This window comes from Desulforamulus putei DSM 12395, from assembly GCF_900129195.1.
Lineage (GTDB): Bacteria > Bacillota > Desulfotomaculia > Desulfotomaculales > Desulfotomaculaceae > Desulfotomaculum > Desulfotomaculum putei.
In genome coordinates this window covers 56218-113002 of record NZ_FQUY01000008.1, presented here as the reverse complement: position 1 = coordinate 113002, position 56785 = coordinate 56218, and the positions used below count along the sequence as shown (strand labels likewise).

65 protein-coding genes (2 of these 65 running past the window's edge) are annotated in these 56785 nt (G+C 47.9%); 45 read left to right on the top strand and 20 right to left on the bottom strand.

The features are described 5' to 3' along the window. The 3 genes in view from BUB67_RS07420 to BUB67_RS07410 are tightly spaced (at most 3 nt apart) and all read right to left on the bottom strand, a layout consistent with a single transcriptional unit that may run on beyond the window. Positions 1-294, bottom strand: the 5' end (the start) of a protein-coding gene (locus BUB67_RS07420; RefSeq protein WP_073238066.1) for an ABC transporter permease. 507 nt of this gene lie to the left of the window's left edge; the window shows 294 of its 801 coding nt (coding positions 1-294); its start codon is at positions 292-294; the stop codon falls past the left edge of the window. Position 295: 1 nt separating this feature from the next. After that, positions 296-949 carry an ABC transporter ATP-binding protein gene (locus tag BUB67_RS07415; protein WP_073238063.1) on the bottom strand — a complete coding sequence of 218 codons (654 nt, stop codon included), beginning with the start codon at positions 947-949 and terminating at the stop codon, positions 296-298. A 3-nt stretch (positions 950-952) separates the two neighbouring features. Further along, positions 953-1255, bottom strand: a complete 303-nt coding sequence (locus tag BUB67_RS07410; RefSeq protein WP_073238060.1) for a PadR family transcriptional regulator — start codon at positions 1253-1255, stop codon at positions 953-955. A gap of 303 nt (positions 1256-1558) precedes the next feature. Between BUB67_RS07410 and BUB67_RS07405 the strand changes: the two genes are divergently transcribed. After that, on the top strand, positions 1559-1792 hold the full coding sequence (locus tag BUB67_RS07405) for a YkuS family protein (RefSeq protein ID WP_073238057.1): 234 nt from the start codon (positions 1559-1561) through the stop codon (positions 1790-1792). Positions 1793-1864: 72 nt separating this feature from the next. Here BUB67_RS07405 and BUB67_RS07400 read toward each other — a convergent pair whose 3' ends face one another. Both BUB67_RS07400 and BUB67_RS07395 read right to left on the bottom strand, forming a co-directional pair. Continuing rightward, on the bottom strand, positions 1865-2275 hold the full coding sequence (locus BUB67_RS07400; RefSeq protein WP_073238054.1) for a putative ABC transporter permease: 411 nt from the start codon (positions 2273-2275) through the stop codon (positions 1865-1867). 169 nt (positions 2276-2444) lie between these two features. Then, entirely contained in the window at positions 2445-3032 is a 588-nt protein-coding gene (locus BUB67_RS07395; protein ID WP_238456983.1) for a TVP38/TMEM64 family protein, read from the bottom strand. A 331-nt stretch (positions 3033-3363) separates the two neighbouring features. Here BUB67_RS07395 and BUB67_RS07390 point away from each other — a divergent pair, with 331 nt between their 5' ends. The 3 genes from BUB67_RS07390 (at position 3364) to BUB67_RS07380 (ending at position 5598) form a co-directional block, all read left to right on the top strand. Further along, entirely contained in the window at positions 3364-4572 is a 1209-nt protein-coding gene (locus BUB67_RS07390) for an HD-GYP domain-containing protein (RefSeq protein WP_073238051.1), read from the top strand. A gap of 91 nt (positions 4573-4663) precedes the next feature. After that, positions 4664-5065, top strand: a complete 402-nt coding sequence (locus tag BUB67_RS07385) for a hypothetical protein (protein WP_073238049.1) — start codon at positions 4664-4666, stop codon at positions 5063-5065. A 149-nt stretch (positions 5066-5214) separates the two neighbouring features. Beyond that, the gene (locus tag BUB67_RS07380; protein ID WP_073238047.1) at positions 5215-5598 is read left to right on the top strand and encodes a DUF2325 domain-containing protein; all 384 of its coding nucleotides are present in this window, start codon (positions 5215-5217) and stop codon (positions 5596-5598) included. An 84-nt stretch (positions 5599-5682) separates the two neighbouring features. Here BUB67_RS07380 and BUB67_RS07375 read toward each other — a convergent pair whose 3' ends face one another. Continuing rightward, the gene (locus BUB67_RS07375; RefSeq protein WP_073238115.1) at positions 5683-6399 is read right to left on the bottom strand and encodes a heparan-alpha-glucosaminide N-acetyltransferase; all 717 of its coding nucleotides are present in this window, start codon (positions 6397-6399) and stop codon (positions 5683-5685) included. Positions 6400-6741: 342 nt separating this feature from the next. On the opposite strand from BUB67_RS07375, the gene BUB67_RS17185 reads away from it, so the two are divergent. The 3 genes from BUB67_RS17185 (at position 6742) to BUB67_RS07360 (ending at position 8707) form a co-directional block, all read left to right on the top strand. Next, positions 6742-7293: a histidine kinase dimerization/phospho-acceptor domain-containing protein gene (locus BUB67_RS17185; RefSeq protein ID WP_073238045.1), complete on the top strand. Its 552-nt coding sequence runs from the start codon at positions 6742-6744 to the stop codon at positions 7291-7293. Between the two features lie 90 nt (positions 7294-7383). Continuing rightward, a complete protein-coding gene (locus BUB67_RS15975; RefSeq protein WP_238456985.1) occupies positions 7384-7800 on the top strand; it encodes a prolyl oligopeptidase family serine peptidase in 417 nt (138 codons plus the stop codon). Positions 7801-7966: 166 nt separating this feature from the next. Continuing rightward, the gene (locus tag BUB67_RS07360) at positions 7967-8707 is read left to right on the top strand and encodes an AAA family ATPase (RefSeq protein WP_073238043.1); all 741 of its coding nucleotides are present in this window, start codon (positions 7967-7969) and stop codon (positions 8705-8707) included. 515 nt (positions 8708-9222) lie between these two features. Here BUB67_RS07360 and BUB67_RS07350 read toward each other — a convergent pair. Then, a complete protein-coding gene (locus BUB67_RS07350; RefSeq protein ID WP_073238039.1) occupies positions 9223-10206 on the bottom strand; it encodes a sigma-54 interaction domain-containing protein in 984 nt (327 codons plus the stop codon). A 277-nt stretch (positions 10207-10483) separates the two neighbouring features. On the opposite strand from BUB67_RS07350, the gene BUB67_RS07345 reads away from it, so the two are divergent. The 8 genes from BUB67_RS07345 to glgP all read left to right on the top strand — a co-directional run bounded on the left by BUB67_RS07345 (position 10484) and on the right by glgP (position 20703). Next, a complete protein-coding gene (locus tag BUB67_RS07345) occupies positions 10484-11824 on the top strand; it encodes a glutamine synthetase family protein (protein ID WP_073238037.1) in 1341 nt (446 codons plus the stop codon). A 102-nt stretch (positions 11825-11926) separates the two neighbouring features. Further along, positions 11927-12823: an acetamidase/formamidase family protein gene (locus BUB67_RS07340; RefSeq protein WP_073238035.1), complete on the top strand. Its 897-nt coding sequence runs from the start codon at positions 11927-11929 to the stop codon at positions 12821-12823. Positions 12824-12906: 83 nt separating this feature from the next. Then, entirely contained in the window at positions 12907-14289 is a 1383-nt protein-coding gene (locus tag BUB67_RS07335) for an APC family permease (protein WP_073238033.1), read from the top strand. Positions 14290-14432: 143 nt separating this feature from the next. Then, complete coding sequence (locus BUB67_RS07325) at positions 14433-15272, top strand: DUF1028 domain-containing protein (protein ID WP_073238030.1); 840 nt, start codon at positions 14433-14435, stop codon at positions 15270-15272. Positions 15273-15329: 57 nt separating this feature from the next. Further along, positions 15330-15482: a hypothetical protein gene (locus BUB67_RS16385; protein ID WP_159431817.1), complete on the top strand. Its 153-nt coding sequence runs from the start codon at positions 15330-15332 to the stop codon at positions 15480-15482. 221 nt (positions 15483-15703) lie between these two features. Further along, the gene (locus BUB67_RS07320; protein ID WP_073238027.1) at positions 15704-16726 is read left to right on the top strand and encodes a metallophosphoesterase; all 1023 of its coding nucleotides are present in this window, start codon (positions 15704-15706) and stop codon (positions 16724-16726) included. Positions 16727-17088: 362 nt separating this feature from the next. Continuing rightward, on the top strand, positions 17089-18003 hold the full coding sequence (locus tag BUB67_RS07315) for a DMT family transporter (RefSeq protein WP_073238025.1): 915 nt from the start codon (positions 17089-17091) through the stop codon (positions 18001-18003). A gap of 156 nt (positions 18004-18159) precedes the next feature. Next, positions 18160-20703, top strand: a complete 2544-nt coding sequence (glgP, locus tag BUB67_RS07310; RefSeq protein ID WP_073238023.1) for an alpha-glucan family phosphorylase — start codon at positions 18160-18162, stop codon at positions 20701-20703. 46 nt (positions 20704-20749) lie between these two features. Here the strand turns inward: glgP and BUB67_RS07305 are convergent, their stop codons facing one another. Further along, positions 20750-21031 carry a metal-sensitive transcriptional regulator gene (locus BUB67_RS07305; protein ID WP_073238021.1) on the bottom strand — a complete coding sequence of 94 codons (282 nt, stop codon included), beginning with the start codon at positions 21029-21031 and terminating at the stop codon, positions 20750-20752. Positions 21032-21408: 377 nt separating this feature from the next. On the opposite strand from BUB67_RS07305, the gene BUB67_RS07300 reads away from it, so the two are divergent. After that, entirely contained in the window at positions 21409-22821 is a 1413-nt protein-coding gene (locus BUB67_RS07300; RefSeq protein WP_073238019.1) for a branched-chain amino acid transporter BcaP, read from the top strand. A 180-nt stretch (positions 22822-23001) separates the two neighbouring features. Continuing rightward, a complete protein-coding gene (locus BUB67_RS07295) occupies positions 23002-23343 on the top strand; it encodes a hypothetical protein (RefSeq protein WP_073238017.1) in 342 nt (113 codons plus the stop codon). Between the two features lie 39 nt (positions 23344-23382). Here the strand turns inward: BUB67_RS07295 and asd are convergent, their stop codons facing one another. Next, positions 23383-24165, bottom strand: a complete 783-nt coding sequence (gene asd, locus BUB67_RS07290; protein WP_200798143.1) for an archaetidylserine decarboxylase — start codon at positions 24163-24165, stop codon at positions 23383-23385. Positions 24166-24327: 162 nt separating this feature from the next. Between asd and BUB67_RS07285 the strand changes: the two genes are divergently transcribed. Both BUB67_RS07285 and BUB67_RS07280 read left to right on the top strand, forming a co-directional pair. Then, a complete protein-coding gene (locus BUB67_RS07285; RefSeq protein WP_238456981.1) occupies positions 24328-24804 on the top strand; it encodes an MgtC/SapB family protein in 477 nt (158 codons plus the stop codon). A 172-nt stretch (positions 24805-24976) separates the two neighbouring features. Then, complete coding sequence (locus BUB67_RS07280) at positions 24977-25273, top strand: zinc-ribbon domain containing protein (protein WP_073238011.1); 297 nt, start codon at positions 24977-24979, stop codon at positions 25271-25273. Between the two features lie 59 nt (positions 25274-25332). On the opposite strand, the gene BUB67_RS07275 is transcribed toward BUB67_RS07280, so the two are convergent. Both BUB67_RS07275 and BUB67_RS07270 read right to left on the bottom strand, forming a co-directional pair. Next, the gene (locus BUB67_RS07275) at positions 25333-25767 is read right to left on the bottom strand and encodes a CBS domain-containing protein (protein WP_073238008.1); all 435 of its coding nucleotides are present in this window, start codon (positions 25765-25767) and stop codon (positions 25333-25335) included. 182 nt (positions 25768-25949) lie between these two features. Then, positions 25950-26510: a carbonic anhydrase gene (locus BUB67_RS07270; protein ID WP_073238005.1), complete on the bottom strand. Its 561-nt coding sequence runs from the start codon at positions 26508-26510 to the stop codon at positions 25950-25952. Positions 26511-26772: 262 nt separating this feature from the next. Here BUB67_RS07270 and BUB67_RS07265 point away from each other — a divergent pair, with 262 nt between their 5' ends. From BUB67_RS07265 to BUB67_RS07250, 4 genes are all read left to right on the top strand, one after another. Further along, positions 26773-27216 carry a YaaR family protein gene (locus BUB67_RS07265; protein ID WP_073238002.1) on the top strand — a complete coding sequence of 148 codons (444 nt, stop codon included), beginning with the start codon at positions 26773-26775 and terminating at the stop codon, positions 27214-27216. Positions 27217-27294: 78 nt separating this feature from the next. Continuing rightward, on the top strand, positions 27295-27879 hold the full coding sequence (locus BUB67_RS07260) for an anthranilate synthase component II (RefSeq protein WP_073237999.1): 585 nt from the start codon (positions 27295-27297) through the stop codon (positions 27877-27879). Continuing rightward, positions 27872-29311: an aminodeoxychorismate synthase component I gene (gene pabB / locus BUB67_RS07255; RefSeq protein WP_073237996.1), complete on the top strand. Its 1440-nt coding sequence runs from the start codon at positions 27872-27874 to the stop codon at positions 29309-29311. The genes BUB67_RS07260 and pabB overlap by 8 nt, the downstream gene beginning before the upstream one ends. Then, a complete protein-coding gene (locus BUB67_RS07250; protein ID WP_073237994.1) occupies positions 29292-30137 on the top strand; it encodes an aminotransferase class IV in 846 nt (281 codons plus the stop codon). Before pabB ends, BUB67_RS07250 begins: the two co-directional genes overlap by 20 nt. Positions 30138-30149: 12 nt before the next feature. Here BUB67_RS07250 and BUB67_RS07245 read toward each other — a convergent pair whose 3' ends face one another. After that, positions 30150-30605 (bottom strand): RDD family protein, encoded by a 456-nt coding sequence (locus tag BUB67_RS07245; protein ID WP_073238109.1) that lies wholly within the window; start codon positions 30603-30605, stop codon positions 30150-30152. Between the two features lie 347 nt (positions 30606-30952). On the opposite strand from BUB67_RS07245, the gene BUB67_RS07240 reads away from it, so the two are divergent. From BUB67_RS07240 to BUB67_RS07230, 3 genes are all read left to right on the top strand, one after another. Continuing rightward, entirely contained in the window at positions 30953-31801 is an 849-nt protein-coding gene (locus tag BUB67_RS07240; protein ID WP_073238089.1) for an efflux RND transporter periplasmic adaptor subunit, read from the top strand. 80 nt (positions 31802-31881) lie between these two features. Beyond that, positions 31882-32535: an HlyD family secretion protein gene (locus BUB67_RS07235; RefSeq protein WP_073237991.1), complete on the top strand. Its 654-nt coding sequence runs from the start codon at positions 31882-31884 to the stop codon at positions 32533-32535. Positions 32536-32634: 99 nt separating this feature from the next. Continuing rightward, positions 32635-34173, top strand: coding sequence for a DHA2 family efflux MFS transporter permease subunit (locus BUB67_RS07230; protein ID WP_238456984.1), 1539 nt, complete (start codon positions 32635-32637; stop codon positions 34171-34173). An 88-nt stretch (positions 34174-34261) separates the two neighbouring features. Here BUB67_RS07230 and BUB67_RS07225 read toward each other — a convergent pair whose 3' ends face one another. Then, positions 34262-34930 carry a phosphatase PAP2 family protein gene (locus tag BUB67_RS07225; RefSeq protein WP_073237985.1) on the bottom strand — a complete coding sequence of 223 codons (669 nt, stop codon included), beginning with the start codon at positions 34928-34930 and terminating at the stop codon, positions 34262-34264. A gap of 455 nt (positions 34931-35385) precedes the next feature. Here BUB67_RS07225 and nifH point away from each other — a divergent pair, with 455 nt between their 5' ends. From nifH to BUB67_RS07145, 17 genes are all read left to right on the top strand, one after another. Further along, positions 35386-36204 carry a nitrogenase iron protein gene (gene nifH, locus BUB67_RS07220; RefSeq protein ID WP_073237983.1) on the top strand — a complete coding sequence of 273 codons (819 nt, stop codon included), beginning with the start codon at positions 35386-35388 and terminating at the stop codon, positions 36202-36204. A gap of 55 nt (positions 36205-36259) precedes the next feature. After that, entirely contained in the window at positions 36260-36589 is a 330-nt protein-coding gene (locus tag BUB67_RS07215; protein WP_073237980.1) for a P-II family nitrogen regulator, read from the top strand. A 13-nt stretch (positions 36590-36602) separates the two neighbouring features. Then, entirely contained in the window at positions 36603-36983 is a 381-nt protein-coding gene (locus BUB67_RS07210; RefSeq protein ID WP_073237977.1) for a P-II family nitrogen regulator, read from the top strand. 25 nt (positions 36984-37008) lie between these two features. After that, entirely contained in the window at positions 37009-38628 is a 1620-nt protein-coding gene (gene nifD, locus BUB67_RS07205) for a nitrogenase molybdenum-iron protein alpha chain (protein WP_073237974.1), read from the top strand. After that, positions 38622-40013 carry a nitrogenase molybdenum-iron protein subunit beta gene (gene nifK / locus BUB67_RS07200; RefSeq protein ID WP_073237971.1) on the top strand — a complete coding sequence of 464 codons (1392 nt, stop codon included), beginning with the start codon at positions 38622-38624 and terminating at the stop codon, positions 40011-40013. The genes nifD and nifK overlap by 7 nt, the downstream gene beginning before the upstream one ends. Positions 40014-40069: 56 nt before the next feature. Continuing rightward, the gene (gene nifE, locus BUB67_RS07195; protein WP_073237968.1) at positions 40070-41422 is read left to right on the top strand and encodes a nitrogenase iron-molybdenum cofactor biosynthesis protein NifE; all 1353 of its coding nucleotides are present in this window, start codon (positions 40070-40072) and stop codon (positions 41420-41422) included. 66 nt (positions 41423-41488) lie between these two features. Beyond that, the gene (locus tag BUB67_RS07190; RefSeq protein WP_073238086.1) at positions 41489-42865 is read left to right on the top strand and encodes a nitrogenase component 1; all 1377 of its coding nucleotides are present in this window, start codon (positions 41489-41491) and stop codon (positions 42863-42865) included. Next, positions 42846-43793 carry a nitrogenase cofactor biosynthesis protein NifB gene (gene nifB, locus BUB67_RS07185; RefSeq protein WP_084127666.1) on the top strand — a complete coding sequence of 316 codons (948 nt, stop codon included), beginning with the start codon at positions 42846-42848 and terminating at the stop codon, positions 43791-43793. The genes BUB67_RS07190 and nifB overlap by 20 nt, the downstream gene beginning before the upstream one ends. 33 nt (positions 43794-43826) lie before the next feature. Further along, positions 43827-44453: a Fe-only nitrogenase accessory AnfO family protein gene (locus tag BUB67_RS07180; protein ID WP_073237965.1), complete on the top strand. Its 627-nt coding sequence runs from the start codon at positions 43827-43829 to the stop codon at positions 44451-44453. Between the two features lie 83 nt (positions 44454-44536). Continuing rightward, positions 44537-45406, top strand: coding sequence for a beta/alpha barrel domain-containing protein (locus tag BUB67_RS07175; RefSeq protein ID WP_073237962.1), 870 nt, complete (start codon positions 44537-44539; stop codon positions 45404-45406). Between the two features lie 281 nt (positions 45407-45687). Then, a complete protein-coding gene (locus tag BUB67_RS16380) occupies positions 45688-45858 on the top strand; it encodes a hypothetical protein (RefSeq protein ID WP_159431816.1) in 171 nt (56 codons plus the stop codon). Between the two features lie 6 nt (positions 45859-45864). After that, positions 45865-46128, top strand: a complete 264-nt coding sequence (locus tag BUB67_RS07170) for a hypothetical protein (protein WP_143157016.1) — start codon at positions 45865-45867, stop codon at positions 46126-46128. Positions 46129-46146: 18 nt separating this feature from the next. After that, entirely contained in the window at positions 46147-46506 is a 360-nt protein-coding gene (locus BUB67_RS07165) for a hypothetical protein (protein WP_073237956.1), read from the top strand. Positions 46507-46696: 190 nt separating this feature from the next. Continuing rightward, complete coding sequence (gene spoIIR / locus BUB67_RS07160; RefSeq protein WP_416358829.1) at positions 46697-47236, top strand: stage II sporulation protein R; 540 nt, start codon at positions 46697-46699, stop codon at positions 47234-47236. A gap of 202 nt (positions 47237-47438) precedes the next feature. Next, entirely contained in the window at positions 47439-47675 is a 237-nt protein-coding gene (locus BUB67_RS07155; RefSeq protein ID WP_238456980.1) for a hypothetical protein, read from the top strand. Between the two features lie 23 nt (positions 47676-47698). After that, positions 47699-47980, top strand: coding sequence for a hypothetical protein (locus BUB67_RS07150; RefSeq protein WP_073237950.1), 282 nt, complete (start codon positions 47699-47701; stop codon positions 47978-47980). A 177-nt stretch (positions 47981-48157) separates the two neighbouring features. Then, positions 48158-49273 carry a cache domain-containing protein gene (locus tag BUB67_RS07145; RefSeq protein WP_073237947.1) on the top strand — a complete coding sequence of 372 codons (1116 nt, stop codon included), beginning with the start codon at positions 48158-48160 and terminating at the stop codon, positions 49271-49273. Positions 49274-49926: 653 nt separating this feature from the next. Here the strand turns inward: BUB67_RS07145 and nrfD are convergent. Genes nrfD through BUB67_RS07125 form a run of 3 tightly spaced genes read right to left on the bottom strand, consistent with a single transcriptional unit; the run spans position 49927 to position 53480 of the window. Continuing rightward, positions 49927-51072, bottom strand: coding sequence for an NrfD/PsrC family molybdoenzyme membrane anchor subunit (nrfD, locus tag BUB67_RS07135; protein WP_073237941.1), 1146 nt, complete (start codon positions 51070-51072; stop codon positions 49927-49929). 36 nt (positions 51073-51108) lie between these two features. Continuing rightward, a complete protein-coding gene (locus tag BUB67_RS07130) occupies positions 51109-51894 on the bottom strand; it encodes a 4Fe-4S dicluster domain-containing protein (RefSeq protein ID WP_073237938.1) in 786 nt (261 codons plus the stop codon). A 29-nt stretch (positions 51895-51923) separates the two neighbouring features. After that, positions 51924-53480, bottom strand: a complete 1557-nt coding sequence (locus BUB67_RS07125; RefSeq protein ID WP_073237935.1) for a [FeFe] hydrogenase, group A — start codon at positions 53478-53480, stop codon at positions 51924-51926. A gap of 675 nt (positions 53481-54155) precedes the next feature. Between BUB67_RS07125 and BUB67_RS07120 the strand changes: the two genes are divergently transcribed. After that, positions 54156-54788 (top strand): hypothetical protein, encoded by a 633-nt coding sequence (locus BUB67_RS07120; protein ID WP_073237932.1) that lies wholly within the window; start codon positions 54156-54158, stop codon positions 54786-54788. A 59-nt stretch (positions 54789-54847) separates the two neighbouring features. After that, positions 54848-55069, top strand: a complete 222-nt coding sequence (locus tag BUB67_RS07115) for a hypothetical protein (protein ID WP_073237929.1) — start codon at positions 54848-54850, stop codon at positions 55067-55069. A gap of 40 nt (positions 55070-55109) precedes the next feature. On the opposite strand, the gene BUB67_RS07110 is transcribed toward BUB67_RS07115, so the two are convergent. From BUB67_RS07110 to BUB67_RS07095, 4 genes are all read right to left on the bottom strand, one after another. Further along, the gene (locus tag BUB67_RS07110; RefSeq protein WP_200798142.1) at positions 55110-55349 is read right to left on the bottom strand and encodes a YkvA family protein; all 240 of its coding nucleotides are present in this window, start codon (positions 55347-55349) and stop codon (positions 55110-55112) included. A gap of 185 nt (positions 55350-55534) precedes the next feature. Continuing rightward, positions 55535-55723: an indolepyruvate ferredoxin oxidoreductase subunit alpha gene (locus tag BUB67_RS07105; RefSeq protein ID WP_073237925.1), complete on the bottom strand. Its 189-nt coding sequence runs from the start codon at positions 55721-55723 to the stop codon at positions 55535-55537. A gap of 396 nt (positions 55724-56119) precedes the next feature. Then, positions 56120-56383, bottom strand: a complete 264-nt coding sequence (locus tag BUB67_RS07100) for an alpha/beta-type small acid-soluble spore protein (RefSeq protein ID WP_073237922.1) — start codon at positions 56381-56383, stop codon at positions 56120-56122. A gap of 197 nt (positions 56384-56580) precedes the next feature. Continuing rightward, positions 56581-56785, bottom strand: the 3' portion of a protein-coding gene (locus tag BUB67_RS07095; protein ID WP_073237919.1) for a phage holin family protein. The gene runs 137 nt beyond the window's last position; 205 of the gene's 342 nt are visible here — the last part of the coding sequence; the start codon falls outside the window, past its right edge; the stop codon is at positions 56581-56583.

The window sequence follows — 56785 nt, the reverse complement described above, 5'->3', positions numbered from 1 at the left end:
GGCCAAAAAAGACGGGTAATTGGGGACGTTTGGCGTTCTTTTTACCGCCGTTTTAGAAGCAATATAACACATCAGGGTAATGATGGCGATAATGAACCACAGGTTATTGATTTTAAAAACATAGGTCAGGGCATAGCCCACCAACGTAAGCTGCACGAAGGTACGTAGGGTTCCCCAGAGTAAGGATTTCAACAGACCCAGTTTCAAAAGGGAGGAAATCGCCCCGGTAATCAAGACCAGCACCACGGTAAATGCCAGTTGCAGGTTGGAAATGGGGATGGTGGCGTTTTCCATGTTATACATCTCCTTGTATGGGGTCTATGTCCACAAAAGAAACCCGGTCCAGCCCTTGATAATCATTGTTATGGGATACCAGCAGCGCGGCGTGGCCCGGAGAAGTCAGCCAGCGGGACAGTGTCCTGTAAAAGGCCGCCCTGGCCCGTCCATCCAGGGCGGCGGTGGGTTCATCCAGCAGCATCACCTTTGGCTCAATAAGAAGCGCCCTGATAAAGGCAACCCGGGCAGCCTCGCCGCCGGACAGGGTTCGAGAATCCTGCTCCCATTGGTGTGCGTCCAGAAGAAGCTCCTGCATCAAGGCTTTGGCCCGGCCGGGATCAAATCTATGTTTACTGCCTACCCTTGTCTCAAAGGGTTTGGCCAGGTTATCCGCCACCGTCCCGTCAAAAAGGGCCGGCTTCTGGGCCAGATAATGCACGCCGACCCGCCAGAGGGGGGACGGAATGTGCTGCCAGCTTTCCCCTTGCAAAAAAACCTCCCCGCCGTCACAGGGTTGCAGTCTTGCCAAAACCCTCAGCAACGTGGTTTTTCCGGCTCCGGAGGGGCCCCGTACCACCAGGACACCTCCCTCGGAAACCGAGCCGGATACGGTAATTTGACGTGCCGGGCCGGTGCCTAGGGTATAGGTGATGTTCTGAAACGTAAAGAGCATTTTCTACCGTTCCTCCAAAACTTCCCGGGCCAGCTCCCGGATTTTTTCTTTGGCCTCCGCCAGCACCTCACCGCCGGCTTCCGTGATCCTGTAGTACTTTCGAAGCTTGCCTTCCACGTTGATTTTTTCCGATACCAAAAGCCCGTTTTCTTCAAGCTTGTTCAAAATAGGGTACATGGTGCCGGGCCCCACGGGGTAGCCGTGCCTGGCCAGTTCTTCCATCAGTTCCAGCCCGTAAACCGGGTTTAAAGAAGCATGATAAAGAATGTGTACCCGGATAAAACCAAGGAAAAGTTCTCTCAGCATATATTACACCTCGATATTGGTATGCGATAATAATTATACAGGAGGGTTCACCCGCAGGCAAGACCTGACCTGTTGGAAGAAGAAAAACAGCATGAGGTTTGGTTTGAGGACCCGCAAAGCGCAGCACTGAAGGCAGAACTGGTGAAGAAATATAATTGGCAAGGTTGGCCTTCTGGCGGTTGGGGTATGAAAATCAGGAGTTCTTTCATGTGTTGACAAAGGTAAAGGGGCCATGACGGATCAATCTGTTAATAAATAACGCCTCCCCCGGCCATACTAAAGGACGACAGGAGGTGTTTTTCAGTGGCGAAAAAAGTGGCCATCGTACCTGGTCTGGATGATTTAAGCCAACTGTTAAAGAACCAGGGCTATAAAGTTGTTAAACCCGGCAGTGGGGAAAATGTAATGGCGGTTGTTATCAACGGCTTGGATAACAACACCATGAACATGCAGGGCATCTCAACCAAAGCACCGGTTATTGATGCAGCCGGTTATACGCCGGATCAAATTTTATCCCGCATTAAAGAATTAGGTTAAAAGAAAGCAGGAAACCCGGAAGAAGGAATCCGGGTTTCTTTTATACTCCGGGCAAAGTACCAGGACTTTTTGTTAACGAATGCCGACCACTTCCACCAGGTAATCGTGCAGCCGCTCAAAGAGGAGGCCCACCCCAAACCACAGGGGAGCCATATCCAGGCGAATCACCCCGGCAATCTGCAAGGGTGTCTGCCCGGTGTAGTCCCAGGGAATGGCGCCGGTGACAGCCTTAATCAACAGGCCGCTGCCGGCTTCTATGAACCAGATGGTCACCACCCAGACCATCCCCCGCAGCCACCAGGTCCAAGGACGGATGACGTTATGGACCGGTTCCAAGAGGATTGCCAGTCCGTAAATGGGGAACATCCAGAGATAGGTGGTGGAGGTCAAACGCCAGTCCCCGTCCAGGGCAGACAGAAATCCTGTCCACATAACCTCCATTAACCAGCCTAATAGTCCGTAGATAAGAAAGCGTCTGATCATGCACCTATTATTTGCATTCAATACAAAAATATGCCTGAATAACTTACCGGCATGACGATCCAATTGAGACAGGTAAGGAAGGAAATCGGCAGGCGCAGAGAACCTCCAAGAACGTCATAACGACCCCTGGCATAATATGGTTTTAGGAAAGCAAATGTCGGGAGGTCCGCTACTGCTGCTGTCCGAGCCTTTGCAGCTCTTTTTTTATTCCCCAATACAGCAGTACGGCAACAATCATACTTATGACAAGATAAATATAATTCTTGCCCAGGGTAATGACATTATAACTAAAGGCCGTTTCCAACAATAGGGCCGGAAACTTGCCAAGGGCTGTAGTGATTAAAAAATGAAACAGGGAAACGGATGTTACCGCCCCCAACAGGTTGATAATGCCCGAGGGAATAAAGGGGGCCATCCGGAGAACCGTGAGAAAATAGATCTGTCGCAGACCCGGCAGGGAATTAACGGTCCTGAAAAGTTTCCAGTGCCCGGTGGGGATTTTGGCAACGGATTGAACCCCCCACCTGTACAACAGAAAGGACACAACCGCCCCGACAATCTCCCCGGCCCAGGAGACAAAAAAACCGCCCCAGAGGCCGAAAACCAGGATGTTGGCCCCTGTTAAAAAAACCGAAGGGACAACCCCCAGCACACTGATCAGCACATTCAGGAGGATACTGATAACAATGGCGGCAGTACCGGCCTTTGCCAGCAGCCCGGCAGTGGCAGTGCTGTCCCCGAAAGGAATTGATTGCAAGATATCAAAGGTTCCTGTGCGCCACAGGACAATCAGGAGAATGATTACCACAACGAGTAAGATAAGGTAACTTTTTTCTTCATTAAAATAACTCCGGGATGATTGATTCTTTAGATGCGGATACCCGCATCAAGAATAGGATGGTTTAATTATACCCTACTGGCCTGATTAACCGGAAGTAGGAAATTTCTTCTTTTGGGGTTAGCGAATCCTGGTACTGTAACTACTTATTGACAAAAAGATTGCCAACATTTAAGATAATGATAATGATAATCATTTTCATGATGAAATTTTAGTAATTAGATAAAGCAGAAATGGATGAGGTGATCCAATGTCTTCTTTATATATGGGAAAGAACCGGCACTTTGAACAGGCGGCCATGCAATTACGCATTGAACAGCTGGAACAGCAGAACGAAGAACTCCTTGCCATCAACAGGATGCTTCGTAAGAAAGTGAAGGAAATTAGTTTCTTACACGGGGTGTTGACAGACCTGATCAAAACCTATGACTTTGAAGGCACCGTTGAAGCCATCTTGGACATGGCCATGAAAATTACGAACAGTGAAGCGGGCTTTATTGCATTGGCTCCCCGGGTGTGCGACAGATTGGAGGTCATTGCAGCCAGAGGGCAGTTCGAGCCGGCCGTTAAAGAGTATTTACAGAACAATACCTGTCTGGTGCGGGGGTGCTTTTCTTCCCGGGTGGTGGAATTCACCAGTAACCATGCTGCCTTTAAACCGCTGCGCCAAAGGGACGCCTTCCTGCGCTCCCTGATGGCGGTACCGTTACAGGTAAACAGCCTGGTCATCGGTGTTCTCATCTTGATGCACCGGCACCATGGTCAGGATACTCACCGGATTGAATACACCGACACCGACCGGAGCTCGGTCTTGTCCTTCGCCGGTCAAGCGGCGCTCATCCTGGACAACACCCGGATGAAAATAGAGTACGGCAGAAGGGATGTTTATCTAAAGAGCATCTCCGCCCTGACATCGGCCATCGATGCCAAAGATACATACACCCGCAATCACTCCCGCAATGTAGCCAGGTATGCAGTGGCCCTGGGAGAGGGGCTGGGCCTGTCCTCCGAGGAACTGACCCATATTCATTTCGGCGCCATTTTGCATGACATTGGCAAAATCGGTGTGCCGGAATTCATCCTCAACAAGCCGGGCCGCTTATCGCCGGATGAATTTCAAACCATAAAAGAACATCCCACCATTGGCGCCCATATCCTGGCGCCCATAGACTTTCTCAAGGAAGCGCTCAATGTCGTCCTTTACCATCATGAACGCTATGACGGCAGCGGTTATCCCAAGGGACTGAAGGGGGAGGCCATCCCTTACACTGCGCGGTTGGTCAGCATTGCGGACGCCTGGGATGCCATGACCTCGCAAAGAGCTTACCGCGGGGCACTGCCACTGGAAACCGCTGTCCGGGAATTGGAGCAAGGGGCCGGCGGTCAGTTTGATCCCGTGATGGTAAATGTTTTTACCGGTATTATCAAGAGCAAACCCGAAGTTATGATTTCCGGTTAGTTACCTGCTGAATGCATGTTCAACCATTGACGATCAAAGGGGTTTTGATCATGTTATCCCGAATTACTTCAACATTCAAGAAATCAACCTGTTGGAAGTGGAACTTTTCATCGCCAGGCTGCGCAAGTGGCTGGTCTGTACCGGCCTGTTCATCGGGGTGCTTCTTGTGCAATTCAATTCTATATCACAGGGGCAGGGAATCATCGCTGCTGCAGCCGTTTTGTACAGCTTTAAGATTGAAGACTACTACCGGACGGCCGGTGTCAAAGGGTGCAAAGATCTTTCAACCATCCTGGATTTTGTTCTGATCTGGGGGGTGCTGTCCTTTTTAGTGGATTTTCAGTATCACTATCTGGGGTTGTTTTTTATTAATGCCCTGTTCCTGGCCATGCGTTACGGGGTTTCCGGTTGGCAGTGGCTCTCTGTGAACGGGTTGTTGTTTGGCCTGGCCCTTTATTGTTCGCCCGGCATGTTTGCCGAGCCGATGGGTTGAAAGAAACCATGTCACCTAACCAGATACTTACCCTGTATTAACCAGGCCTGAGATTTCCAATATCTGTTCCGGTTGACAGATCGTGCAACCGGCTTGTATAATAACAAAAGATGATAAAGATTATCATTATCATTTAGGGAGGGGTGTTGATGCGTTTAACGGAAACAAAAACCAATAAAAAACTTGGGGGAACGAAGCAAGCCCCTTGCCTGAACCCGTGCGGCCAGTGCAATTGCTGCATGAAGCGGGTTTTAATGGTTGGCGGTATAACCAAATTTAAGGCCCACTATAAAAATATCATTGAGCAGCACGGCTGCCGGTTCGAATATCTGGACGGTTATATGAAGGGTGGAGAAAGGGCATTAATGAATAAAATCAAAAGATGTGACGTGGTATTTTGTCCCATTGACTGCAATAGCCACAATGCCTGTCTCAGCGTAAAAAAACTCTGTAAAAAAGAGGGGAAACCCTATAAAATCTTGCCCAGCTCCAGCATATCGGGAGTTATGCAGGCCATCGGTGAGCTTGGTTAATTAGAGACAGGCCCTGCTGTTTTTAAGCTGGTCAAGCATATAAATTGAACGATATAAGCAAAAAGGGGTGGGAAACCGCTCCTTTTAAGCATTCATTTTGAAAGGAAAAGACCGATATATAAGGGAAAGAAGCAATAAAATCACAGGCTGGTGCAGCAGATAGATGGATAGGGAATGACGTCCCAGAGTATTAATAAGGTTTTGCCGTAAAGGGAAAGCGGGAAAGAGGCTTTTCTTTTCCTTATATATCATTTTTCCCACCGCCACCCCGTAGAGAAACAAACCCAGCCACGGCACAAGAGGGTAATAATCAACGGAATAAAAGTCCGGTCCCAGCAGGCCTAGGGGAGCCAGTAAACTATTAGGCATGGTGATTTGTTGGAAACAGGGCCCCGCCCAAATGACTGCTGTTCCAAGGATCAGAAGAATGCCGGGCCTGAGGCGTTTGAAAAAATCATAAAGAAGGACAGCGGTGCCTAAAAAGTGAAGAATCCCGAAAATGATGTTGGAACCGGGCACCACCAGGGACGTAACCAGGGTTATCAACAGACCCAGCCCAATCAGTTTGACCCCTCGTTTGACATTGTTTCTGCTCAGGGAACAGCTAATCCCCGCCACAAAAATAAACAGGGACGCCGCAGCCTTTCCAATGTAAAAAACAGGGCCTTCTGCATAAGGGATAGGGACCTGAAAAAATTCGTTTAAGTCAAATATTATGTGGAAAAGAACCATCAGAAGGATGGCGGTACCCCGCAGTAAATCCAATTCCCATATTCTTGAGTCAGATTGGCGGTTTGTCATAAACATGTCCTTATAATCAAAAGTAAAGAGGCCGAGAATCACGGGGAATCACGGGGAATCACGGGGACGGTTCTCTTGAGTCGGAGTCGTTCCCGTAATGATCTGTGTCTAGATTTTAGCATATTAAATGCTTTTATTAAACTTGAATCCGGTAAGTAGTAGGTTTTTTATTTTCGGATAGAAAAACAAGGCGTCCCATTTTTTAAAATTAATCCTGGATTCCGGGGTAGCCTTTAAATGGGAAATAAATGTAAAAATTGGCGGGAAGGTACAGCTGCTATATTTCTCGGGAGCCATCAACAACGATCACGTTTTTATCGTTGGGACTCCCTCCAGCGATGATTGCAATTTAATAAAGAACATACCAACGACCTTCGCATGGCCCTGAAGAATCTTTCCCTTGAGATTGAAAAACGCATTGCTGCGGACAGCAGATTTTTCGATGAACTTACGCGGTTAAACAATGAATTAATTATGGCGAAACGAGAGCTTACCCAAAAGAACCTGGAATTAGAAGCGGTTAACAGGGAACTGCAACGCTGTAACATAGAATTGGAGAATGCCCATAACATTTTACAAAACCGGGAAAAATTATCCATCGTTGGGCAAATGGCCGCCGGTATGGCCCATGAAGTGAAAAATCCCTTGACTGCGGTAAGGGGAATGGCACAATTGCTTAAGGAGAGATGTGCGCCGGAACATTCACGATTGGCTGATGCTATTATTGAGGAGACTCACCGGGCCTGCAGGGTCATCAATGATTATCTTCAGTTGGCCCGCCATAAGCCACCTTCATTGGAGTTACAGGAAGTTAAAAAAGTAGTCCAAGAAGTGTGGGAAATTGTAGAGCCCCTTGCGGGAGCTGCAGCTCAGAAAACCCACGGTTCAATATGAGGCCGAGCACGGGGGTGAGTTTTTCTACCTATCCACCGTTACCGAGTATGATGAATGGGGCAACCCCGTGACAAAACCTACTAAGACTATATTAAAAGTTATTCTCCCTATGAGAATGTAAAAGCCCGGAGATACCCCCACATGCTGGTGACCGCAGGTTTCCACGACCCCCGGGTGTCCTACTGGGAACCCGCCAAGGGGGTGGTTCCCGCGGGGCGTGATTGCGGCGTCATCATGAGCCGCCGCTTGCCTGTTGACCCGCAGGATGCAGAGAATATAGTAAACAGGATAGACATCATCTATGGCGGTTTTATGGAACAGGTTGTTTATCGAAGGGAATACCGCTGGCAGCAAGCGGTGGCTTCCTTTCCGCCCGGACGCATGAAGAATTGGCCAAATACCGGGGAGCCTGTGCCAGGCCACTGGTGTATCTGTGCGGGGACTACTGGCTGGGGCCGTCATTGGAGTGTGCGGTTACTTCCGGCCTCATGGTCTCGGAGTTGGTAATGGCGGATGCCTAAAAAATTTTTTCTCGTAAAAAGGATACAATAACATTGGAGCGAAAAATATCATAAAATTCGTGCCATTTTTATATTTTTGGACACCTGGGAAGACAGACGCAGAATGGATGTTTCCTTTTTTATTGGTGGTTTCAAACGGGAGGAGGATAAAAGTGACAAACCATATCATCGAAGAAACCCTGAAGGATCTGGAGGAATTACCGGGGCTTACAAAATTTAAGGGGATTGTCAAGGAGATTGGCATGACGGCCCGGGCAGGAGAACTCTCCGGGAAACCGGTAAACTTTGCTTTCATTGGCAACCCCGGTACCGGCAAGGTGGCGCTGGCACGCCTGGTGGGAGAGATGCTGTACCGGTTGCAGGTGCTGCGGAAAGACCAGCTTTTTGGCGTACACAAGTCCGATTTGACAGGGCAGTCTTCGCAGGAAACCATACAAAGGGTTAACGGCTTGATAGAAAAAGCCCGGGGCGGTATTGTTTACGTCGATAAGGTGCCTGATATTCTGGCCCTGGGGAAGGAAGTCATACAAGTAATGTTAGACGCCAGGGAAACCATGATCGTCCTGTCCGGTACCCGGGAGGAGCTGGCAGCACTTTTAGCGGATGCCGAGGTATCTCCTAAAATTAACTTCCGGCTGGAGTTTCCCGATTATACACCCGAGGAGTTAATGGAAGTGGCCGTCAGATTGGCAGAGGACTATCAATTGACCATAACCCGGGAGGCAGCAGAGAAGCTGCAGGCAATTTTTCTCTCCCGGCAACATGAACTTGGTAAATTAGGAAACACCCGTTATGCCAAAGACATCATCGACAAAGCCTACCGCAGGGCTGCTTCAAGAATTATGACAGGCGGCGAAACAGATAAACTGTTCCCCGAGGATATCGAGGGGTAAAGTCTATAAAATACTAGAAGAGCGAGAAATCGCTCTTTTTTTAACCAATAATCAGCTTCTTTATCTTGTATATATCCTTATCATGTTGGTGAACCCGATCTTCTATGTAATCCACATCCTTTTGTAAGGAACCAATTTCATCTCCAAATTATCTATTTTTGTTTCCAGGCGATCAAACCTTTCTTCCAAGTGATCTACTTTCGCTTCCAGGCAATCAAACCTTGTTTCCAGGTTATCTAATCGATTGTTTAATTCGTGTTGATTCACATTATTTTCTATACGTTTAACAGCTTCTGTCAGTTGTTTCACATTGTTTTCAGTACGTTTCCAAAGCGTCTGTCAATTGACTAACATTGTTTTCCGTGCGTTTAACTGTGTCCGTCAACTGATTTATGTTGTTTTCCATGCGAGCCACTTTATTTTCTATCCGTTCCAGTCTGTCGGAAGCAGCGCCATCCATTAAAATCCAGCCCCCTTTTCCATATTATAGCACTACCAGGTGTAAGAACAATATTTTATTTTTTACCGTGCGGTGCATGGGTGTACTGGATTCCCAGCTTGTTTATTTTTCTCATTAACGTTGTATAGTTGATTCCCAGGACCTCGGCGGCCCGGTAAGTGCTGTAACTGGAAAGGGCCTCCCTAATCGCTTTCCTTTCTGCCTGGTCTACAATTTCTTTTAACGGTCGCATCCCGGCAGGAGGCGGAGTATACCCCATATAGGCAGGCAGGTCTGCTGCCTCAATCATATCTTTTTCAACCGTCACCAGCAGGGACTCCACCAGGTTGCGAAGTTCTCTGACGTTGCCAGGCCAGTGATAATTTTTAAGAATTCCTATGGCCTCCGGGGAAAAGGTCTTTTTAAGCTGAAATTCTTCACCCAATCTCGTTAGATAATAATCCAGCAAAGCCTCTATATCGGGTATTCTTTGTCGCAATGGAGGTATCTCAATTTGTACCACCTGAAGGCGGTAATAAAGATCCTGCCGAAAGCTGCCCCTTTCAATCATTTCCCTCAGATTCACGTTGGTGCTGGAGATAACCCGCACATCAACGGTTTTCGACCAGGTGCCGCCCACCCGCCGGATCTCTCGTTCCTGTAATGCCCTTAAAAGTTTGGATTGGGCTTTGGGCGGTAGTTCGCTGATCTCGTCCAGCAAAATGGTCCCGTGGTTGGCAGCCTCAAAGAGACCCAGAGCGCCTTCCCGGCGGGCGCCTGTAAAAGCACCGGGTTCATAACCAAACAATTCCGATTCCAGCAAACTTTCCGGAATTGCACCGCAGTTAATTTTTACAAAGGGATGATTGGCCCGGTTGCTGTTTCTGTGAATGTAAGAGGCCAGCACTTCTTTGCCCACGCCGGTTTCACCGGTAATTAAGACGGTGGTAGGATAAGGGGCCACCCGTTTGGCTAATCGGAGGATCGATTCCATTTGCTTTGAGGCAGCAACCGCAAAGGGCAAGCTGGCTTCGCTAAATAAATTTTCCCCGTGAGTCATATTTTTTCTCCCCGATAGTCTGGCATTAAGCAGTAATTTATCAAATATGCAAATGGAATTTACATTTTGCGATAAATAAGTGTCCATAGTAAACTAGGATTCTTTGATTATAATTGCAGTTATGCAATAAGACAACCCATAAAATAAAATAAACAAAAAATTCTGACCCTTGAAAGTGCGAAGTTTTGTCAGTTCTTTATCACTTTATAATTGGCACAAAAATTGCTATGGCTACAATAGGTAGACATTTGTAAATATTGGGTGGACGGAGGCAAAAATGAGAGAGACACTGGTACAACATATCCGGCATTTGATTCAGGAACACCGTATTCATACCGTACGGGTGACTCTTACGGATAACACCAACATTACACGCTCCAGATATGTACCGGCAAAGGCGTTTTTACAATCCATCTCCGAGCAAGGGATTAATTACCCGTCGGCGCTTTTTTCCATGGACACCTCGGCCAAGTTGGTAACCGGTGCCGGCGATGGATATGAGGGAGGCTACCCCAGTTGGCTACTGCAGCCTGATTTATCCACATTTGTGGTTTTGCCCTGGGTATCAGGTACTGCCAGGGTGATTGCAGATATTGTACGACCCGGGGGTGAACCAATTCCTGTATCACCCAGACAGGTGTTAAAAAACTTACTTAAACAGCTTAATGATGTTGGGCTCACCATGAAAGGTGCCTTTGAATTTGAGTTTTATGTTTTCCGTCAACAGGGGGATTCCTTGGAACCATCCTGGCAGGGGTTTAACTGTTTTTCAGATGTCAACCAGGCCCAGGTGGGAGATATTTTTACCGCGATAATCCAGGGGCTGGAAGGAATTGGAGCAGGACCGGAGGTGGCCAATACCGAGTACGGACCCGGCCAGTTTGAGATTACCAATTCTCCCTTTAATGGGGTGGCCGCCGCTGATATGGCGATATATTACCGCTCATCTATCAAAGAAATTCTCACCCAAAAGGGTTACACGGCAACCTTTATGGGTAAACCTAAATGTGATGCCAGCGGCAGCGGGGGACATTTCCATTTTTCTCTCTACAATGCCTTGGGGCAAAACGTATTCCATGATCCAGAGGCAAAGGACGGGTTATCGGATCTCTGTCGCTGGGCCATCGGGGGGCAGTTGCGTCATGCCAGGGCCATTTGCGGAGTGGTTAACTCCACCGTAAACAGTTACAAACGATTGCAGCCTTACAGTTTTGCTCCCATCAATGCTTCCTGGGGACACGAGCACCGCTGTGCGATGATTCGTGTGCCCTATGTCCGGGGTGAAAATACCCGTTTGGAAAACCGTTTACCCGCCGCCGACACCAATCCATACCTGGCGGCAGCGGCCATCCTGGCAGCATCCCTGGACGGCATTAAAAACCAAATTGAACCCCCCGCCTGCAGCGACGGCCTGAACCCCTACGAGCAGACCGATCTGGTAAAGTTACCGGCAACCCTGCCCGAAGCCCTGGAGGAACTGCAAAGGGATCAGGTGATTTGCGCTTACCTGGGGCGGGAGTTTATCCGCCATTATGTGGCCCTGCGAATGTCCGAATGGCAGCGATATCAAAGACACATCAGTAATTGGGAAATAAAAGAATATTTTGAGCTTTTCTAAGGCTGAGGGGGCCGGTGTTATTTCCGAAACCCGGAACGGGTAGGGAGTAACCCGTTTAATATACTAACTAATCAATACAAAAAAGGAGTGAGCATTGGACCAATGAAAATTTCAAGACAACATGCCGTGTACAGCATGGACAAAAACAACGTTCCTGTGGCCAGGGTAGCGCTACCAGCCAGGCTTACCTTTGAAACCCTGGACTGCTTCGGGGGGCAGGTCAAATGCGAAAGGGACACGGTTGAGACATTGGATTTTATGAGGGTAAACCCGGCCACCGGACCGGTTTATCTGGAAGGAGTCAAGGCAGGGGATGTCATCGCGGTGCATATTTGCGATATCAAAGTCAAATCACCGGGTGTCATGGTGGCAGCCCCGGGGGCTGGTGTGCTGGGGGGAATGGTCACCGAGAGTCAGACTCTACTGGTACCCCTGGAGAACGGTGTGACCAGGTTTAAGGATCTGGAGATTCCCCTCAATCCCATGATCGGCGTCATCGGTGTGGCACCCGCCGGAGAGCCGGTTCCCTGCGGCACTCCCGACCGTCATGGCGGCAATATGGACACCACCTTAATTGCCGCAGGAAGCACCCTGTATCTTCCAGTCCAGGTGGACGGGGCCCTACTGGCCATGGGTGACCTGCATGCTGCCATGGGCGACGGGGAAATTATGGTCAGCGGTGTTGAGGTGGCCGGGGAAGTGGATGTTACCGTTGAATTGGCTGCGGGTAAAAAGCTGAATAACCCCCTGGTGGTAACTGAAAATGTGGTGGCCACTCTGGCCTCTGCCGGCTCACTGGACGAAGCGGTGGAGACGGCTGTGAAAGAAATGGCGGAGCTGCTCCAACAGGAGGCCGGTTTGTCACTGAATGAAGCGGGGATGCTGATGAGCGCCTGCGGCAATGCCGAGATTTCCCAGGTGGTGGACCCGCTGAAAACTGCCCGTTTTACCATGCCCCGCCGGATCATGAAAAAACTCGGGGTGACGTACGCCTTCTAAAGGATTTAGTTAATATGAAAAGTAGTCTCTGATATTTTCATATTTGTATACATCATGGGCGATTAAAAGAGAGGAGAATAACAATGTCCGAAATAAGACCTATCGGCTCCGGAACTGTTGAGGAGTTTGGATATAAGCAGGAACTCAAAAGAGCCCTGACCTTTAAGGACCTGCTGTTTTACGGTATGGTTTTCATGGTTCCCATTGCGCCCTTTGGGATTTATGGCTATGTAACGGAAGTCTCCAACGGCATGGCGCCGCTGGCCTATATCATCGGCATCATTGCCATGGCTTTTACCGCTCTGAGCTATGCCCGGATGTCCCAGGCCTTTCCCATTGCCGGCTCTGTATATTCCTACGCGTCCAGAGGTATCAGTCCCTATGTGGGGTTCTTTGCCGGTTGGGCCATGCTGCTGGACTACATTTTAACCCCGGCCCTAGTCTACCTGGTGGCCGGTTTTGCCCTGCAGGAAATGTTTCCGATCTTGCCCTACTGGGGCTACATTGCTCTGTTCGTCATCATCAATACCGCGGTGAACCTGCGGGGTATTGAAATGACTGCCAGGACCAACATTGCTCTGCTGGTCTTTGAAGTGTTCACCCTCATCGTATTTTGTGTGGTGGCCCTAGTGGCTGTCCTCAAGGGCGTGGGAGCTGGCTCCTTTACGGTTGCTCCCATCTGGAAACCGGAAGGGTTCAGCCTGGACATGGTCATGTCCGCCACTTCCCTGGCGGTTCTGAGTTTTTTGGGCTTTGATGCCATCAGCACCCTGGCCGAAGAAACGAAAGATCCCAGGCGCATGGTGGGGAAGGCCACCGTCAGCGCGCTGGTTTTAGTGGGCAGCCTGTTTGTACTGCAGACCTACCTGGCAGGTCTGGTCTGGCCCGATCATACAACCTTCGATAACCCCGATACCGCCTTTTACGTGGTGGCGGAAGCTGCCGGCGGGACCTGGTTAAAAATGCTTTGCGCTCTGGCCACAGCCGTGGCTTGGGGCATCGGGGACGGCTTGGTGGCCCAAGCAGCCATCTCCCGCCTGCTTTACAGCATGTCCCGGGATAAATTAATGCCTTCAGTTCTTAGCAAGGTTCACCCCAAATTCCAGACGCCCTATGTCAGCACCCTGCTGGTGGCTGTGGTTTCCATCACTATTGGGGTTGCCCTTTCCCTGGACAAATTAACCTCCCTAGTCAACTTCGGGGCCTTAACGGGGTTCCTGTTCCTGCACCTATCGGTATTCTCCCATTACGTCATCCGGCAGAACCAGAGGGACCTGGCCTCCCTGTTCAAGTATCTGTTCCTGCCCGGCTGTGGTTTTGCCATCATTTTTTATGTGTGGATCAGCCTGCAGCCCGAGGCCAAAACCCTAGGCCTTATCTGGCTGGCCATCGGCCTGGTTTATTCTGCCTACAAGACCAAAGGATTTAAAGAGAAGCCGCCGGCCTTCCGCTCCATGGGTCACTAGTCAACGGGGAAGCGGTGTCCTGACCAATATAAGAGGTGGTTTAGTGAAACAGCCTTTACTGGATGTACAAAATTTAAAAACGTACTTCTTTACTGAGGATGGAATGGTTTCGGCAGTAGACGGAGTATCCTTTTACATCCTCTATTTGCGGTTACGACCCGGCCACCGGGGAAATCGGTGTGGCAGTACAATCCAAATTTCTGTCGGTGGGTTCCGTTGTGCCCTGGGTGAAAGCAGGCGTAGGCGCCATCGCCACCCAGTCCTGGGCCAATACCAAATACGGCACCGAAGGCTTAAAGTTACTGGAACAGGGACTGTCCCCCCGAGAAGTAATTGATAAACTAACAGCTGAGGATGAGGGGCGCAATTTGCGCCAGGTGGGCATCGTAGCGGCCAACGGCGCGTCCGCATCCTTCACCGGATCTGAATGTTACCCCTGGGCGGGGCATATCTGCGGGGAAAACTTTGCCTGCCAGGGTAACATCCTGGTGGGAGCGGCGACTGTGCAGGCCATGGCGGATACCTTTAAAACTACCGAGGGGGATCTGGCAGCCAAGCTGCTGGCGGCCCTAGACGCCGGGCAACAGGCAGGAGGCGACAGCCGTGGCAAACAATCCGCCGCCCTTTACGTGGCCAAAGAAAAGGGAGGCTACGGCGGGTATAACGATCGCTATATTGACCTCAGGGTTGATGACCACCCGGAGCCTATCAAGGAGTTAATGCGCATCCATAAACTTTACAAGCTATATTTCTATAAAACCAGACCGGAGGATATTCTTCCCATCGAAGGGGCGCTGGTAACTGAGATACAGGAATTATTAAATAAATGGGGTTATCAGACCCCGGTCAGCGGAGTGATGGATGAAACCTTTAACCAGGCTTTACAAACATTTTATCTCACTGAAAACTTTGACGAGCGGATTTGCCAAAAGGGATTTATAGACCGGGAAGTCTTAGAATTTATGAGGCAAAAGGCTGAGTAGTAATATCTATATAAATAGTACCAAAACTCGGTTCATTCAGATTGAGCCGAGTTTTTTATGCGAAGACCCGAGCAAGCCGGGGAACTGGACGGCATCCTCTACCTCGCCTCGGATGCTTCCGGCTACACCAAACGGCCAGACCAATTACGTGGACGGCGGCTGGGCAGCGGTATAAGTAAAAGAGAGTGGTTTCGCTGTTCTATAGCTTAACCACTCTTTTTTGCGCTGAGACTCAGGCAATGCTGCTCCTTAGAACAGCTGCTTTTGCAGGTTGTTGCAGCATGGGAATGGTCAAATATGGCTGGTGCGCGTAGGTGGTTGCTTAACTCGGCCTAAGAAACCGGGAATAGCTCTCTATTTGACAAATTATTTTTCGTAGTATATATTGAGCGGATATAGGCGTCTTATCAGACATAGAAAAGGAGTTTGTCATGAGATTGTGGTTTTATTTAATTCTTATAATCTATACCTTTCTTAACTGGCTAATCGGAAGACAACTATATGAACTCCTTAAGACCAATAAAATAGCTTTTTGGGTTGTTTTCTTGGTTTTGGCCTATTCACCGGTTTTAGGCAGGCTGGTTTACAAGGGGTTTGAACCCATCGGCAATTACTGGATGGTATTTTTTTATTACGCCACTTTTGTTGCTGTCCTGGGTTTGCTGGTCAAAAATAAACCTTTCATCACAGGTTGTTATTTACTTATTTTTCTCGTGATTCTTTACGGCTCCGTAAAAGCCAACAAAATTAAGGTGCAGCGTTATGAAATTGCTATTCCGAAGTTGGCCACCGACCTCCGTATCGTAATGCTTTCGGATATTCATATCGACAATGCGAAACCTGAAGGTTACGTAGAAAAGATGGTCCGCGAGATCAACCTTTTAAACCCCGATCTTGTAGTGCTGCCCGGTGATATTTTTGATGACAAGGATATTCATGTACTTTCCAAGGAAAAAGAAGCATTAAAAAACATTAAAGCAAAATATGGTGTTTACGGTGTATTGGGTAACCATGAATACTACACTGGCAACCTTAATGAAAGCTTAAAAATTTTTAAGGAAGCGAACATTACCATTCTAAGGGATGAAGTTGTAGAAATTGCAGGTATTTACCTGGTTGGCAGAGAGGATGCGTCCAGAAAACGTAAGAATTTAGCAAGCCTATTGGAAGGGGTTCATAAAGAAAAACCCATTATTTTATTGGACCACCAACCGGTTGCACTGGAGGAAGCAAAGATTGCCGGAGTTGACCTGCAGTTATCCGGTCATACCCATAGAGGACAGTTCTTTCCCAATCAGCTTATTACCAAAAGGCTTTACGAGGTTGATTACGGGTATTTGGCCAAGGAACAATTGCAAGTCATTGTTTCCTCGGGCTATGGCACCTGGGGCCCCCCTGTGCGCATCGGCACACAATCAGAAATCGTTGATATTCAAGCTAAATTCAAGAAGTAAATGGTAAACCACATTGCGCAGAGTTAATTCCTTCCTTGTTGCTTTTTTATCATATGTTTATCACTTTGATTGTGTCCCTCATCTACATAATTATCTAGGAAATATTCCCAGGGCAGCGTTTAAAACACAAGGGATCGTTTTAATAGTAGGGCTTACATTTAAGCAGGAAGTAGGTTGGCATTGTAGAATTCTAGAAATGTCACTCTTATTTGGATTCGAATGAGGTTCAACCGGGGATGCAGGCCCCGGTTTTCTGCATACCGCCTATCACCATTGAGCAACTTCAGGCGGTGACCGGTGGAACAGCGGTAAATGTTCAGTCAGCCGAATAAAATTTATAAATTCTAAAGCAGGTGAAACCGTTGAACGCATTTTATCTGGGTGTGGTATTGATCTTTTTATCAGCTGCCGGTTTTGGTATGATCCCCATATTTGCGTTATATGCCTATCAAGGAGGGGCAACCGTCACCACACTGTTGTTTTTCCGGTTTATCCTGGCAGCCCTATGTTTTTTTGCTTATATCTTGATAAAAGAAAGAAAAATTTCAGTTGACAGGTCCAGCGTCAAATACCTGCTGCTGATGGGCGGGGTGATCTATACACTCCAATCCAACCTGTACTTCTCGTCCGTAAAATTCATCCCGGCTTCCCTAGCTGTGCTGATCTTTTACATCTATCCAGTTTTTGTGGCCATTGCATCTTCACTGGTTGACAAAGAAATACTGTCCAAACAAATTATGTTTTCCATTGCCCTTTCTCTGGCGGGCCTCACCCTGGTGTTGGGAACCTCCTTTGGGGAGATTAACATGATCGGCACCCTGCTGGCCCTGGGGGCCGGGTTGGTCTATTCCTGCTATATTGTGCTGGGTAACAGGGTGTTGAAAAAGTCCCCGGCCCTGGTAACCAGCGCCTTCATTTGCCTGTTTGCTGCGGTATCTCTTTTTATCATCGGCCTTGCCACCGGTACCCTCAAGTTTGACTTGACCACCGAGGCATGGCTGGCTGTAGCAGGGGTAGCCCTCTGCTGCACGGTGCTGGCCATCTTTACCTTCTTCCGGGGGTTGGAGCTGATCGGTTCCACCAGGGCATCCATTTTAAGCATGATTGAACCCCTGATCACCATCGGGTTTTCTGCCCTGTTGTTCCGGGAGAGGCTCACCTGGCTGCAAATCCTGGGGGGCGCCGCGGTCCTGGCCGGGGCGATGCTGGTGGTTTCGGCCCGGGAAAAGAGCAAAGACGAAAAACCATACAAAGCAGAAGCCAAAAAAGCGGGTTAGAACACCCGCTCTTTTTTGTTAGACATTGTTCGAAAGGAATGAGTAAAAATTTAACAAATAAAATATACTAAAAATTATCTAAATGTGTTAAAATCCTTGGCAAATTCATAGTAATAAACCGTGCGGTGATTTTAGCTGAGAAAAAGGAGGTTGGCAATGTATTCCTATCGTACCGTGTCCGTGATCCCTGAACTGCCTGAAGCCATAGACCGGTTAAAGGAACTGGCCAGGAATCTCTGGTTCAGTTGGCATCCGGAGGCAGAGCTGTTATTTAGCAGAATGGATGCTGTTCTCTGGGAGGAAGTTAATCATAACCCCGTTAAATTTTTACTCTATGTTGATGCTGATAAATTGCAAAAGGCCGCCGGAGACCCGGAGTACCTGGAGATTTACAGTCGGGTGATGTCGGATTTTGATGCATACATGCAGGGGGAAACCTGGTACCAAAGGACCTGCCCAGAACAAACTAATCAGTTAGTTGCCTACTTTTCTGCAGAATTCGGGGTGCACGAGTCCAACCCGGTTTACAGCGGCGGCTTGGGGCTGTTAGCCGGGGACCACTGTAAATCGGCCAGTGACCTGGGGTTGCCCTTTGTGGGAGTAGGCATTCTTTATAAACAGGGTTATTTTTGTCAGCGCATTAACCGGGAAGGCCGGCAGGAAGCCCATTATTTCTTCATGGATTTTAATGAAATGACCATTTCACCGGCCACCCGGCCCGGTGGTGGGGATGTCATCATCACGGTTCGCATGCCGGGACGGGATGTCTTTGTGAAGGTGTGGCAGCTGCAGGTGGGCCGGACGGTCATTTATTTCCTGGATACGGATTTAACGCAAAACAGCCGGGAAGACCGGCTTCTCACGGCCAAACTTTACGGGGGAGATCAGGACACCCGTATCTGCCAGGAAATTATTTTAGGTATCGGTGGGGTAAAGGCACTCAGGCAGCTGGGCATTTTCCCGACGGCCTGGCACATGAATGAAGGTCATGCTGCCTTAATTATTCTGGAACGACTGAGGGAATATGTTCAGAGCGGGCTGTCTTTACCTACCGCCAGGGAAGTTGTCCGGTCCAACACCATTTTTACCACCCATACGCCGGTGCCTGCCGGCCACGATGTTTTCAGCGCTGAAATGATCGACCGTTACCTGGGGCACTTATATGAAGAAATTAAAACGGACCGTGACGGTTTTCTGGCTTTGGGCTGGGATCAAGGGCGCCAGGGATTTAATATGACCAAACTGGCTCTGAATCATGCTGCCTTCACCAACGGGGTCAGTAAACTGCACGGTGAAGTAACAAAGAAAATGTTTTCCCATTTATATCCGTCTATTCCCTTGGAGGAGATCCCTATTCATTCGGTAACCAACGGGATCCATACGGAAACCTGGGTAGCCCCGGAAATGAGAGCCCTGTTCGAAAAATATATCGGTAAGGACTGGACGCACAATATCTCCGATCCGTGCCGGTGGAAAAGGGTATATGACATTCCCGATCAGGAGTTGTGGGAAACGCACCAAATTCTCAAGGGCCGCATGATCAAGTTCGTGCAAAACAATATTTACCGCCGCATGGACAGGAATTTTCAGCCCCTGGAACTCATTCGTGAGTGTGCCGGTTATTTAAGTAAAAATGTTTTAACCATTGGCTTTGCCCGGCGCTTTGCCACCTATAAACGGGCCTACTTGTTATTAAAGGACAAAGAGCGCTTAGCGCGTCTGGTCAATAACCCGGAGCGCCCGGTGCAAATCATTTATGCCGGCAAGGCCCACCCGGCGGACCGGCCCGGTCAGGATCTTATTAAGATGATCAATGATGTTTCTTCGGAGGAACCCTTCAGAGGTAAGATCGTTTTTGTGGAAGACTATGATATTAATGTATCCCGTCACTTGCTGCAGGGAGTGGATGTATGGTTAAACACACCCCGCAGACCCCTTGAGGCCAGCGGCACCAGCGGCCAGAAGGCGGCAGTGAACGGAGTCATCAACTGCAGTATCCTCGACGGCTGGTGGCCGGAGGCCTACAACGGCGAGAACGGTTTTGCCATTGGGTCGGATAGGGACTATGAAAATGAAGAAGTGCAGGACAGGGAAGATGCCAGCTCCCTTTTCGACCTGTTAGAACAGGTCATTGTTCCCTATTATTACCGGCGGGTTGAGGGGATTCCCCGGGAATGGGTGCGGCGGATGAAGGATTGTTTGGCCACCATTCCCTGGAAGTTCAGCACCGAGCGAATGGTGAAGGAGTATACCCAGCGGTTTTATCTCAAGGCAGCCCTGCGGGGGGAAGCCTTCAGTGCGGACCGGTGCCGGCTGGCGGGCCAGATACAGGAGTTTAAAAAGTTCTTAACGGAAAACTGGCATCAGATATCCTTCCGTTCCATTCGCGTCCACCAGCCGCCGGTTTTAAAAGAAAACACGGAGATATTTATTCAGGCGGAAGTGTTCTTAGGTCCCGTTCAACCCCGGGATATTGTGGTAGAGGTGGTTTATGGGAAAGTCAGCGATCACGGTCTAGATAAAGTAACACTGATGCCCATGAGATTTAACCAGGCGGTGGCAGACAACGTATATCAATATGAAACAAACATCGTCCTCATCAGGGGAACCTCCGGGTATACATTGCGTATTCGGCCAAACGACGAATATTTTGCGCACCACTTTGAGCTGCCGCTGGTAAAATGGGCTGACAATTTTTAAAGCCAGGGGTCTTGCAGTTTGTGCAGGACCCCTGGCTTTAGGTTTACTAGGAGAATTTTTTAAATACACTCATGAAATCGTCCAGCGAGGCAGTGAGATCCCTGCCCTGGCTCATATTTTCCTCAATGGAGCCGGCCAGATGGCAGGCGAGAACAGAAAAGCCAACACGGTTGACAGCAGCTTTAATGGCTGCCAGTTGAATGACAATGTCACTGCAACTGCGGTTTTCCGCAATCATTTTTTGTACCCCGCGAACCTGACCCTCAATTTTTTTTAACCGGGTCAGCAGTTCTTGTTGCAATTCTGCCTGGTTTTTCAAATTCGACATTCCATCAACTCCTATTTATAGGTAAACTACCCTACCTCCCTATGGTATGAGTTTAAACTGAGAACCCAGAAAAAGTCAAGGAAACTCATAAAGAAGTGAGAGAAGTCACGATGTCGGCATACCGGTCGTGAGTTTTAATCAACAGTCTTCCCGTGAAAGCACGGTTGGCATGCAGCAAGCAGGGATTCAGCAGTGACTCCGGGGAAAAAGCCAAATGTCAGCTCCCTTACGCACTGCTCAGAAAACTGTCTGTTTACCGAATAATTGTCCAATATTTGTACACGAAAAAATGATCAATTGATTAAAAAATATTTTGACATGTTGTGACGAAAAATATACAATGGAGTCGAAACATTAACATCCAGGGGAGGATCGTCATGAGCCTATTTCGCAAAAAGTCGTTGGACGAGCTTTTATCATCATCCAAAAAACAACAACTGAACAGAGTCCTGGGTCCCCTTGATTTAACCATGTTAGGTATCGGCGCCATTATTGGTACAGGAATCTTTGTTCTGACCGGCGTTGCCGCAGCGGAACATGCAGGTCCGGCACTGGTTTTATCCTTTATTATTGCGGGTTTAGCCTGCGTCTTTGCGGCCTTATGTTATGCAGAATTTGCTTCCACCGTTCCTATTGCAGGTAGTGTATATTCCTATAGCTATTTTACCTTAGGTGAGGTCGTTGCCTGGTTAATTGGTTGGGACTTAATTTTGGAATATGGCCTGGCGGTTTCAGCAGTGGGTGTTGGTTGGTCAGGTTATTTCCAAAACCTGTTAGCCGGTTTTGGACTAAAACTACCCGCCGCATTAACCGGCGCTCCCGGAAGCGCCCCGGGTGCAGTTTTTAACTTACCTGCATTTTTAATCATTCTTCTGATCACCTGGCTGTTATCCAGAGGCATTCGCGAAAGCGCCAGGGTAAACAACATCATGGTTTTTGTAAAAGTGGCCGTGGTACTGGTGTTTATCGCCGTAGGCGTGTGGTATGTGAAGCCTGCCAACTGGACACCCTTCATGCCCTTTGGCTTCGGTGGGGTCATGACCGGTGCGGCCACTATCTTCTTTGCGTACCTGGGTTTTGACGCAGTTTCCACCGCTGCTGAGGAGGTCAAGAACCCCAGGAAGGATTTGCCCATCGGCATTATTGGTTCTCTGGCCATCTGTACTTTCTTATACATTGTGGTGTCCGCCATTCTTACCGGTATCGTCCCCTACAACCAGCTGAACGTAGCTGCTCCGGTGGCCTATGCCATGAATGTTATCGGCCAGAATTGGTTTGCCGGTTTAATCTCCCTGGGCGCTATCACCGGTATGACAACCGTTCTGCTGGTTATGCTGTACGGACAAGTTCGTTTATTCTTTGCCATGAGCCGTGACGGGTTAATTCCCACTGTGTTTTCAAAGGTACACCCCGCTTACAAGACACCTTATACCAGCACCTGGGTTACCGGTCTGGCCTGTGCCACCATCTCCGCCCTGGTTCCCCTTGGCACACTGGCACACCTGGTTAACATCGGTACTTTGACCGCCTTTGTTCTGGTTTCCGTCGCCGTATTAATTCTGCGGAAGACCCACCCCAATGTTCCCAGGGCCTTCACCTGCCCGGCAGTTCCGCTGGTGCCTATTCTGGCCATCTTCTTCTGCGGCTACCTGATGATCAGCTTGCCGCTGGTGACCTGGAAGATGTTTGTTGCCTGGTTGGCTATCGGTGTTGGGGTCTACGCTGTCTACGGTCGCAGCCACAGCCTGCTGGCCAAAGGCGCAGAGAACAAAGCAGAAATCAGTGTTTAAAACAAAAGGGGGCTACGGCCTCCTTTTCTTTTGTAGGCGGCAATTTTGGTTATATTAAATTGTGAAACATCTCAAAGATTTTTTGGGTGCAAAAATACGGTGGTCAGAAAGCAAACAATCGTTTAAAATAGAAAGGGTGCAGCTGGTCTGCAGATCGTTTGTAAAAGGGGATAGGAGAGTATGGAAAAGTTTTTTGAGCAAATGAAAGAATATTTGAACATGGAAACCGAGATATCCTATGAAGAATTTGAGGCCTATTACCAGGATGTTATTAATTTCTTAAGCAAGGATTACCGTACCCTCAATCAGGATGAGACCATTAAGGGCCGTTTTATCTTAAGCATTTTAATGTCAAACAGTGAGGACCGGGCCAAAAGATACAAAAACCTGGCCAAAAAATATAGGAAAATTTACGAAAAGTGTCACCTGTGGGCAGAGGCCCTTACCTTAAGACTGCTGAAAATGGGTATGACCAAAAATCAGATTATCCAGGCAGAACAAGAATTGCATGAATCCATATAAACCACAAAGACGGGGGTGGTTGTTACCCCGTCTTTGTATTTACTGAATGCGTATTGTGCCGATTTTTTGCCCCATTTTTATTTCCATGTTGGCAGTTAATTGTTTGTCCGGCAGGAAAGAATTTTTTTCGAAAAACAAAATAACCGTAGAACCAAACTCGAATCTACCGATTTCAGCGCCCTTGGTAATTTCCTGCCCCACCTGAAAACTGGATACAATTTTACCGACCCCAAGGGCTCCCACTTTAATGAGGGCGAATTTGCAACCCGCCGCGGTCTCAAAAACAGTGCAGGTCCGCCTGTTTTTAGCAAACAAATCTTTGATGGTGGAAACCCCGAGGTTGTTAACCGGGAATACTTTACCCGGGATATAGCGGTGTTTTATTGCTCTGGCTGAAAAGGGCATGTGAATGCGGTGATAATTTCTGGGGCTTAAATAAATGTTTAAATAGTAACCGTCCTGAAAGGCTTCCACATCTTCGTAAGACAGCAGTTCAGGGATAGAATAGGTATTATTTTTAGCCAAAATAATTTTATGTTCCTTTGCAAAGCCCAGATCCACAATTTTTCCGTCAACGGGGCTGATAACCACATCTTCGCCGGGAGCAATGGGACGTAGTGTGGGGCAGATATCCCTTACAAAGAAATCCGCCAAACTTTTATACTGGCTGGGATGACGGATTTCGTCGCGGTTTACCTTATACAATCGAATATAAGGCTTTATGAATAGTTTACTGAACCGGCTGCCGCAGGCAATGTCAAAGGCTTTACCGAAGGATTTTCTGGATATGGAATGGACAACTGCTTTCTTTAATAATTTCACTTCCCACATTCCTTTTTCTTTGTTTTAGATGATAAATTGTTTGTATGCTGTCTTTCATTATAACATTTTTTACCCGTTCTGTTCTACAGAAATAATGGTACAAAGCGCCTCTTGACGAATTGCATTTAGACCATTACAATACTGAGTTCGGAGGTGATATGTTTGCTCTACTTTGAAGCTGAGATTTATCTGAGGGTAATTGTTTCAATGCTGGTAGGAATCCTGATCGGTTTCGAAAGAACTTTATATAATAAACCCGCTGGGATCCGCACATTTGCCTTAGTTAGTTTGGGTTCAACCCTGATCACCCTGGTGTCTATTTACGGAGCCCAAAAGCTCGGTTATACAGGAATTTCCGACCCCTTGCGGATTACCGCACAGATTGTCAGCGGTATTGGTTTTCTGGGCGCCGGTGTCATTTGGAGCAGCAAAAACGGCGGCATGAAACACGGGGTTACCACTGCCGCTGAATTATGGGTGGTCTCCGCGGTGGGCATGGCCCTGGGAGTCGGTATGTATGACCTGGCAATCCTGGTGGTTATCTGCATCTTTATATCCATTTTTGCGGGGCGGAAGTTGGACGACTACGTAGATAGGATCGAGAAACAACGTAAGGGGTTAGAAAAAATATCTCATTAAAATGAGATTTATATTTTACATTTTCATTAAATATAGTAAAATGATATAAGCTCGAGGTTCTAAGGTTAGGTTCATTTATCCTTCTCAATTGCTCTGATGGTAAGGGAGGTTAAGATAAGTGAATTTCCCAAGACCATTCTGAGCACTATTCGATATGAGGAGGAAAATAACCATGCAAGACAAAACCCTAAACTGCCGTGATTGTGGCAACGACTTTATTTTCTCTGCATCAGAGCAGGAGTTCTATGCTGAGAAAGGGTTTGCCAACGATCCCGGACGCTGCCCTCAGTGTAGAGCAGCCCGCAAACAAAAAAATAATGGTGGTTTTGCCCGTAACTCTCGTCCCCAGCGTGAAATGTTCCCGGCAACCTGTGCAGCATGCGGCGTAGAAACCGAAGTGCCCTTCCGTCCCAGTGGGGATCGCCCGATTTATTGCCGTGACTGCTTCAGCAGAAACAGCCGTTACTAATTGTAACAAAGACAGACTCCTCTACATGCAAGTAGAGGAGTTTTTCATTCAGGTACAATTTACATCGTAGGAGAGGAAGGCTCGGAAATACTGGACAGGGCCTGTCCGGCTTCGTTTTGGTAAATGTTTTGGGTGGCCAGGTCACCTAGGGCCACAATGCCGGCCAGTTGGCCGTTCTCAACCACCGGTAAGCGCCGAATTTGCCGCCGTGCCATTAAATTGGCTGCCTCATGCACGTCCATTTGCGGCGTACCGGTTACAACACCGGTGGTCATTACAGTCTGAACTTTGGTGGTAGCCGGATCCTGTCCCTGGGACACAGCACGCAGGGCGATGTCCCTGTCTGTTACAATGCCAACACATTTACCGTTTTCCACCACGGGAACCGATCCGACATTGTATTGACTCATAAGTTGAGCGGCTTCCTGCACCGTTTGCTGAGGGGTTACCGTGGCGACGTTTTGGGTCATAATGTCTTTTAGCCTCTGGCTCATTTTTTTTACCTCCCCAATTTATAATCATTGTTGAGAGTCTCTTTATAGGATTTCTTTATTTAACAATCTTCATTCTCGTATAAATTTGTAAAAACAAAAGACGGCCTGGCGCCGGGTGTTAATTCTTCCTAAGGCAAAAGAAAAAGACAGGGAAATGAACCCTGTCCTCTGATTATCATTGATTAACCTTCACTTTTGTCATCTTTTAACAGGTATAAACGATTATCCTCCAACTTGTACATCATAGGGGCAACCAAAACCTTGGGATATCTCTGGCGTAATCTTTTGACCTCGGACATTACAAAGTCCAGCTCGTTACCGATTTCGAACATGGGAGCAAAATGATTGAAATGATCCTCGGCAGCCTTTCTATCCCAACCTACTTCAACCAACCCGTCAATGAATTTCTGTTCTTTGGCTTTCAGGTTGGCCATACCGCAGTTGTTATGACCGATTAAAGCGATGGCCCTGACTCCGCCAACAGCAATGGCGTAGGAGACTTTAAATTCAGAGGTGCGTAAATTTCCTGCCCCGGTTCTGATCACATAGGCAAATTTTTCAGGAATATTAAGGCGCTTGCGGTTATCCATACACATACCGATTAAAAGTTCTGCATGCTCATATTTTTTGTCGGATTCAAAGTGCTTGTTAAAGTTGTGATACTCAATGAGGTCACCGATGGGCGTATTTAAGTATTGGGGAAAGATATCTTCCCTTGTGTTAATTGGAACAATCTGGGCTATTTTTCACCCCTCCTTTTGTTAGCTTTACTTAATAATTTACCAGAAAAACAAAACATTGTCTAACACTTTTTTGTCATTACGGCACGGTTTTTTCCACAAATAATAGTCCTTCCGCTTTATTTTAGTCAAAAATCTGAGATTACTTTAGCAGTGCAGTACATTCGGAGGGAATCTTTAAGTTTTCTTCAATTTTCTAGGCTGGAAAGGAATTTGGCCGGACGCAACGAATCTTATTTAGTAATCCAAAAGGTGGGGGTTTAATGTGAAAATACCTGCAATATCAGGGAATAAGCAAAATCATGGCAATCTGAAGTTTACAGCCGGAGGGGCGGAGGGGGCGAAAACAAGTCAATCCTTTTCAGCCATTCTGGAAAATAAAGAAAAGGACCACACCCAGAAGCAGTTGCGGGAGATGGTAGAAAAAATAAAGACCGCCGGGAGTAAGCTGAAGTCGGCGGCCATAGAAGAGAACATCATTCAATACAAAGATGCCATCAAAGATTACCTGACCTTTGTTTTAAAAAATTACCATAAACTGAGACATGACCGGAGCATTAATTACAGTACGGTTTATACCAGGGTGGAGATTATTAATAAAGAGGTGGAGGAGTTAACCCAAAGGTTGTTAAACGAAGAAAAACAAAACATTGATATTGTGGCCGAGGTTGACAAAATTACCGGCTTGATCATTGATGTGTACAGTTGAGGCAACACCCCTGTTGGGGTATTTTTATTTTATTCATGGTAGAATGCTATAGTAAAACATAAAGAGTGCGGTGATATAGTGGTCGTTATTATTGATAACTATGATTCTTTCATTTACAATCTTTACCAGTATTTTCGGGAACTGGGGGAGGAAGTGCTGGTTTTTCGCAATGACACCATTACCTGTCCGGAGTTGGAAGCCATGGGACCCTCCCACATTGTGATATCCCCCGGCCCCTGTTCACCCCGGGAAGCCGGCATCTCCGTTGATGTGGTAAAATATTTTGCCGGGAAAGTGCCGGTGCTGGGTGTCTGCCTGGGGCACCAGTCCATCGGGCAGGCCTTTGGCGGTAAGGTGGTACGGGCGCCCCGGGTCATGCACGGCAAAGATTCCCTCGTGATGCACGATGAAAAAACCGTTTATGCAGGATTGAGCAATCCGTTCCCTGCCGGCAGGTATCATTCCCTTTGTGTAGACAAGCATCATCTGCCGGGGGATTTAGAAATTTCCGCCTGGACCAGGGAAGGGGAGATCATGGGGCTGCGGCACAAAATCTATACCGTGGAAGGTGTGCAATTTCACCCGGAGTCTGTGCTTACTCACCAGGGAAAAGTCTTGTTAGCCAATTTTTTAAACATAAAGGGCGGGAAGTGGGATGGCTAGAAAACCGCTGATGATGGATTTTCAGACAGATAAATCTGTTAATGAACTATTTGAATGCATAAAAGAGTTGCCCTATAGTTTTTTGCTGGATACCGGCCAGCCCACAGGGAAAGAACGGTTTTCCGTTTTAGGAGCCGAACCCTTCGGGATAATTCGTTCCAAAGACGGCATCACAACCATTCAAAGGAAAGATAGACCGGGGAAAGAGGTTGTAACAGGGAATCCCCTGGACGTGATGAAAAGTTGGTTGGCCGGATTTTCCGAGATAAAAGCAATTCCCGAAATTCCTTTTACCGGTGGAGCCGTAGGCTTTTTGGGGTATGATTTGGGGCGGCAACTGGAGAGGGTGCCGAGTTTCGCCGTTGACGATTTGCAAACGCCGGACCTTTATTTTGGTTTGTACGATGTGGCGCTGGTGATAGATCACTTTACCGGTCAAAAAACCATTGTATCCACCGGCCATCCCGAAGTGGAAGAGGGGAGAGCAGGGAAAAGGGCCGGGGAAAGGGCTTGCCGGTTAAAGGAACTTTTAAAGGGAAACAGGGAGTGCAGCCCCCTTGGCCCCGGGCAACCACCGGTGACCGTCCGGGCCAACTTTACTAAACAAACCTACCAGGAGCACGTAAAGAAGGCCGTTGAACACATATTGAACGGGGATATCTTTCAGGTGAACCTTTCCCAGCGTTTCGAATTGCAGTCCGAACTGGACAGCTGGCAATTATTCAAGGAGCTGAAAACCATCAGCCCGGCCCCCCTGTCTGCCTATTTTAATTTTCCAGACATTGAAGTGGTCTGTTCATCTCCGGAACGCTTTTTGAAACTGGACCATAACAAAAGGGTGGAAACCTGCCCCATAAAAGGAACCAGACCCAGGGGAGCCAGCAAGGAAGAAGATTTACAAAATTATCAGGAGTTAAAACAAAGCCAGAAGGATTGGGCGGAGTTAACCATGATTGTGGATTTGGCAAGAAGCGACCTGGGCAAAGTCTGTAAAATTGGCTCTGTGGAGGCTGACATACCTTACCGAATAGAAACTTTTCCCACGGTATTCCATTTGGTTTCCACTGTTCGGGGCCGGTTGCCGGAGGACAAGGGAATTTTTGAGCTATTAAAGGCGGCTTTTCCCGGGGGTTCCATCACCGGGGCGCCCAAGATCAAGGCCATGGAAATCATTGACCGCCTGGAACCGGTCCGCCGCGGAATTTATACGGGTTCCCTGGGGTATATCGGTTTTGACGGCAGGGCGGACCTGAATATTGTTATCCGGACCATTATTAAAGTAAGAGGAAAGTATTATTTTCAAGTGGGGGGAGGCATAACCGCCGAGTCGAACCCCGCAGCGGAGTACTATGAGACCCTCGATAAAGCCAAAGCCCTGCTGAGGGCACTTCGATTTGAAGGGAGCATATATCATGGCCCTTATATTGATTGACGGACTTCCTGAAAAGAAGGACAGCATTTCTGCTTTTACCTGGGGCTGTGCTTACGGGTACGGTCTTTTTGAAACCCTTCTTATCCTGAGAAACAGGCCGGTGTTTCTGGAACAACATCTTAAAAGAATGCGCTTGTCGGCGGGTTTATTGCAATTGGCCATGCCCGAGGAAGATGATCTCATAGAGTGGGTATGGCGCCTTCTCCGTCCAGGCAATGTGCCGGTAGGAAAGCTAAAAATCACTTTGCTGGCCAGGGAAAGAATTCCCGGTGAAGAAAAGATTGCTGCCCATACAGTGTTATCTGTTCAACCGGGACGGCCCTATCCGGAGTCTCTTTATGAAACAGGGGTGTCCATTGGTTTATTAAACCAAACAAAAAATGAGAATTCCGTCCTGGTTAAACACAAAACATTAAACTATCTGGAAAACCTTTTGGGGAGAGAGCAGGCCCGGAAGAACAACTGGTTTGAAGGACTTTTTCACAACACAAAGGGGCGGTTGTGCGAAGGAACCGTCAGCAATCTCTTTCTGGTCAAAGACCAAACCATCATAACCCCCGGCGTAAGGGAAGGTTTGCTGCCGGGGGTTACGAGGGAAATTGTTATCAACCTGGCCAGGAGAAACAAGCTGCCGGTGGCGGTAGGAAAGATAACTGAAAAAGATCTGTCCGAGGCCGATGAAGTTTTCTTAACGAATTCCTTGTTCGGGATCATGCCGGTGACCCGTATCGGGGACAAGATCATTCGTAACGGAAAACCGGGGGAATTAACCAAGTCCCTCATGAACCTTTACAAAGACCTGTTAAAAGATAGGGGCTATTTGTAAGGGGGACCCTGTTTAAGATTCCTTGTTTAAGGGAACGGTATTTGCCTGTGTTTTTACCACCATGGTCCTGGCCGCAAAATCGTGAAGACCTCTGCCGTACATGAGAATCAATACAATGGTTGATAACATCCAGAATAACCAGCTGGTTTTTATAACCGGATGGGTTAAAAGGTAAACCGGGTAAAGGGTAAAGGCAAATTCCCGCAGCAGGTAATGGCCCATGTGTAATTTCTTGTCCTGGTAGGAATGGATCCTGATTTTCATGACCTTTTTACCGACGGTCTGACCGTTCCACAGCACGTTTAATAAAACGATGGACGCCAGCAAAATACCGCCGGCAATGGTTTCGATTATTTTTTGGTTACCATGAAATCCAAACCACAAGTAAATGGGCAGTGTGATGACGACTTTGTCAATAATCCGGGCAATTAAACGTTCAAAGGGACTGGCGTATTGAAATTCGCTCATGGCTTTCTCCCCTTTAATAAATAGTTGATTAAGGTTGTTACAAAAGTAGCAAATTGTTTTAATGATTGCAACTCGTATGAAAGAAAATTCCCTGATCCGGGTCAAATAATTTTCCTGACCGTCACTTATATTTTGTCATTGCTGGCATTTAAAAGCTAATGATAGCCGCAAATTTTTACACAATTTTAATGATTTTTTTCCCTTGTTGTCAGGTTGTTGTAACAAAAATATTTTTTAATTGGTTATTTCGAATTAAAAATATTTTTGCTTTACCGGAAGGAAGCATGGTGAATTTGGCGAATTACTTTGTGAATACAGATAGGAACTTGAATGGGGGTACATCACGGGTGGCAACAAGAAATATACTCACGGCAATATTATTGTCTGTGCTGGTTTTTCTATACGGATGTAACCAGCCGGCAGACAATTCTCGTCAAGTACAGAATGACAAAGCAACAACCCCGGCTTCCTCGGAAAAGGAAACAAAACAAAGTGTCATTACCTTCAGCGGTAAAATTGAGGCGGTGCAGTGGGCCAACCTGGTAAGCAAAGTGGCAGGGAAGGTGGCCTCCGTCCATGTGGATATTGGCAGTTTTGTGAAAACAGGTCAACTGCTGGTCAGTCTGGCCGCGGAAGACAAAGCCGCTGAAATAGAGGAAGCCGCAACCCAGGTAGACAGCGCCAGGGTTGAATACGAGCTGGCTTTAAAGAGTTACCAGCGGGGCAAGGAACTGCTGGCGGCCCAGGCCATTTCCCAGGCCGACTACGATAATCTTTACGAAGGCCCCTTTAAAAAGGCGGAAGTTAAACTAAGGTCCGCAAGGGCAACTCTGCAGAAAAAGCAAATTGCCTATGACGACATGTTTATTAAAGCTCCCTTTGCCGGTGTTATTACAGCCAAAAACATTAATCCGGGAGAAATGGCCGGCACCCAGAGTCCTGTTTTAACGCTGGTGAACCTGGATCAGGTGGTCATTAAGGGTGCTGTGAACGAGAATCACATTAACAAATTAAAAATCGGGCAGCAGGTCCGGGTTAAGGTAGCAGCCATATCCGACAAACCCTTTACCGGAAAAATCAGCAACATTGCCCTGGCTGCCGACCCCCAGACCAAGGCTTTTCCCGTCAAAATTCAGGTGGACAACCCTGAGCACTTATTAAAACCGGGAATGTTTGCAGAAGTTTTTGTTCCATAAAAACAAGTGTACCTGATTGAGATAAGGAGTCCTAACTGTTATCTCGGACTTTCAACCTCGAACAGAATGCGGAGGGAACCATGAAAAAGAAAAACATCTACCTGGTTCTGCTGGCCATGGTGATTACTCTGGCGGCGGTTTCCTTTTATTATTGGTATCAGAATACGCACTACGTTTCCACGGAAGATGCCCGGGTCGACGGTGACATCGTAAAAGTCAGCCCCCAGGTAGCCGGCCAGATTATTGAACTGCCGGTGGAAGAAGACCAGTATGTAAATCAGGGTGAATTAGTCGGCAGGCTGTCGGATGTAACGTTAGCGCCGGGGTCCAATCTGGACCTGACCGTCATTAAAGCGCCAATCAGCGGCACTGTGATTAAAAAGACCGCCCATGTGGGGGAAATGGCATCCCCCGGTGTGCCGGTGGCCATGATGGCGGATTTGAAGAATCTTTATGTTACAGCCAACATTGAGGAAACCAAGCTGAACAAAGTAAAGGTCGGTCAACCGGTTGATTACACCATTGATACTTTCCCGGGTGTCCGGTTTAAAGGGAAGGTGCTCTCCATCGGCAATGCCGCCAATTCCGTTTTTTCCCTGTTACCCCAGCAGAACACCGGTAATTCCTTTACCAAGGTAACCCAGAGGATACCCGTTAAAATCAGCATCGAGGATTATCAAAAACGGCGTCTGCTGCCGGGGATGAGCGCTGTGGTCAAGATTCATATTAAATAGGGGGTGGTCTTGCTGAACAAACAGGATAACCCTTCCCGGAAGCAAAACCAGCCGTCCCCTACTCCCCCGGAGTCGCAGCCAATCCCCTGGGGCGCCTTGATGATACTGGTCATCGGGGCCTTTATGGCCATTCTGGACAGCAGCATTGTGAATGTGGCCCTGCCCCGGTTTATGACCCTCTTTGGATCGTCAGCGGATGAAATTCAATGGATTCTCACCGGTTATATGCTTACCTCCGGTGTGGTGGTCCCCATTACCGGCTACCTGGGAGACCGGTTTGGCAACAAGCGCATGTATATTTGGTCGGTGGCAGCCTTTACGCTGGGTTCCATGCTCTGCGGCCTGGCCTGGAGCACCCAGTCCCTGACCGTTTTCCGGGTGATCCAGGCCGTTGGCGGGGGGATGATCATTCCCGTCAGCATGGCTATGATTTACCGTATTATTCCCAGGGCTAAAATCGGACTGGCTCTGGGCATCTGGGGGATTGCCGCCATTATGGCCCCCGCTGTGGGACCTACCCTGGGCGGTTACCTGGTGGACCATTACAGTTGGCACTGGATTTTTACCATCAACATTCCCATCGGCATTGTGGCCATCATGCTTTCCATGGTTTATTTAGAGGAGACGCCGGTGCAGAAAAATCTTAAACCGGATCTGATCGGCATTCTTCTCAGTTCCGCAGGATGTTTTGCCCTGCTGCTGGCCCTGAGCGAAGGACAGGACAAGGGCTGGACGTCACAATATATTGTTACCTTGCTGATTTTCTCCGGCTTTGCCCTCTGCCTGTTTGTTCTCTGGGAACTGCAGATCCCTAACCCGTTGATTGACATCCGGCTGCTGAAGAACCCTGTTTTATCCGCCAGCCTGCTGGCCACCTGCATTACCACCATCGGTTTGTTCTCGGCGGTGTTTTTAATCCCCATTTATGCCCAGAACCTGCTGGGTTATACCCCCATGGAAACCGGGCTGCTGATGATGCCCATGGCCCTGGTCACAGGAATCATGATGCCCATCAGCGGCAAGTTGTTTGACAAATTCGGCGCCTTCTGGCTGGGCATCATCGGCATGTCCCTTGTGGTGGGGGTTACCTATTACCTTCACACCCTCAGCCTAGATACAAGCTATCATCACCTGCAGGCAATCTTATCCCTGCGGGCCGTGGGACTGGGACTGGCCACCATGCCTTTGACCACCGCGGGCATGAACACTGTGCCGAGATTTCTGGTGGGCCGGGCCTCGGCTCTCAACAATACAGTCCGGCAAATATCCGGCTCCATGGGCATTGCCTATTTAACCTACGTCATGCTGCAAAGGCAGGCTTATCATACCGTCATCCTGAACGAAAGTGTCAGCGTAACCTCCCCGGTGGCTCCTCTGGCCCAGGCACAAATTAAAGCTTTTCTGGTTGGCAACGGAATAAACGGGGAAGCCGCCCTGCAGGGAAGCTACAGCATAATCTCCGGCCTGCTGGCCCGGCAGTCCTTTATGAATGCCCTCAGCGACACCTTTGTGGTCAGCGCCGTGATTATCGCCTTTGTACTGCCCCTGATGTTTTTGCTCAGCAAGAAGCGGGTGGAAGAGGAAAGAATAAGACAGCAAGCCCGCTATGCCCACATTCAAGTTGGGGACGGTTCTTGACTTGAATTAAACACATACCTCTTAGACACCACCTGCAGAAAACGCTCCACCGGGCTCGGGGGAGCGTTTTTTGCAGCTATTGAATTCCTTAAATTCCCAATCTCCTTTTCATGGTCAACGATACGTATTGCTTCTTCATCCTGGTCATGGTTCTTTCCTCATCCAGGTAACAGACCAGTTTGAAAATAATATCGCCCAGTAACACGGCGGCTATGGCATCCAGGATCACATGCTGTTTGATAAATAACGTTGAAATGATGATCAACACCGCAGACGCGGTAATGAAACAATAATTTAAGTTTGTTCTGGCAGAACACCTGCCGGCGCCTTTGATCATTAGATAACTGGTTAAGCAATGAATACTGGGAAAACAATTGTATGGTTGATCTGCATTGTAAACCATGGACACCATTTGTGTTAAAAAATCGTTACCTGCCAGTTCCGGCCTGGGGACGGTGGTTTGGTATACATAGTAGAAAATGTAACAAATTATCAGTCCCAGGTTGTAACTTATGAGTGTCTTGTAATATGTTTTTTTATCTGCAAGACAGAGATATACCAAAACCGACAAGATAAATGCGTACCAACCTACATAGGGTATGATGAAAGCTTTGACAAAGGGGATCTCCCGGTCAAGGTTTGTTATCAGACTGTGCACCCCCCTGTCCGGGTTATTCAGTACTTCGTAAAACAAGCTCAATATAGGAATCGATAACATCAGACTAATTGAGGCCGCATTTTCTTTTACTGTATTCATTTCACCACCCATTCCTTTTACCTGATGTACTGCAATGGCAATCTATAATAATTGACTGTGTGAACTGCATTTTATTTCATTATTTTACTATTCAACCTTTCAACCTTATATTTTATATGTTGGAACTACGATGGTAAATTATTATTCTTTCTAAAAAAGGGGGGATTAATCCGAAAATATTGCGAATATGGTTCGTGTACTGTATTCATGCGCTGAACCTATTGAACCGCCGGTAATGGTCTGCTATAATCAAATCAACTTCAGAGATACACTGTAGTATCAAGTCAAAAAGGCGAGGGCGCCGGTTATGCCAACCGGCGCTTTGTGTTTTGATAAATGAAGACACCTCCCTATATATACATTGTTGTTTTGTGGCGTTGAGGCTGCTGGAAACCTACCATGGGATTCCGGCGGCCTTTTCTTTTTAAAAATATGTAAGAACAGGAGGAATGAACATGAGACAAATCGCGATTTACGGCAAAGGCGGTATCGGCAAGTCCACCACCACCCAGAACACGGTGGCTGCCCTGGCTGAGGCCGGTAAAAAGATCATGGTGGTGGGCTGTGACCCCAAGGCAGACTCCACAAGGCTGCTCTTGCACGGGTTGAACCAGAAGACCGTTCTGGATACCCTGCGGGACGAGGGCGAGGATATCGACCTGGAGGATATTCTGCTGCAAGGCTTCGGGGGAACCCTCTGCGTGGAATCCGGCGGTCCGGAACCCGGTGTCGGCTGTGCCGGCCGGGGTATTATTACCTCTATCAACCTGCTGGAATCCCTGGGGGCCTATACCAGCGACCTTGATTACGTGTTTTACGATGTCCTGGGGGACGTTGTCTGCGGCGGTTTTGCCATGCCCATCCGGGAAGGCAAGGCCCAGGAGATTTACATCGTGGCTTCCGGTGAAATGATGGCCCTTTACGCCGCCAACAACATCTCCAAGGGGATTCAAAAATACGCCCACTCCGGCGGGGTTCGGCTGGGCGGTATTATCTGCAACAGCCGCCGGGTCGACAATGAATTAGAATTACTGACAGCCTTTGCCAAGGAGCTTGGTTCCCAGTTGATTCATTTTGTACCCAGGGACAATATGGTTCAGCGGGCGGAGATTAACAGGAAAACCGTTATTGATTATGACCCCGCCCACCCCCAGGCCGACGAGTACCGAACCCTGGCCAGGAACATCGATAACAATGACATGTTTGTCATTCCCAAGCCCATGAGCCAGGACCGCCTGGAAGAATTATTAATGACCTACGGCATTCTGGATTGAGCTGCCTTTGCTGTCGTTAAGGGATCACAAAAAACTTGCTGAGGAGATGATACTCATGTTTATGATCAGAGCTATTGTTCGACCCGAAAAAACCAATGTCATTTTGGCAGAATTAAACGGCGCCGGGTTTCCGGCGGTCACCAAAATGGATGTGGTGGGCCGGGGTAAACAGAGGGGGGTTAAAGTCGGGGAAGTTGTTTATGACGAAATCCCCAAAGAATTACTGATGCTGGTGGTGCAGGATGAAAAGGATAAAGATGATGTTATAAGCATCATTGCCAAATATGCCAAAACCGGTGAAAAGGGCGCCTTCGGTGACGGTAAAATCTTTGTCACCCCGGTGGAGGAAGCTTACACCATCAGCAGCGGCGCCAAAGGGCTGTAGGGGAGGCGAGGGTATGAAGGAGATTATTGCCGTTATCCGCATGAACAAAGTAAATGCCACCAAAAAGGCCCTGGCTGACATCGGTATTTGCGGCCTGCATGCCATGAAGGTGATGGGCCGGGGTAAGATGCAGGTGGACTTTTCCATCCTCAATGAATTGGGGGCCAAAGAAGAAATTGGCGGCCTGCTGGCAGAGGGTCTGGCCGAAGGGGCTAGGCTGATTCCCAAGCGGATGCTAACCATTTTGGTGCAGGATGGGGACGTTGAAAAAGTTGTTAACACCATCATCAAAGTCAATAAGGAAGGCCATAAAGGAGACGGCAAAATCTTTGTGGCGCCGGTACTGGATGCCCTGCGCATCAGGACCGGTGAACAGGGAGAAGCCGCCGTCTAAGACAGATGAAAAGGAGGTGTGGCAGATGGCTGTTAACGAGAAAGTGCTGGAGGAATTGTTAAACCGGTACCCGGCCAAGGTAAAGAGAAATCGCAAAAAGCATATCATCATCAAAGATGCCGCCCTGGCCCGCCAGGAGATTGAGGCCAACACCAGAACCATTCCCGGCATTATCACCAACCGCGGCTGTGCCTTTGCGGGCTGCAAGGGGGTTGTGCTGGGACCCTTAAAGGATGTGGTTCATATTGTACACGGGCCCATCGGCTGTGCCTATTATACCTGGGGGACCCGGCGCAATAAGGCCAAATCCGAAGATCCCACCAAAAATTTCATCAACTACTGTGTATCCACCGATATGCAGGAAAGTGATATCGTGTTTGGTGGTGAGAAGAAACTGGCCCGCATGATTGATGAAGTAATGGAGATTTTTAAGCCCAATTGTATTACTATTTCCGCCACCTGCCCGGTGGGGTTAATCGGGGATGACCTGCAGGCAGTAGCCAAAGCAGCCCAGGAAAAGCACGGCGTTCCGATCCTGGCCTTCAACTGTGAAGGTTACAAAGGTGTCAGCCAATCTGCCGGGCACCACATTGCCAATAACGGCCTGATGGAGGGGATTATCGGCCAGGGGGATTGGGAAGAGGCCCCCGGTAAGTACCCTATTAATATCCTGGGCGAATACAACATTGGCGGCGACAGCTGGGAAGTGGAAAGAATTTTAAAGGAAATAGGCTATACGGTGATTGCGGTGATGACCGGGGATGGTTCCTACGAGGAACTGAAAAATGCCCATGTGGCGGAACTGAACTTGGTGCAGTGCCACCGCTCCATTAACTATATTGCCGAAATGTTGGAGATCAAATACGGTACCCCCTGGCTGAAGGTGAACTTTATTGGTATCCAGGCCACCATCGATTCACTGCGCAACATGGCCCTGTACTTTGGCGACCCGGCCTTGATTCAGAAAACCGAAGAAGTCATTGCCAGGGAACTGGCTAGGGTGGAGCCGATTATTGAGCAATATAAGAAGATCTGCCAGGGAAAGACCGCCTTTTGCTTTGTGGGAGGTTCCCGGGGACACCATTACCAGGGACTGTTTGCCGAGCTGGGCATTGAGACGGTGCTGGCGGGCTACGAGTTTGCCCACCGGGATGATTACGAAGGCCGGGCGGTTATTCCCGAGATTAAACCGGATGCCGACACAAAAAATATTCCGGACCTGCATGTAACACCGGATGAGAGAAGGTTCCGGCTGAAACTCTCCCCGGAACGGATGGAAGAGTTAAAGAAAAAAATTCCCTTGAGTGACTACAAGGGTATGAACATCGAGATGAAGGACGGCAGTGTTATAGTGGATGATCTGAACCACTTTGAGACGGAAGAATTTATCAGGCTGTTGAAACCGGACATTTTTTCCTCCGGCATCAAAGACAAGTATGTGGTGCAAAAAATGGGCATTCCGTCCAAGCAGCTGCACTCCTATGATTACAGCGGCCCCTATGCCGGTTTTAACGGCGCCGTCAAGTTTGCTGAGGATATCACCATGGCTTTTGTCTCACCCACCTGGAATTTCATTACGCCGCCCTGGAAGAACAAACCCCTGCTGGAAGGAATCGTTGCGGAAGGAGGATGCTCAGAATGCTAGACTGCACACCAAAGGAAATCAAAGAACGTACCGGAGGCGTCATCAACCCGGCCAAGACCTGCCAGCCCATCGGAGCCATGTACGCCGCCCTGGGCATCCACAGGTGCCTGCCCCACAGCCATGGTTCCCAGGGTTGCTGCTCTTACCACCGGATGCACTTAACCAGGCATTTCCGGGATCCTATTATGGCTTCCACCAGCTCCTTTACCGAGGGAGCCTCGGTCTTTGGCGGCGGTGCCAACTTGAAAACAGCCATAAAAAACGTGTTTGCCATCTACAATCCGGATATTATGGCGGTGCATACCACCTGTTTGTCCGAAACCATCGGCGACGATCTGCCCACCATTATCCGTACCGCCGAGATTCCCGAAGGAAAGCTGGTGATTCATACCAATACGCCCAGTTACCAGGGTTCCCATGTTACCGGCTTTTCCAACATGACCAAAAGCATGGTGAATTACCTGTCGGAAGCAACCCTGGAAAGCAAGAAAGAGCAGGTTAATATCATCCCGGGTTTTGTCAATCCCGGGGATATGAGGGAAATTAAAAGGATTGTAAATACCATGGGAATTAAATTCATCATGTTTCCGGATACCTCCGGGGTGGTGGATTCACCCATGACCGGGGAGTATGTCATGTATCCCCGGGGCGGCACCCGGCTGGCAGACTTAAAAGATACGGGAAATTCCAAAGTAACCATCGCCCTAGGCAGTTACGCCTCCGCCGACGCGGCCGGTCAGTTGGAAAGAAAGTGTGGCGTGCCGGCCGTTATTTTAAAAACACCCATCGGTATCAAAGCCACCGACCAGCTGTTGATGGCCCTGCGGAGTCAGTTTGCTGTAGAAATACCCTACGAACTGGAAGAGGAGCGGGGCCAACTGGTGGACATCATGACCGATACCCATTTCCACTTCCACGGCAAGAAAGTAGCCATCTTTGGCGACCCTGATATCGTGCTGGCCATGACTGAATTTGTCTTGAGCCTGGGGATGCAACCCATTCATGTATTAACCGGCACACCCGCCACCGGTGGCGCCATCGGCACCATGGTGGGCAATTTTGAAGTTGAGGTGCAGGAACTGCTCCAAGAAGCGGGCATCACAGGAAAAGTCAAGGCCGGCGGCGACCTTTTTGAACTGCACCAGTGGATCAAGAACGAAAAGGTGGACCTGTTGATCGGCAACACCTACGGCAAGTATATCGCTCGGGCGGAAGACCTGCCCTTTGTGCGCATGGGTTTCCCCATCCTGGACAGAAGCATCCATTCCTATCTGCCGGTGGTCGGTTATAAAGGGGCCATGCGGCTACTTGAAATGATCAGCAATGCTTTACTGGAGCGGGCAGACAGGGATGCCAGAGATGAGGACTTTGAACTGGTGATGTAACAGGATAGGAGACCCAGGTCTCCTGATCGGAACCATTACCTGTTTGGGAAGGAATGATGGATGTGCGGCAGGCCGTAATATGGGATTCGGTCCTGAAAGAAAGAAAAGAGTCCATTATCACCAAGGGGAAGCAGAAAAACCGGCTCAAATGCGACACCGACAGCGTAGCGGGGTGTGTCAGCCAGCGGGCCTGCGTCTACTGCGGAGCCAGGGTTGTCTTAAACCCGGTGACAGATGCCATCCATCTGGTGCACGGCCCCATTGGTTGTGCCAGTTATACCTGGGACATCCGGGGCAGTCTCAGCAGCGGGTCGGAGTTGTACCGGAACAGTTTTTCCACCGACTTGCAGGAACAGGATGTCATTTTCGGCGGTGAAAAGAAATTGGCCCGGGCCATCGATGAACTGGTTGCCCAATATCCCGCCAAAGTGGTGTTTGTTTATGCCACCTGTATTGTGGGGGTGATCGGCGATGACCTGGAGGCGGTTTGCAAGGCAGCGGCGGCAAGGCATCAAATTGAAGTGATTCCCGTGCAGTCCAGCGGTTTTGCCGGCAATAAAGCCGCCGGTTACCGGGCTGCCTGCGACGCGCTGCTCCGGCTGATTCAGCCAACCCAAACCGGCATCTCTGCCAGGGCCAACACCATCAATTATTTGGGGGACTTTAACCTGGCCGGAGAAGTGTGGATTATAAAAAACTACCTCAGGCAGATCGGTGTTGAAGTGAATGTGGCCTTTACCGGCGACTCCCACTACGAAGCATTGAAAAACGCCACCGCTGCCTCCCTCAATATCATCCAATGCGCCGGTTCTATGATTTACCTGGCCCAAAGGATGAAAGAACTGTACGGCATTCCCTACCTCAACGTTTCATTTCTGGGACTGCAAGACACCGCTGAATCCCTGAGAAAGATTGCCTCCCACTTTGGCGACGAGGAAATGCAACGCCGGGTGGAAGAGCTGGTGGCCAGGGAAACGGCCAGGGTGGAACCCACTCTGGAGTGGTACCGCCGGCGGCTGCAGGGAAAAAAAGCGGCCATTTACGTGGGGGGAGGGTTCAAGGCCATTTCTCTCATAAAGCAGTTTCGGGAAATCGGCATTGATGTGGTGATGATCGGTACCCAGACGGGACGCAAGGAAGAATATGAGATCATCCATGAACTGGTGGATGACGGGACGGTCATTCTGGATGACGCCAACCCGTCGGAACTAGAAAAATTCATGGTGGAAAAGGGTGCCCACCTGCTGGTGGGAGGCGTCAAGGAAAGGCCCCTAGCCTACAAGCTGGGCATCGCCTTTATCGACCATAATCACGACCGTAAGCATCCCTTGAGCGGTTTCGTGGGAGCGGTCAACCTGGCCAAAGAGGTGTATACCACCCTTTGCTCCCCGGTCTGGCAATATGTATAAGGAGGGTAGAGGCCTGTGGGAAAAAAACATACAAGTTGCCGCAATGTCAATGAAAACCCCTGCAACATGTGCATGCCCATGGGAGGCATTTTGGCCTTCAAAGGACTGGAACAGTCCATGGTGATGCTCCATGGCTCCCAGGGTTGTGCCACCTACATGCGCCGGCACATGGCCGAGCATTTTAACGAACCCATTGATGTGGCCTCTTCCTCATTGAATGAGAAAGGCACCATTTACGGGGGGGAAAAGAATTTAAAACAGGGCCTGGACAATATGATTAAAGCCTACCGTCCCGGGGTCATCGGCATCCTTACCACCTGCCTGGCGGAAACCATTGGTGAAGACATCGACAGGATCAGCCAGGAGTACCTGAGGGAAAAGGGATACGGTGATTTGCCGGTGGTTACCGTTAACAGCCCCGGTTACGGGGGCACCCATACCGAGGGCTACTGGTTAACCCTGAGAAGAATTGTTGCCAGGTTGGCCCAAAAGACCGGGGCCAACTCCAAAATTAATGTGATTATTCCCAACCTGAGCCCGGCCGATATCCGGGAGATAAAGAGGATTTTACAGTTAATGCGGGTGGACTACATCCTGCTGCCCGATTATTCCGATACTCTGGACCGCCCCTATCAAAAACCCTACCGCAAGATACCCGAGGGCGGCACCAAACTGGCAGACATTGCCGCCATGGGCGGCGCCGCAGCCACCATTCAGTTTGGCCTTACGGTGGATGAGAGCATGTCCCCGGGTCACTATTTAGAGAGCCGGTTCGGCGTTCCCCTGTATAATCTGCCGGTGCCCATGGGGGTTGAAAATACCGACATGTTTATGAATATGCTGATGAAACTCACCGGCAACCCGCTGCCGGCCTGTCTGGAGCAGGAGCGGGGCAGGCTGCTGGACTGTATGATTGATTCCCATAAATACAATGCCCGGGGGCGCAGCGTCATCTTCGGCGAGCCGGACAATATCTACGGAGTGGCCAAAATCTGCCTGGAGAATGGCATTTACCCGGTGGTGGTGGCCACCGGCAGCAAAAACCCCCTGCTGGTGAAACTTCTGGCAGAAAAACTGGCCCACTCGCCCCTGCGATGTACCGTATTAACAGGAACGGATTTTACCACCATTCGCAAACAAAGCAGAGGAAAAGCCAACATCGCCATTGGTTCGTCGGATGGCAGATTTCTCACCGAGAAGGAAGGCATCCCCCTGGTGCGGTACGGCTTTCCCATCCACGACCGTACCGGCGGTCAGCGTCTCCTCTCGGTGGGCTATGCGGGTACCACCCAGTTTCTGGACAGGATCACCAATACCCTGCTGGAACACAAACACAAGCATTACCGGAAATCCATGTATGAAATGTTTTATCTCAACAACCAACCGGTTGAGGAATTTTTTCTGGAAAGTAGTGGTGAGCAGCATGACGTGTTTATGCAATAAGAACCCTGTCATTTGTCAAACAGCCGGTGACCCCCTGGAACAAACCCGCAGGCATCCCTGTTATTCCCGGGAGGCCCATCATCAATATGCCCGCATGCACCTGCCGGTGGCGCCCCAATGCAATATCAGCTGTAATTACTGCAACCGTAAGTACGACTGTGTCAATGAAAGCAGGCCCGGTGTCACCAGCGAGATCTTAACACCGGTGTTGGCGGAACAAAAATTCGTTGTGGTTAAAGAAAAAATCCCCAACCTCAGCGTGGTAGGGATTGCCGGGCCCGGGGACGCCCTGGCCAACTGGGACAATACCCGGGAAGCCATTGAGCGTATCAAACAATCCAACCCGGAGATGATCTTTTGCCTGTCCACCAATGGGTTGCTGCTGCCCCACTATGCCCCGGAAATTGTTGAGCTGGGCATCAAACATGTAACGGTGACCATGAATACCCTGGACCCGGCCACCGGGGCTAAAATTTACCGCCACGTCTATTACCGGGGGGAAAAATATGCGGGCGTTGAGGGAGCCCGTATCCTGCTGGAAAATCAACTGACCGGGATCCGGTATCTGGCTCAACGGGGCGTGCTGGTGAAAGTGAACATTGTGATGATCAAAGGCATCAACGACAGAGAGATTCCCTCCGTGGTTAAAAGAGCTAAACAGTTGGGCGCCTTCATGAGCAACATCATGCCTTTGATTCCGGCAGAGGGCAGCGACTTTGCCCATCTTCCTCCCACCGGCCTGCAGGAACTGAATCAAATGAGGGATCTCTGCCAAATTGATTTGCAGCAGATGCGGCATTGCAAGCAGTGCCGGGCAGATGCCATCGGTCTGCTGGATGAAGACCGCTCCCGGGAGTTTTATACAGGTCAGTCTGTGCAGCCGCCAACACAGAACTCTATGGCCATGGTCAAGAGGCTGGAGATTTAATAATAAAAAACTCCTGGAAAAGGAGGGAGTCTGATGCCCAAAGAAATCGCTGTTTACGTGGGTGAGAACGGAAAGACCGCCGACCTTTATCAACCAGGCAAAGTCATGATCTATCAAAGGATGCAGGGCCGGTGGAGTGTGTCCAGGGAAAAGAACTTTTCCCTGGGCGAAAACTTTACAATTAAGGGTTTACGGGACCAAATGAGCGACCTGATTGATTTCCTCGGCTCCTGTAAAACCTTTGTGGGGCTTTCCGTTACCGGAATTCCTTATTTTGCCCTGGAGAAATCCCGTTGCAGCATCTGGGAATTCGAGGGCAACCCGGTGGAGTTTCTGGATTATATCCTGGCCAGGGAAGAAGAGGAGCAAAGACAAAGGGTGGTGCAAAATCCCGTCAGCCCGCCCGTTCCGGTGGAGACCTTCAGCGGTTGCTACCGCATTTCCATTAAAGAAATTCAAGAAAAAGACCTGGGAGTAACCTCCAAGCAAGCCCTGTTGCCCTTTGTCAGGCAGGGTAAATTCTACTCCCTGGAAGTCCTCTGCAACCACATCCCTCCCTGGCTGGAAAACGAAATCCTGGCCAACGGACTGGAAAGCCGCACGGAAATTCTCGGAAAAAATGAAATCAAATTAATCATTACCAAACCATGCTGCAACTAAAAACCTTTCCCATCAACTGGGGAAAACTTCAATTCAAGTCAAGAACCGTCCCCGCTTGAATTGGCTTGGGAGGGGTGATATACGTGAATACGGTCTGCTTTGTTGATACCACCTTGCGGGACGGGGAACAGGCGGCGGGGGTTGCTTTCACCGTGGAAGAGAAGGTGCAGATTGCCCGGTTGCTGGATCAGGTGGGGGTCTACCAGATTGAGGCGGGCATACCGGCCATGGGAAAGCTGGAGACGGATGCCATCTATCGTATCCTGTCCCTTGATTTAAAAGCCAGGATCTCCACCTGGAACCGGGCCACACTGGGAGATGTCAAGGCTTCCCTGGCCTGCGGCGCCCGACACCTGCACATTTCCGCCCCGGTTTCTGACATTCATATCCGGTATAAATTAAAACGCAGTCGCCTTTGGGTTTTGGACAGTGTCAGAAGGGCCGTCAGTTATGCCAGAGAGCACGGTTGCACCGTAACCATCGGCGCCGAGGACGCCTCCCGGGCTGATATGGGGTTTCTGGTGACATTCGCCCGGTTTGCCAGGGAAGAAGGGGCCAGCCGTCTCCGGTTTGCCGATACCCTGGGCGTGCTGGACCCCTTTATCACCAGGAATAAAGTGACCCGGATCATTCAAGAAGTCGGGATCGATGTGGAGATGCACGCCCATAACGATTTCGGCATGGCCGTCGCCAACACCCTGGCCGCCTACCAGGCCGGGGCCAAATATCTCAGCACCACTGTTTCCGGTCTGGGAGAGCGGGCCGGCAACAGTTCCTTTGAGGAAATGGTAAGGATATTACAGGAGATGAAAGGATTGAAGATTGATGTGGATGATAACAAATTAAATGAACTCATTGACTATGTGGCTGTAGCAGCAAACAGACCTTTTTATCATACTAAAGGGAAGAAAATTAATGCGGGGACGGTACCAATCCGAATCCGTGAAAACTGAATTCAAGTCAAGAACCGTCCCCAAATTGAATTCCCTATTCTACCGTTTAATCTCAGGTTTCCTCCAAAAGTTTAAATCATACCAGGAAAAACCGCATCTATGGTGAAATAGAATATGAGGATCACAACAGACGGTTGGAGGGATAACCTGTGAAGTGTATTTATGAAGATGTTCCTTGCAAATGCAATACCTCCTGTCAGGATGAATGTGATGATTGTTACTGCCTCAAGTGTCCCCTCAGGGAAAGGCCGCCCCATTATTAAAGGTAAAGGTGGGTTTTTATGCAGGCAATTCTGGCAGCCGCCGGCTGCAGGCAGTTGAGTGAAATAAGGGAAATTGTAACCAAACATGGTCAGGTAATCCTTGGTTCCATGGATGGCAGCCGGTTAAACTCCCTGGTGGATGCAGCGGGTGGACGGGAAATCCCGGTCTATTTTTACGAAACAGGCTGAGAACCTTTGCGGAGAATCGTTGCCGTGGGCAATTTGACAGGTGTTTTAACGTTGGATGACCCGGCGGGAGAAGAGGAATTAAAAACCCGGCTGGCCGGGGAATTTGGAGCGAATTGGCAGGCAATGCTGCTGGGGAAAAGCCAACCCTTTTACTACCAACTTTTTAATGATGTTTTCCTGAGAGTAAGGGATGTGGAATTTGCAGATCTGGGGACGGTATTGTCACTGGTTGGCAAGCCCCTTGATGTTTATAACATCATCATCGGTTAAAAGGGAGGTTGGGACAGGATGGAGAGGGAGGCCCCTAAGGTAAAACTGGATACTGTGATCAAACTGTGTACAGAGGGTATAGAGATGCTTTCCCAGGGAAAGGTCCAGGAAACCATCAATGGCCTTATGCACACACTGGAGATGGCCAGACAAATGCTGGCGGTTCATAACGCCAGGGGCGAGGTCTGGATAAGAGCGAGGGTTAAGCTGGGGGATGTGGAGCCGGGTACCCGCGGCCGTTTGATTAGAAATGACGAGAGCGGCATGCTGGTACACTGGGTGGTGCCGGGCAGCCCACGGCCTCTGGTGGATTTATTTTTACGGGACCAGTTCCAGGACTACATTGAGCTGGAAGGTCAATGCGATCACCACCACTAAAGTGTAAAAGTTTACACAGGCTCACCTCTTTGTTTTTTCCCATACCACAGCAAAAACTGTGGTTTTTTGTTTTATGATGTATAAATTTGGCAGGACCTGCACATACTCTTAGTAGTTAATTAGTGTATGTGGGGTGCCTGAGTTGTTAAAGAATGCAAAAAAAATTCATTTTCTTATTTGTTCAATCCTTATTTTGGTTGGACTAGCCTTTCTATCTTACCGGACCTATATCCAGCATGAATTTGCCAGCCAACTGATCCGCTTTCATGTGATTGCCAATAGCAACAGTTTAGAAGACCAAACGTTAAAACTTCACGTAAGAGATGTTATTGTAAAGGAAATGAAAGAACGGTTTCGTCAAGCGTCAAGCAGACAAGAAGCTGAACAAATCGTTCAGTCAAGTATGAATGAAATTAAAGAACTGGCTCAAGCACAAATTAAGCGTGAAGGCAAGGATTATCAAGTGGCCGTAATGATGGGTGATTTTGCCTTTCCCACTAAAACCTACGGTAACTTAACCCTGCCGGCGGGTAATTATCATGCGGTCAGGATTGTCATTGGCGAAGGAAAAGGGAAAAACTGGTGGTGTATCCTGTTTCCGCCCCTTTGCTTTGTGGACAGTGTAGAAACACTGGACAAGGATGAAAAGGCAAAAGGAATAAAGGTGTTTGAAAGGGACAACGTGGAATTCAGGTTAAAATGTGCAGACTTTTTAAAGATTTTCAGTTAACATTGGGCTGGTTGAGGTTGACGGCCCCGTTACTGTATTGCCGGATCGCCCAAAAGAGTGATTATTTATAAAATTTTATGGACTTTCACACTACGGGGTACACTAAACACCAAGTTTATAGTAAAATAAAACCATCCTGTACGAATGAGTTGTTTAACGAAATTTTTAATTCGGTATTACCATTGGAAAGGACAGACAGCTTTTGCAAAATAAAAAACAAAATCAAAAAGCAAATTATTTTGTTTTCATGATACTCATTTTGTATGTAATGGTAGCCTCTTCAGCCCTTAAAAACTTTAATACCTACATACAATCGCTGCAACTAAGTCCGGGAGTGCACTTGGCTGTTTCCATTGGTGCCTTAGGATTGCTGGGTGCAGGACTTGTGCTGCTGAACAGGTGGGTCCAGAACTGGTTACCTAAGAAAATGGATAAATAATCAACACTTGGAGGTATGGTATCATGCAGCACCCGACCAACACCAGAATTATTTTTGCCGACAGCCCGGAAGAAGCAAAACAAAAATATTTGTCCCTGGCCATTAAGACCAAGGACCCCAATCCCGGGGTGGAGGTTCTTAAACCCCTGGAAGACGAAGAGTTTGACATTGATTCTGATATTAACCTGATCGGTGAGGTTTCTGTAGGACCTTCCATCATGGATGAAATCCGTAAAGATCCTCAAAGGGCCTATGTGGTCTACTTCCTGGAAGACCCCAAAAACTTTGTAGAGTCGGCTTCCTAAGATGCCAAGTCCCGCAGCCGTTTTGACTGCGGGCTTTTTTATCTTCTAATGAATACAGATAATTCACAAAATTTAATAAATAAAAGTAGTTTTAATTCCATGAGGCAGGTCTAATTAAATATGCGTAGAATTTTTAATTAATAAAGGAGTCTACGGGACGGGGAGGAGGTACTTCGGTTGCAATCACTTAAACAGCAAATTACCATCCTTGTTGTAGTCGTAACCTTAGTCCTTGCCGTTTGCTTTATGACCGCAGTGGGCCTGCAGATTAAGAAATCCTCGGAACTGGCAGCCATAACAAAGGCAAAAAGCGACATGGCTACAGCAAAGACAATCATTGATTTGAAATATCCCGGACCATGGCGAGTGGTAGACGGTTATCTTTACAAGGGTGACGTAAAAATAAACAATAACTTTGAGATCGTCGATTATATCAGCAGTCTTACAGGAGATACATGCACCCTGTTTCTTGGCAGTACCCGGGTTTCAACCACCATAAAAAAGTCCGACGGTCAAAGGGCGGTGGGCACCCATTCCTCGGATGTGGTAGCAAAAAGTGTTCTTGCCAACGGCAAGGAGTACCTTGGTGAAGCTGAGGTGGTGGGTGAAAAGTATCAAACTGCCTATAGCCCCCTTTATGATGAAAGGGGCAACATTATAGGGATGTTCTATGTGGGTATTTCAAAAAAATTCTATGATGAATTGCTTTACGAGTCGCTTTTACGAATGGCGTTTATAGGGGTTGCCTTAACATTGCTTGTCTTTGTCGGATCACTTTATTTTACTCAGAGATTTATTATAAAACCATTGAAATTGATTACCGCAGAAACGCAAAAAGTTACTTCCGGCAGCATCTCTGCGCCGGTGGAGATAGGAAGCAAAAATGAAATTGGTGAACTGGCTCAATCCTTTAACCAGCTGGTAGAATGGATACAGGCTTTAACCTATCAAATCAGTAAAACAACAGGCGCTACTTTGCCCCAGGCGAATAGCTTTTCTAATGCAGATTTAAAAAATGAAACAGTTTTACCCAACAATCAAAGCAAGGAAGATAGGGAAGACTGGGGTGAATTGCCCAAGGGATTAAATGAAGTTACTCTGCAACAAATTCTGAGTTATTTGAAAAACCGGCAAGGTAATTTATCGGTGTCGGAGATTGCTGAGGAAGTAAAACTTACGAAAGTAACTGTCCGTCGCTATCTTGATTTTATGGAAAAATGCGGCAGGGTCAAAGTGGAAATGCAGTATGGCCCCATTGGCAGGCCATTAAAATTATATACTTTTTTAAAGTAACAATTCTAGGTGGTTTAAGGCATTGGCCTTAAACCATTTTTTGTTTGACAGGCCTTGTTTCAGGAGTAGTTTTCTTAATTTATTTATTTAATTAACTTAATTTTTTTTAAGGGGCAGGCGTTGGAGAATCCTTGTTTTTAAAGGCTTCAGAAATTGCCGATAAAATTAGTTAGAAAATTTAGAATAATACAACATATTTTAATTTTTCATAGTTACATAAAGTTGCCCGCTACACATTGGCACATTACAATGAAATTAATTTGAGCGACAGGTTATTACCGGATGTACCTGGTGATGACACGGGCCGGTTTTGCTAGAAGTTATTGGCAAGTGTGATATGCGTTACTGTTAAGACTGTCCAGGTGAATTAATCTTAACAGTAACCTATCAAATAGACAAAACCCGATTGGTACCGGGTTATATGGGAAAAATGCAGGCGCGGTTTCCGGTCTTTCACAATGATGAAGGTGGTGTCCGGTAAAACACCACCTTCCACCTGGACAAATTGGTTTGCAAACAAAGGAAAAAAAGAAAACCCGACTAGGCTTCGGGTTACATAGAAAAATAAAGCAGGCGCGATTTTTATAACTATTATAAAAGAAGGGCGGGGGGATGTGTCAACCACCGCCCTTCCTACCTAGCACAAGCTTTCGTTAGGCAGCATGACCGTGATGCTCTTCGTGCTCCAGGATTCTGAAGTTTTCAACGATAAAGCAGTAGGCCAGAACACCCATGGCTACCAGGCCGGCGCTGACAGTGAATTCCGCTAAGGAAGGAACGTAAGATACGCCGGTGGATCGGATCATACCAGTAATTACTACGTTCATACGGTTTAACACCACGCCGAGACTTACCAGTAAACCAAAGGTAAATAAGCCGCTGCGGGACGCACTGAAGTTGCTGAAGCAGATAAAGATGGGAATAATGATACCGAAAATCATTTCAATTAAGAACATGTTGGCTTCAAAGGTACCGGAAAACACCAGGTTAAATACGCCGCGATTTGCCAGATCGAAGATTTTCAGTACCAGATATACTATCATAGCATATCCTGAAATTCTTATCAACTTACGCAGGACAGGAATCGGGATCCAGTGGTCGTAAGCCTTACCGGCCAGGGTAGTTTCCACGCAGATCATAGCAGGGCCCACAAAGAAAGAAGACATTAAGAAGAACAAAAAGATAATGGGCGACCACCACAGGGGATACAGCTTATCAACCATCAGCAGGTACAGAGCACCCAGTGAAGATTGGTGCAGGGTGGGGAAAATAATACCAACAATCATCAATACAGGCAGGGCAGCCTTAAAAATATTGTGGAACCTTTTCCCAACACGCTCGGTGGCAATTTCGCCAAACTCCAAAATCTGCACTGTAGTGTAACAGGAAACACACCAGAATACTTCAAACAGTACCGAGGAATGGCCCCAGGATACAAAAGGACGCCAGAAGTTAAACCACTGACCGATATCCAGGAACAGGCCGGCCATGACCAGCAGGTAGCCGATCAAAGAAGTCAGCATGGCGCTGCGGGCGATGGGGTGAAAATAATCCCTGTGCAGTACGTGTACGATTAATGCCGTACCGTAACCGCCGCCGGCTAGGGCAACGCCACACAGTACGTCAAAACCGATCCAGAGGCCCCAGGGCCACTCGTCGTTCAGGTTCGTAACAGTTCCAAGGCCTGTCACAAGACGGTAAATGATGATGGCTGTAGCAACTGCAGATAATAGCAGCAATAATACACGGATTGGAGTAATACGAAAACTCCACTTTTGGGCTTGGGCGTGAGACGCCATAGAGATCCCCCCAGTTCTCTAAATATTGTTGCCTACTCAGGCTTTGATATTTTTATTGTTTTCCTTGGCAATCTGGTTACGGCGCTTGGTGTAGTGGTAGAGACCTGTTAAAACTACGCCCCAGGCGATGCCCACATAGGGAGTGGCATGCATGTAAGCAGCCGTATAGCTGGGCAGGGGACGCTTGGTGACATTGGTCTTAAAGCCTAATTGCTCAAAGGGAATATCCGAGATGTAAATCCACTCGGTGCCGCCCACTTCTTGTTCGCCAAAGATGTGTTTCACGTACTTGGGGTCCTTGGCAATAATGGCCTTGGCTTCCTTTAACAGTTCTTCACGGTCGCCGTACTTGAATACGCCGGCCGGGCAAACGGATACACAGGCAGGAGCTTCGCCTTTGGCTACTTTGTTGCTGCACATCATGCATTTGGTTACCAGCGGGAAAGGTTTCTCCCATTCATATTTCGGAACGTTGAAGGGACAAGCTACCATACAATAACGGCAACCAACGCACAGATGGGGATAGTAAATAACCGGGCCCTCTTTGGTTTTTTGGAAAGCCTTGGCAAAGCAAGCAGAGGCACAGGCGGGTTCCTTGCAGTGGAAGCACTGCTGCTTCACAAAGCGCCAAACGGGTCTTCCTTCTTTGTCTTTAACTTCATGAAACTTAACAACTGTCCAGTTTTTATCGCTCAGTTTAACGTTAGGTCCCACGGTGGGTTGCTTCTCATCCCACTTGGTATCGTTATACAGTTTACAGGCAACGGTACAACTGCCGCAACCCACACATTTGGTCAAATCAACCAGAACGCCTTTTGACATGGAACTTCACCTCCCAAGTTATACAAGAGTTACGCGTCCTTTTTAACAGTCAGCAGCTTGCTGCGATCGGTATAGTGGGTGTGCAGGAGCTCATGGGCCAGGTGACTGTTGGGGTTCTCCAGGAACTTTTGGTAGAGGGCCAAAACCTCTTTGTTTTCGTAACTCTTCCGCTTGGCGTAAATATGAGCATCGGCATTGTAAATGCTGTCGATGCGGGCTTGACGCACCTGGTCAGACGGCGGTAAAGAGGTACGAGGTTGGCCACCGCCACCGATGCAACCGCCGGGGCAGCCCATAAACTCGATAAAGTGCCAGGGAGCTTCCTTCTTGCGAACGGCTTCCAGAACCGGGCGGGCATTGCTTAAGCCGTGTACAACCGCTACTTTCACTGTGCCTACGCCGGGAATATCAACGGCAGCTTCTTTACAGCCCTTCAGCCCACGAATGGGAGTCAGGTTCAGTAAAGCTTCCGGGGGCTCTTGCTTAGTGATCAGGAAGTAAGAGGAACGAATGGCTGCTTCCATAACGCCGCCGGTAACGCCGAATATTAAGCCGGCACTGGTGCTTTCGCCCATCAGGGAATCATACTTTTCATCCTGCAGGGAGTTCAAATCAATACCCTTGCTCTTAATCAAGCGGGCCAGTTCGCGGGTGGTAAGGATCACGTCGACGTCTCTCAGTTCAGTTTTTTTGGCATGCTTGTCGACACTGTTCATTTCCGGACGGGCAGCTTCAAACTTCTTAGCAGTGCAGGGCATAATGGATACCGAGAAGATTTTATCCGGGCTAATACCTTTTTCTTTGGCGTAATAAGTCTTAATCAGAGCGCCAAGCATTTGCTGGGGCGACTTACAGGTGGACATATGGGGCAACAGGTCAGGATAGAAGTATTCACAGAATTTAACCCAGCCGGGGCAGCAAGATGTAAACTGCGGCAGGGGTTCGTGAATTTGACCGGAAATTCTCTTAATTAATTCAGTACCTTCTTCAAAAATTGTGAGGTCCGCCGAGAAGTTGGTGTCGAATACAGCATCAAAACCCAATTTTTTCAGAGCGGCAACCTGCTTGCCTTCAACGAAGGTGCCGGGAGCCATACCAAACTCTTCCCCTAATGCAACCCTGGTAGCAGGGGCGGTTTGCACAACCACGTGCATGTTCTTGTCTGCCAGGGCTTTGACAACCTTGTCAATGTCGTCACGCTCAGTGATGGCCGCAGTGGGACACCACAGGGTGCACTGTCCGCAGTTTACACAGGTAATGTCGTTTTTGATAGGAAGCTCATAGTACCCGTATACAGTCTGGACCCTTTGACAAACCTCTACGCACTGGCCGCACAGAACGCACTTTTTGTCATCCCGGGTAATGGAAGGGTTAGCAGGATCGATGGGAACACGACCCTTTACCTGGACAGGGAAGGAACTGGCAACCTGATACTGTTGCGGCATCCAGCCCTTACCACCGGCGGGATCTGTACTGCAGCCGGCAATGGTTGCAGTGATTCCGGCAAGACCAATCCCCCCCATCATTTTGAGGAAGCCCCGCCTGGTCATTTGCCTTTCTTTTTCTTTGGCCACTTGGTTCTGCATAGGTTTTCCCCCTTTGCTAAAAACTGCTTTTTGCATATGCATGCTAACAACTCTGCTAACAATAATGGTACTAAAGAGTTGTTAGCCAATTGCTTAACTATTCGATAAAAAATCTCTAAATGTTCTATTTGTCACAAAATTTAAAAAACCTTCTTTTTTAGAAAAAATATTAACTATGAAATTTTTAGCAAAAGAATATAACCAGATGTTTAAAGTTGGAAAATTTAAAATATAAATACTAATTAAAATAATTATATTTAATTAGTTTGGTTTGTACTGGAATTAATAGACATATTTTAGGTTACATAACTCAAACCACTTAAGATTTTGTTTTGTAATTTTGCAAGTTCGCTCACCTGCAAAAAAACTATTTATTTGGCAATTCTGTGAAGAAATTTTACAATATGAATCGGCAAGAATAAAAATAAAGTGAAATTAATCACAAAGTTGCCGCAAAGAGGAAGCCGGAAGTCAAAAGATTTTGTTCATAATTTGATCTTAACTAACCTTAACCTTAAATTTATTATAGCACCTGCCTCTTAAAAAACAATAAGAGTTCAAATATTTTTAATAATATCTTCATAGATAGTAAATAATAAGAATTTAGAGGAAACACCGCGGTTAGTTTTTGCTTTGCTTTGGAAGGATTTTGCTGCCTGGTAGGGAATTCTACTTATGTATGCCAGTTATCTTGCAGACAGGGGGGGATTATCCATTATCCCGAATGAAATAAAAAGCAGGAAGTACGGAGAGTATTATATTTTTTATCTTAAAAACGTTAAAGTATTGCGAATTAAATGTGAGCTGGGTCCCCCCGAAATCATTGCCAGTATAAACAGGGAACGTACCGTGAGTTCCCTGGGACAAAAACGTATAAGGGATTTTTTTGAAGGGACCGGTTTTGAAAAAGGCAATGTGGCCAACTGCCAGGTCCAATATTATAAAGAAGGAAAAACGGTCTTTGAAAGCCTTCCCACCAGTGAACGAAAGAAATTTTTGGATTACTGTATGGAGACCGCCCTGCAGGGGGTCCTGGGGGAACTAAATGATATTGTCAGCTACTTCAGCGGGTTGGAAAAGCAGTTTAATGCCTCCATCGAAGAAGGGGCGGAGATTTTTTGTTCAAAGGAATTTGAAGAAAAATACGATATCAGGGAAATGATTGCTGAGGTATCTCATGAACTGGCTCGCATTTATAAAAGCAAGCCCAATCCCAAAGTTGTCCAGTGGGCAGAAATACTCATACATAACTTATTAAAGGACATTTTTAGCCTGGGTTATGCCATTGGTAAAGAAGATATCGAATAGCCGATATAAATAACAAATAAGAATAAAGGGAGAATTTACCGCAGAAAAGGGTGTGCTAAATGGCGGAGAGAGGAAAGGCTACGGGAAAAGTCATTCCATTCATACCAAGGGAAAAACCTAAGCTGAAAAAACTGAACTACACAGACCCGGCCCAGAAACAACTTAGGAGAGAAAGAGAAAAGCAAAAGAAAGATATCCTGGTTCGCAGCAAAGTGATTAAAAATGTAGGGATTTTTGTCGGTCTTTGCGTTGTGGCCTATTTAATAAAAAGTTTTTTATAACAAGAACAAGCGCTCCGCAGGCAGTTACGGAGTGCTTGTTTTATTTTTTGCAGAGATATTGTCTATGGGCCTTTATCACATCATAAATTCGTTTAGCGCACCACAACAGGACAACGGCATCATCGCCTTTGCCTGTTAAAGGAATGAAATCGGGAACAAAATCAATGGGACTGATAATATAAAGCAGACAAATACCGATTTCATACTTTAACCGGCTGGGAACGGCAGGGTTTAACATTGCTTGAAAGAAGAAAAGGATCTTTTTAAAAATATTTAACATTTAACCGCTCCCTTCAGTTCAATTCATATATACTACTTCTTTGTCACCGGGATAAATCCTTTGTTTTTAGTGAAGGAACTTGGTTCTCCTATTCTTTCCTTGTATAAATGTAATTATTTGCCGGACTGAATATATGCCTGAACAACAGAGGGGACGTCACTGTGACGTCCCCTTGCAAATGATGCTTACAGTTCCATGACAGTGAAAGCCTCGCTGGGGCAGATTTCAACACAGGTTTCGCAACCCATGCAGTCTGCAGCGTCCCCGGTTACCTCCGCTTTATCGCCTTCCATGCCGAGAATTTTAGCAGGGCAGGCATCTACGCAGGAACCACAGCCCACACATTTGTCCTGATTGATGGATACCATAAACATGCCAAATACCCCCTTGTACTAGAATTGAATGCAGCTAATCAGAACACAAATAGATTATAAATGAACCAATCAATCAGTGCAATAATTATAAATTGTCTATGATGTTTAATTAAGGTAACTATGTCAGTGAATAAACCTGGGCAATATGATTGCGTGGGCAGAGATAAGTCAATTTCTGCATGGCTTCGGTTTGAGCGCCAACTGAGGTAGATTCTATTGATTTGGCATGTAAGCATTACTTCTTTGAGTAGTTTGCAATTTCCTCTTTTTTCTCGGGAATCGTTAAATAAATCTTATACAAAATAAAACAACGGGAGAGCGCATTCTCTCCCGTTGTCGGTGAGGGCTAAACCGACACCTGTGCTAAAAAATGTGTCGGTTTCCCTTCCGTTCCTGTTAGGATCTTTGACCGATTTGCTCGGTAGGAGCAGACTGAAGAATTTGTGCGGTGTTACCACTGGCCAGAGCTTGCTCAGCATAGGCAACCAGTTTCTTGGTCATGTTACCACCGACATAACCGTTTACGCGGCTGGGCAGAGAACCTTTGTCCATTTGTTGATAGTTGGTAAGACCAAGTTCGCTGGCGATTTCATACTTCATTTGATCCAGAGCGCTGCTGGCACCGGGGGTAACAGGTTGGTTCGTATTACGGCTTGTCATTTTAGATTCCCTCCTTGAATTTTTCTTTATGATGTGGGTCTATCTTTAGTATGATCAAAGAGGGCTCTGAAATACGAGATAAATTATGACAGGATTTATAGGATCAGGGAAGGTTTCCATTTAAAATAATAATTTTTATAGAGGTTATATTGATTTAAGTTATGATTTATATTTGAGAAAGTAACTAGTGGCAGTCATTAATGGTCGTTAAAGATTGCGTTTAGTATCCAGCTTGTAACACCGGTGATAATGGCCCCCACAAAGGCCCCGCCAAAACTGTAGATGTGAAACCCGGGAACGAACCAGGAGACAAGACCAAAGGTGACTGCATTAATCACCAGAATGAATAATCCCAGCGTCACCACGGTCATGGGAAAGGTAAGAAAGACCAGGATGGGCCTG

Excerpts from the sequence above, each read along its gene's own strand:
- BUB67_RS07415 (WP_073238063.1), bottom strand. The coding sequence starts at position 949 with ATGCTCTTTACGTTTCAGAACATCACCTATACCCTAGGCACCGGCCCG.
- BUB67_RS07410 (WP_073238060.1), bottom strand. The coding sequence starts at position 1,255 with ATGCTGAGAGAACTTTTCCTTGGTTTTATCCGGGTACACATTCTTTAT.
- BUB67_RS07400 (WP_073238054.1), bottom strand. The coding sequence starts at position 2,275 with ATGATCAGACGCTTTCTTATCTACGGACTATTAGGCTGGTTAATGGAG.
- BUB67_RS07390 (WP_073238051.1), top strand. The coding sequence starts at position 3,364 with ATGTCTTCTTTATATATGGGAAAGAACCGGCACTTTGAACAGGCGGCC.
- BUB67_RS07380 (WP_073238047.1), top strand. The coding sequence starts at position 5,215 with ATGCGTTTAACGGAAACAAAAACCAATAAAAAACTTGGGGGAACGAAG.
- BUB67_RS07375 (WP_073238115.1), bottom strand. The coding sequence starts at position 6,399 with ATGACAAACCGCCAATCTGACTCAAGAATATGGGAATTGGATTTACTG.
- BUB67_RS07350 (WP_073238039.1), bottom strand. The coding sequence starts at position 10,206 with ATGACTCACGGGGAAAATTTATTTAGCGAAGCCAGCTTGCCCTTTGCG.
- BUB67_RS07345 (WP_073238037.1), top strand. The coding sequence starts at position 10,484 with ATGAGAGAGACACTGGTACAACATATCCGGCATTTGATTCAGGAACAC.
- BUB67_RS07340 (WP_073238035.1), top strand. The coding sequence starts at position 11,927 with ATGAAAATTTCAAGACAACATGCCGTGTACAGCATGGACAAAAACAAC.
- BUB67_RS07335 (WP_073238033.1), top strand. The coding sequence starts at position 12,907 with ATGTCCGAAATAAGACCTATCGGCTCCGGAACTGTTGAGGAGTTTGGA.
- BUB67_RS16385 (WP_159431817.1), top strand. The coding sequence starts at position 15,330 with ATGCGAAGACCCGAGCAAGCCGGGGAACTGGACGGCATCCTCTACCTC.
- BUB67_RS07320 (WP_073238027.1), top strand. The coding sequence starts at position 15,704 with ATGAGATTGTGGTTTTATTTAATTCTTATAATCTATACCTTTCTTAAC.
- glgP (WP_073238023.1), top strand. The coding sequence starts at position 18,160 with ATGTATTCCTATCGTACCGTGTCCGTGATCCCTGAACTGCCTGAAGCC.
- BUB67_RS07305 (WP_073238021.1), bottom strand. The coding sequence starts at position 21,031 with ATGTCGAATTTGAAAAACCAGGCAGAATTGCAACAAGAACTGCTGACC.
- BUB67_RS07300 (WP_073238019.1), top strand. The coding sequence starts at position 21,409 with ATGAGCCTATTTCGCAAAAAGTCGTTGGACGAGCTTTTATCATCATCC.
- BUB67_RS07295 (WP_073238017.1), top strand. The coding sequence starts at position 23,002 with ATGGAAAAGTTTTTTGAGCAAATGAAAGAATATTTGAACATGGAAACC.
- BUB67_RS07280 (WP_073238011.1), top strand. The coding sequence starts at position 24,977 with ATGCAAGACAAAACCCTAAACTGCCGTGATTGTGGCAACGACTTTATT.
- BUB67_RS07275 (WP_073238008.1), bottom strand. The coding sequence starts at position 25,767 with ATGAGCCAGAGGCTAAAAGACATTATGACCCAAAACGTCGCCACGGTA.
- pabB (WP_073237996.1), top strand. The coding sequence starts at position 27,872 with ATGGCTAGAAAACCGCTGATGATGGATTTTCAGACAGATAAATCTGTT.
- BUB67_RS07250 (WP_073237994.1), top strand. The coding sequence starts at position 29,292 with ATGGCCCTTATATTGATTGACGGACTTCCTGAAAAGAAGGACAGCATT.
- BUB67_RS07245 (WP_073238109.1), bottom strand. The coding sequence starts at position 30,605 with ATGAGCGAATTTCAATACGCCAGTCCCTTTGAACGTTTAATTGCCCGG.
- BUB67_RS07235 (WP_073237991.1), top strand. The coding sequence starts at position 31,882 with ATGAAAAAGAAAAACATCTACCTGGTTCTGCTGGCCATGGTGATTACT.
- BUB67_RS07230 (WP_238456984.1), top strand. The coding sequence starts at position 32,635 with ATGATACTGGTCATCGGGGCCTTTATGGCCATTCTGGACAGCAGCATT.
- BUB67_RS07225 (WP_073237985.1), bottom strand. The coding sequence starts at position 34,930 with ATGAATACAGTAAAAGAAAATGCGGCCTCAATTAGTCTGATGTTATCG.
- nifH (WP_073237983.1), top strand. The coding sequence starts at position 35,386 with ATGAGACAAATCGCGATTTACGGCAAAGGCGGTATCGGCAAGTCCACC.
- BUB67_RS07215 (WP_073237980.1), top strand. The coding sequence starts at position 36,260 with ATGTTTATGATCAGAGCTATTGTTCGACCCGAAAAAACCAATGTCATT.
- BUB67_RS07210 (WP_073237977.1), top strand. The coding sequence starts at position 36,603 with ATGAAGGAGATTATTGCCGTTATCCGCATGAACAAAGTAAATGCCACC.
- nifD (WP_073237974.1), top strand. The coding sequence starts at position 37,009 with ATGGCTGTTAACGAGAAAGTGCTGGAGGAATTGTTAAACCGGTACCCG.
- nifK (WP_073237971.1), top strand. The coding sequence starts at position 38,622 with ATGCTAGACTGCACACCAAAGGAAATCAAAGAACGTACCGGAGGCGTC.
- nifE (WP_073237968.1), top strand. The coding sequence starts at position 40,070 with ATGGATGTGCGGCAGGCCGTAATATGGGATTCGGTCCTGAAAGAAAGA.
- BUB67_RS07190 (WP_073238086.1), top strand. The coding sequence starts at position 41,489 with ATGTGCATGCCCATGGGAGGCATTTTGGCCTTCAAAGGACTGGAACAG.
- nifB (WP_084127666.1), top strand. The coding sequence starts at position 42,846 with ATGACGTGTTTATGCAATAAGAACCCTGTCATTTGTCAAACAGCCGGT.
- BUB67_RS07180 (WP_073237965.1), top strand. The coding sequence starts at position 43,827 with ATGCCCAAAGAAATCGCTGTTTACGTGGGTGAGAACGGAAAGACCGCC.
- BUB67_RS16380 (WP_159431816.1), top strand. The coding sequence starts at position 45,688 with ATGCAGGCAATTCTGGCAGCCGCCGGCTGCAGGCAGTTGAGTGAAATA.
- BUB67_RS07165 (WP_073237956.1), top strand. The coding sequence starts at position 46,147 with ATGGAGAGGGAGGCCCCTAAGGTAAAACTGGATACTGTGATCAAACTG.
- BUB67_RS07150 (WP_073237950.1), top strand. The coding sequence starts at position 47,699 with ATGCAGCACCCGACCAACACCAGAATTATTTTTGCCGACAGCCCGGAA.
- nrfD (WP_073237941.1), bottom strand. The coding sequence starts at position 51,072 with ATGGCGTCTCACGCCCAAGCCCAAAAGTGGAGTTTTCGTATTACTCCA.
- BUB67_RS07130 (WP_073237938.1), bottom strand. The coding sequence starts at position 51,894 with ATGTCAAAAGGCGTTCTGGTTGATTTGACCAAATGTGTGGGTTGCGGC.
- BUB67_RS07125 (WP_073237935.1), bottom strand. The coding sequence starts at position 53,480 with ATGCAGAACCAAGTGGCCAAAGAAAAAGAAAGGCAAATGACCAGGCGG.
- BUB67_RS07120 (WP_073237932.1), top strand. The coding sequence starts at position 54,156 with ATGTATGCCAGTTATCTTGCAGACAGGGGGGGATTATCCATTATCCCG.
- BUB67_RS07115 (WP_073237929.1), top strand. The coding sequence starts at position 54,848 with ATGGCGGAGAGAGGAAAGGCTACGGGAAAAGTCATTCCATTCATACCA.
- BUB67_RS07110 (WP_200798142.1), bottom strand. The coding sequence starts at position 55,349 with ATGTTAAATATTTTTAAAAAGATCCTTTTCTTCTTTCAAGCAATGTTA.
- BUB67_RS07105 (WP_073237925.1), bottom strand. The coding sequence starts at position 55,723 with ATGTTTATGGTATCCATCAATCAGGACAAATGTGTGGGCTGTGGTTCC.
- BUB67_RS07100 (WP_073237922.1), bottom strand. The coding sequence starts at position 56,383 with ATGACAAGCCGTAATACGAACCAACCTGTTACCCCCGGTGCCAGCAGC.